This window comes from Arthrobacter sp. BE255, assembly GCF_031457335.1.
Lineage (GTDB): Bacteria > Actinomycetota > Actinomycetes > Actinomycetales > Micrococcaceae > Arthrobacter.
Window position 1 is genome coordinate 113,286 of record NZ_JAVDWK010000012.1, and the last position, 55,241, is coordinate 168,526.

Consider the following 55,241-nt stretch of genomic DNA (forward strand, 5'->3'; position numbering starts at 1 on the left):
GACATTCCGCGAAACCACCCTCGCCTCGGGCGTCCGGGCCCGGGTCTGCCGGATCTCCTTCTCCGGTGAACTGGCCTACGAGATCAACGTGCCTGCCTGGTACGGGCTGAACACCTGGGAGGCCGTGGCCGCGGCGGGCGCCGAATTCAACATCACCCCGTACGGCACCGAGACCATGCACGTGCTCCGCGCCGAAAAGGGCTACCCGATCGTCGGCCAGGACACGGACGGCACCGTCACCCCGCAGGACGCCGGGATGGAATGGGTGGTCTCCAAGGCCAAGGAATTCATCGGCAAGCGCTCCTACGCCCGCGCCGATGCCCGGCGCGAGGACCGTAAGCACCTGGTCAGCGTGCTTCCCATTGACGGCACGATCAGGTTGCCGGAAGGCACCCAGCTGGTGGAAAAGGGCGTCCCGGTGAACCCCGCGTACGGCCCCGTGCCCATGCAGGGATTTGTCACCTCCAGCTACCACAGCGCGGCCCTGGGCCGTTCCTTCGGCCTGGCACTGATCAAGAACGGCCGCAACCGGATCGGCGAGACCCTGGTGGCGGTCGCGGGAAACCAGGTCGTTGACGTTGTTGTCGCAGAAACCGTACTTTTTGACCCCGAAGGGACCCGCAAAGATGGCTGAAACAGCAGCACCCAAAACCTCCCACGAGACCAACCTCGCCCTCCGCACCAGCCCGGCTGCGCTGCTCAGGGCAGCGTTTGAAGCCGGCTCCGTCCGCGGCACCGTGGAACTGAGCGAAATCACCTTCCTGACCATGGTGGGCCTCAGAGTGGACCGGAACACCGACGCCGGGCAGCGCATCGCGTCCGTCACCGGCGGACTGCCCGCAGCATGCGGCGCCGTCAGCGGCAGCGGCGACACCTCCGTGCTGTGGCTCGGGCCCGAAGAGTTCCTGGTGGTGGCACCTCTCGAGGCGCACGAGTCTCTCGGCGGCGACCTCATCCAGGCGCTGCGGGAAGCCCTCGCAGACGGCGAAGGCCAGGTGGTGGACCTCTCCGCCAACCGCACCACCTTCGAACTCACCGGGCCGCTTTCCCGGGCAGTCCTTGAAAAGGGCTGCTCCCTGGACCTGCACCCCCGTGAGTTCAAGCCCGGCACGGCACTGTCCACCGAGATCGGCAACATCCCCGTGGTCCTCTGGAAGACCGGCGAGTCAAGCTACCGGATCTTCCCCCGCGCATCGTTCGCCGATTTCCTGGGCCGCTGGCTCCTCGACGCGATGCGGGAATACGCTTCACCCGAGGTCCCCTAGATGGCACTCAGCGTCCTGGACCTGTTTTCCGTTGGCATCGGGCCGTCGTCCTCACACACGGTCGGCCCGATGCGGGCAGCAAAGCTGTTTGCCGACGGACTCAAAGGCGACGGGCACCTGACCTCCACCACGCGGGTGCAGGCCGAACTGTTCGGCTCCCTCGGTGCCACCGGGAGGGGCCACGGCTCGGACAAGGCAGTGGTCCTGGGCTTCAAGGGGCTGGACCCCGAAACCGTTGACACCACCACGGCTGATGACCAGGTGGCCGCGGCCGCCCTCGACGCCGAACTGTGGGTGTGCGGGGACCACCGGGTGGACTTCAACTGGGACGAGGACGTGGTGCTGCACCGGCGCAAGTCCCTCCCGGCCCACCCCAACGGCATGACATTCCGCGCCCTGGACCACGCTGGAACCGTCCTCAGCGAACGAAGCTTCTACTCCATCGGCGGCGGCTTCGTGGTGGACGGGGACGCCGACGCCAGCGACCGCGTCGTGGCCGACGCGACCGTCCTGCCCTACCCGTTCAGCACGGCCGACGAACTCCTGGAGATCTGCAGCCGCGAGGGCATGTCCATCTCCGACGTGATGCTCGCCAACGAGCTGACCTGGCGCAGCGAAGCGGAACTCCGGGAGAAGCTGCTGGGGCTGTGGGCGGTGATGCGCGAATGCGTCGACAACGGCTGCGCCGCGGAAGGCATCCTGCCCGGCGGCCTCAACGTGAGGCGACGGGCGCCGTCGTTATTCCAGACCCTGACGGCGGACACCGGCGTGACCGACCCGCTCCGCGCCATGGAGTGGGTGAACCTGTTCGCGCTGGCCGTGAACGAGGAGAACGCCGCCGGAGGACGCATCGTCACGGCACCTACCAACGGCGCGGCGGGCATCGTGCCTGCGGTGCTGCACTACTACGTGAAGTTCGTCCCCGGCGCCAACGACGACGGGGTGGTCCGCTTCCTGCTGAGCGCTGCCGCCGTCGGAATCCTGTTCAAGATCAATGCCTCCATCTCCGGCGCCGAAGTTGGCTGCCAGGGCGAGGTGGGTTCCGCCTGCTCCATGGCCGCCGCCGGTCTCTGCGAAGTCCTCGGCGGAACGCCCGAACAGGTGGAGAACGCCGCGGAAGTGGGGATCGAGCACAACCTCGGCCTGACCTGCGACCCCGTGGGCGGGCTCGTGCAGATCCCCTGCATCGAACGGAACGCGATCGCCAGCGTCAAAGCCATCAACGCCGCCCGCCTGGCCCTGCACGGCGACGGCAGCCACAAGGTATCCCTCGACAAGGCCATCAAGACCATGAGGGAAACCGGCGCCGACATGAAGAGCAAATACAAGGAGACATCGCGGGGCGGCCTCGCTGTGAACGTCATCGAGTGCTGATCCGGTGATGTACCTGCAGCCCCGGGCATCCATGGATGCCCGGGGCTTCCTACCGCAAACATAACTGCCTGGCCAAGCGTCCGGCCCCCTTTGGAGCGAGAAATGACCAGAAGTCCACTCCCATACGAACACACCGCCGTCACGGGCGGCAGCCGCGTGAAACGGGGCATGGCTGAGATGCTCAAGGGCGGCGTCATCATGGACGTCGTCAACGTCGAACAGGCCCGCATCGCCGAAGACGCCGGTGCCGTGGCAGTGATGGCGCTGGAACGCGTTCCGGCCGACATCCGCGCCCAGGGCGGCGTGTCCCGCATGTCGGACCCGGACATGATCGAGGCGATCATCGATGCCGTGTCCGTGCCGGTCATGGCCAAGGCCCGGATCGGCCACTTCGTCGAGGCCCAGGTCCTGCAGTCCCTGGGCGTGGACTACATTGACGAGTCCGAGGTCCTGACCCCGGCCGACTACCTCCACCACATCGACAAGTGGAACTACACCGTTCCCTTCGTCTGTGGCGCCACGAACCTCGGTGAGGCGCTGCGCCGCGTCAACGAGGGCGCGGCCATGATCCGGTCCAAGGGCGAGGCCGGCACCGGCGATGTTTCCAACGCCACCGGCCACATGCGCCAGATCCGTTCCGAGATCGCCAAGCTCGCGGCCCTGCCCGAGGACGAGCTGTATGTTGCGGCCAAGGAACTGCAGGCCCCGTACGAACTGGTCAGGGAGGTTGCCTCCACAGGCAGGCTTCCGGTGGTGCTGTTCACCGCGGGCGGCATCGCCACCCCGGCTGACGCCGCGATGATGATGCAGCTCGGCGCCGACGGTGTGTTCGTCGGTTCGGGCATCTTCAAGTCCGGCAACCCGGCCCAGCGTGCCGCCGCCGTCGTGAGGGCCACTGCGTATTATGACGATCCCGACGTCATCGCCAAGGCCTCCCGCGGCCTGGGCGAAGCCATGGTGGGCATCAACGTCGACGAGATCCCCCAGCCGCACCGCCTCGCCGGGCGGGGCTGGTAGGCCATGACAACTGTGGCGACATACCCGGCCCGGACCACCAGCCTCCGCGGGCTGCGCAGCGACTGGTCCCGGCTGACAGGCCACACCGTGGAAGTGTGGCTGATGGGCGAGCATGTCATCACCGGCGTGGTCGAGCAGGCCGCCGATGATGATTCTGTGCTCTGGATAGCGGGGTCAGGAGCCTTTACGCGGAGGCTCTTCGACAAATCCACCGGCTACAAGGTCTGGGTGTAGGAAGGCTGGCTGGAATCAGTCCTGCCGGTCACGGCGGCCGTGCAACCCGGGCCCCCGGGATTCAAAACGTTCGCGGGTGAGGAACACCAGCTGCGCCTCCTTCTCGGCCAGCTGCACCCTGGCCCCGGCCTCAAACCCGAAGCCCGCGAGGCGCCCGATCGCCTTGCTGTTCCGGGCGTCCGGCTCCGCGACCACGCGGTCCTTGGCGGGGTCGGACAGCAGGAACCGGACCAGACCGCCCAGCAGGGTGGATGTGAAGTTCCGGACCGGACGGGCAGCCGGAGCGAGCAGCAGGTGCATCCCGGTATCTTCGGCACGGGCGGGGTAGGCCTCGGCCACCGGATCCTGCAGCGGCTCATAGGTCTGGAACAGGCCTACAGGCTCGTGGTCGAGGGACATCAGGAAGGCGTGATGCGTGTCCAGGCTGTCCACGAACAGGTAGATGTCCCGGACCTCGTCCCGGCTCATGGACTGCATGCCCCAGAACCTGGCCCGGTCCTCCCTGACCCAGCCGTGGAGCAGGTCGGCGTCACTGTCCGGGGCCAGCGGAATGAGCCGCAGCTTTCCCAGGCCGGGCAGTTCCTCCGTGAAGACGGCGTCCCGGGCGGAGAGCGGAGCGGCGGTGTCAGCGTGGGTCATGGTTCTCCTTGGTCAGCTGCTCCCAGTCGGTGATGACGGGGATGAGTTTGCCTTCCGCCCAAAGCGGCAGCTGGCTGGCAAAGTGCGGATCGTCCTGATGCCCCGCGGCGCCGAACGGCACGATCCAGCGGCTCGCCGCCCTGTCGGCCAGGTCCCAGACGTAGCGGGCCACGGGCCCGCGGAAGGACCTGTCGGTCACGCCGGGCAGGCTTTCGGTGGACAGGACGCAGCCGGTGTCACCGGACAGCTTCGTGGCCGGGACAGCGGGCGCCAGCCCGCGGGGTCCGTGATCGTCCAGGGCATGCAGCGGAAGGACGGTGTGGCTGGATCCCCAAGTGCCCGCAGGTGCTGCCGCGGCCACTTCCTCCAGCGCCTCGCGTGCGGCCCCGGCGACGTCGACGCCCGCGGCTGGACCGTCTGCGATCAGCGTTTCGAGTGCGAAGCCCACCCGCGACGCGGCGTAGAGCCAGGGCCCGAACAAGGGGGAGTGGGCGTGCGGTTCGGCCAGGGGCAGCAGTTTGGGCGTGCGCGCCAGGGCCAGGACCAGTGCTGAGCGCCAGGCCGCAAACACTCCGGCGTCACTGCTGTCCCCATCCATATGGCCGTCCCACAACAGCAGCCGTTCCCGGAGGGCACCCGCCGCACCGGACAGCGCAACGGGTTCCTGCAGCAGCGCGCGGAGCGCCGGCCAGGACCCGAGGTGCGTGTCCACATGGATCCGCCGCATGGCATCAGCATCCAGCCCCGGCCCCCGCTCCTCCAGCAGGTGCCTGATCCGCCGCGCCCGGTGGGCCGGGGCGAACTCGAGCCCCAGCTGGTCCCCGCCGCCGGAGTCACGGTCGTTGGCATTCACCGCGAGCTCGGGGACATGGGACCGTGGCAGCTTCTCCCACGCTCCCGTCCACTGGTGGTCCGCCGACCATCCCGGCACAGGGCGGACCCGGTTGAGCCGGTTCCGGGCCGGGACCTTCCCGGCGACCAGCTGGCGGACATCGCCTGTGGAATCGGCAACCAGCGCGCAGTTGACGGGCTCCACCCATGCCTCGAGCGCCGTCTCCACGTCCGCCGCGGAACGGCTCCGCAGGAGCGGCAGGAGGGCCTCGAACCCCAGCGTCCCTGCCGCCCGGGCGGGCGTCCGCAGACTCAGCGCACCGCCGTCGGCCCCTCCCGCAATGACCGGGCCGCGGGCAGTTTCGATCACGTCCACCGTCTCCGGGGCGGAGCCGCGGACCAGGATCTCTTCCTGATGGTGCGTGCGGACCGGCTCCCAGCCGTTTGGCCCCAAAGCCGACATCACGCCGTCGTCGTCCCGCAGCTGCTCGCGGAACAGGTCCTGGTAATCGGCCATCGCGTTGGTGACTGCCCACGCGGCTGACCCTGTGTGGCCGAAGTGCTGCACTCCGGGGACGCCCGGGAAAGCCAGCCCGACGGCGTCGAACTCCGGGCAGGCCAGCCGCACCTGCTGGTAAACGCCCGGCAGTTCCAGCAGCCGGTGCGGATCGCCGGCGATGAGCGGGGAACCGGACGCGGTCAGGCTTCCCGCGGCAGCCCACGCGTTGCTGCCCGCCCACACGGGGGCCTCGATGCTGAACAGGTCCACCGCGTCGTCGCCGAGCGTCGCAGCCACGTGTTCGCGCCAGAGCTTGTTCGGAAAGGTACCGAAAAGAATGTGATGGACCAGGAACACACCGAGCGGCGTCCAGGGCTCCCAGGCGGCGGGCGCGGTGTCCGTTGCGCGGAACTCGGGGGCGTCCCGGCGGCCGGTTTCCAGGGCACGGTTCACCCCGTCGACGTAGGCGGCGCACCAGCGCCGGGTGTCAGCGTCCAGGTTCCCGAAGCACCGGCGGGCGGTGTCGTCCAGCCGCATGCGCCGGGCAAACCGGTCCCAGTCCAGCCCGTCCGCGCCCAGATGCTCCGCGGTCCGGCCTTCCGAGCGCCAGCGTTCCATCTCGATCTGCCAGGACCGGTCAGTGGCGGCGTTGAAACCCTGAAGGAAAGACAGGTCGTTGGCGGAGTCTGCCCACAGGTGCGGAATTCCCCAGGTGTCCCGGAAAATCTCAGACGGCATAGGAGCGGAAGGGTCGCAGGGCGGTGCTGCATCGGTGGGTCACAGGATCTCCGGCGGTTAGGTAAGGCTTAGCTAACCAAAGGATAGGGGACGCGGCGGGTTCGCCAAAATGTTGCGTCAGAAAACGGAAACGTACGACGGCGGGAGGCGGCCGCCGTCGTCCGCTTCCGCAGTGCCCGGTTTTGGCTGTCTCCGGTAGATTTGTGCGCATGGTTCCGGGACTTGCCGACATAGGCGCAGAAGGCATTCTGCTCGCCGGGGCAGGCCGCGCCATTTTGCTGCAGATCGCAAACCCGGCCGTGGGTCACGGTGTGGCCGAGCACAGCCGCTTCACGGAGCGGCCGCTCGACCGGCTGCGCGGAACCCTCACGTATGTCTATGCCATCGTCTACGGCACCGACGGGCAGGTGGCAGCCGTCCGCCGCCGGGTAAACCGCGCCCATGCGCCGGTCCGGCGGGCCCCGGATGGAAGCTCCAAGGGGTACAACGCCTTTGATGCGGAGTCGCAGCTGTGGGTGGTGGCGACACTCTATGACACGGCCGTCACCGTCTTCGAGCGCGTCTACGGACCGCTCGACGACGAGACAGCCGACCTGATGTACCGCGACTACGCGAAACTCGGGACAGCGCTGCAGCTCCCGGCCGAACTGTGGCCGGCGGACCGCGCTGCGTTCCGCGCTTACTGGAACGGGCGCGTGCAGTCGCTCCGGGCCGACGACGCCGCCGTGCGGATCGCCCACGGCCTCCTCCATCCGCGGACCGGCCCGCTCTGGTACCGCGCGGTCATGCCGTTCGCCCGCTTTCTGACCGCAGGCTTCCTTCCCGATCACCTCCGCCAGGACTTTGGGCTGGCATGGAGCACAGGCCACGGACGCAGGTTCGACCTCACCATGCGGTGCACCGCCGTGGTTTACCCCCGGCTGCCGCAGCGGATCCGGCACTGGTTCAAGAACTACTGCCTGGGCCAGCTCGACGCCGCGTAGCTGCGTGGGCGCCATGCACGCGGTTAAGCGCGAACGAACACTTGGGGCCCTTGGAATTGGGCCTCAAGTGTTCGTTCGCGCAATCTGCGGCGGACATAAGAGCGACCAGGGTGCGTGCCGGGCACCGCGGGGCCCGTGGGTCCGGAATCGGCTTGGATGCCCAGGCCCTGTCAGTTGAACGGACGGCATTCCACTCATTGGACGCGATCCAGCGCATGGATTTCGTGCGCCAGCAAAGGGGGCGCCGTGCTACGACGCCCAACGCAGTCCAATTGAAGTCCGCGCTCACGTTGCTGAGCTGACGCAACTCCAGTTCGTCTCACGCAACGCAGATTCGGTTCCCGGCTTTGAACGTATTGCGCCCCGGGCGGGTTTGCCCTGTGGAATCTCGTCATCCCGCCAGTAGCGGGTAGGTCTTGACTGTGTCACAAATCACGCTTAGTCTTTTGCAACAGCGTTGCGCTGACTGCAACCCCGACAATTTGGTGGATTTATGAGCAACGGAACTTCCTACTCCGCACCGGCCGGAGGATTGGGCCCGGACCCGCATGACGGCCCCGGATCCGACCGCGCGACTCAGAGCGGCCAAACCTACGAACCGGCTGACAACGACGTCAGCAAAGAAACCCGCCGCAAGGTCATTGCGGCAAGCTTCATCGGCAACTTTGTCGAGTGGTTCGACTACGCCGTGTACGGCTACCTTGCGGTCACGATCGCCACGGTCTTCTTCCCCGAGTCGAATCCCCAGACCGGACTCTTACTGACCTTCGCACTGTTCGCGATTTCGTTCCTGGTACGCCCGCTCGGCGGGTTCGTCTGGGGCCACATCGGCGACAAAGTCGGCCGGCGGACCGCACTGTCTCTCTCAATCCTGATCATGTCCGGGGCTACGTTCTGCATAGCCCTGATCCCGGGCTATGACACGATCGGGATCTGGGCTCCGATCCTGCTCCTGATCATCCGGGTTGCGCAGGGCTTCTCCGCTTCCGGTGAGTACGCCGGAGCCTCAGCGTTCCTTGTGGAGTACGCTCCGGCCAACAAGAGGGGTCTCTACGCTGCAGTAGTTCCTGCCAGTACCGCCGCGGGACTTCTCTTCGGCTCCCTACTTGCAGGCCTTCTGACCACCATGCTCAGCGCCGACGCGATGCACAGCTGGGGCTGGCGCCTGCCGTTCCTGTTGGCCGCCCCTATGGGCCTGATCGGACGATACATCCGGACCAAGCTCGAAGACACCCCGGTGTTCCGCGAGCTTGCAGCAGTGGACGAAACCATCAAGGCGCCCGTGTCGGGCTTGTTCAAGAACCACTGGCGGCTGCTGCTTAAGGCCGTCGGCGCCGTGCTGCTCAACGCCGTCGGATTCTACGTGATCCTCAGCTACATGCCCACCTACCTGTCCTCCGAACTGGGCCTCGGCGCCACGGAATCCTTCCTCGCCACGACCATCGCACTAACTACCTACATCGGTTTCATCTTCCTGACCGGAATGCTCTCGGACCGGTACGGCCGCAAGAAAGTGCTCATCAGCGCCTCCATCACCTTCATCCTGCTGACCGTGCCCGCGTTCGCACTTCTGGGGACCGGGAACTTCCTGGTCATCGTCCTCGTCCAGATCCTGCTGGGCGCCATGCTGACCCTCAACGACGGCACGTTACCCAGCTTTCTGGCGGAGATGTTCCCCACCCGGGTCCGCTACAGCGGCTTCGCGGTTAGCTTCAATCTCTCCAACGCCCTGTTCGGCGGCACCGCCCCGTTCATGGCAACGCTCCTGATCGCTGCGACAGGCAATGACCTGGCCCCCGCGTGGTACCTCGTCGCAGCTGCAGTTATCTCCCTGATCGCCGTCGCGCTTTCCCGCGAAACGTGCAAGGAACCGCTCCGCCACGAGTAGCCAAGCCCGCTCCACCCGTTTTCACGTCAAGAACAGCACCACAGAAAGGCACCACAACAATGACCACCACAGCCTCTGAGAGCGCAACGTCCGTCGCCGAACTGGAGCGCACCAAGATACTGAACAACGGCGAGAAGGTCAGCCTGACGTTCTCCGACGCCGAGTTCGAGCGCAGGCTTGCCGGCCTTCGCCGGATCATGGCCGAGAAGGACCTGGACGCCGTCGTCCTGACCAGCTACCACTCCATCAAGTACTACTCCGACTTCCTGTTCACCACCTTCGGCCGCTCCTACGGCATGGTGGTCACCAAGGATGACACGGTCACGGTCACCGCCAACATCGACGCCGGCATGCCCTGGCGCCGCAGCTACGGCGACAACCTGGTCTACACGGACTGGCGCCGAGACAACTACATCTTCGCCATCCAGGAAGTCCTGCGGACCCGCGGCATCAACCCGCGCCGCATCGGCGTCGAAGATGACTCCCTGCCGCTGGATAACCGGAACAAGATCCAGGCAGCGTTCTCCGGCGCAACGCTCGTGGATGTGGCTCAGGCTGCGATGCGCCAGCGCATGATCAAGTCAGCGGAGGAAATCGAGGTCATCAAGCACGGTGCCCGCATCGGTGACCTCGGCGGCGAAGCGATCCGCAACGCCATCACCGCCGGCATCACCGAGTACGAGGTGGCGCTGATCGGTACCGAAGCCATGGTCCACGAGATCGCCAGGACGTTCCCCAACTCCGAAATCCGGGACACCTGGGTCTGGTTCCAGTCCGGAATCAACACGGACGGTGCGCACAACTGGGCCACCACCCGCAAGATCCAGGAACACGACATCCTGTCCCTGAACTGCTTCCCCATGACCTCCGGCTACTACACCGCACTGGAACGGACCCTGTTCTACGGTGAACCGGACGCCCGCTCGCTGGAACTGTGGAACATCAACGTGGAGGTCCACAAGCGCGGTCTGGAACTCATCAGGCCGGGTGCCGTCTGCAAGGACATCGCCGCTGAACTTAACGAGATCTACGTTGGCCACGGGCTCCTGGCTAACCGCACGTTTGGCTACGGACACTCCTTCGGCGTCCTCAGCCACTACTACGGACGCGAGGCGGGGCTGGAACTCCGCGAAGACATCGACACCGTCCTGGAGCCAGGCATGGTGGTCTCCATGGAACCCATGATCACAGTCCTTGACGGCCAGCCGGGCGCCGGCGGCTACCGCGAACACGACATCCTGGTGGTCGGCGACGACGGGGCCGAGAACATCACCAAGTTCACGTTCGGACCGGAATACAACATCATCGGAGCCTGATACTCCCCGCTGACGGAATCGGCGCCGCATTTGTTGCGGCGCCGCTTTCGTGTGTTCAGAACGACATCGCTGACGCCACATCCCTTAGGAGCGTGCTCAAGCGTTGAGCATCACCTTCAGTGCCATTGTCTCGGCGGCCCGTGAAAAGGTGTCGTATGCGTCTTCTATGTCGTTGAGATCGAATGCGTGACTCACGAATTGGTCGACGGGCAGCTTCTTCTGCGCGACGAGCTTGAGTAGCGTGCCGGTGGTGTTGGTATTCACCAGGCCTGTGGTGATGGTGACGTTCGAGATCCAGAGCCTGTCCAGCGGCAGGTCCACGCCAACGCCGTGTACGCCTGCGTTGGCGACGTGACCGGCAGGTCTGACGATGTCCAGGACCATGGCGAAGGTCTCCGGCAGTCCCACTGCTTCGATGGCAACATCGACTCCCAAGCCATCGGTGAGGGCCATCACCTGGTCTTTCCAGTCGGCATCTGACGACACGACGCCGTCTGTGGCTCCGAACCGTTTCGCCTGCTCGACGCGGTTCCGGTCGACGTCGACCGCGATGATTCGTGCCGGACCGTAGAGTTGCGCGGTGGCGATAGCGGCAAGCCCGACGGGACCGGCGCCGATGACGGCGATAACGTCCCCGGGCTTGACGGCGCCGTACTGCACGCCGATTTCGTGGCCCGTGGGCAGGATATCGGACAGCAATGTTCCCGCCTGGGAGCTGACGCCTTGGGGGATTTTGTAAACCGAAGTCTCCGCATACGGGACACGCACGAATTCGGCCTGTGTCCCGTTGATGAGGTGCCCGAGGATCCAGCCGATGCCCGGGGCGCCTTCGTCGCCCAGGCAATGGGAGAAGACCCCCTGTTTGCAGTAGTCGCAATGCCCGCATGCGGAGATGCAGGAGATGATCACGCGGTCGCCGATCGTGAGGCTGGTGACGGCTGACCCGATGTCGGTAATCGTGCCGACCCCCTCGTGCCCCAGGATGCGACCGTGTTCGACTGCCGGAACGTCACCTTTGAGGATGTGCAGGTCAGTGCCGCAGATGGTGGTCGTTTCGATTTTTACGATGATGTCGGTCGGCTTCTGAATCCTGGGATCCGGTACAACTTCCCAGGCTTTCTGGCCTGGACCGTGATAAACAAGCGCTTTCATGATCGTTCCTTCGATCGGCCAGGACGATCGCACCGGAGCGCTGCGGTCGGCGGTATCACTGTTTTGAGCGAGGCCCCAAGCGTATACCTCCCGGTCCCGGTCCCGCGGAGTAGGGTTTCGTCATGGACATCACCCTGGAAAGTGCCTGCGCCCAAGCAGCCCTCGCCGCACTGGACGGCCCGGGCTGACCATGCCCGGGGACCCTTTCCTGCGCCGCTGGGTTGTGTCCGTAACGCTCGCTGAAGCCGCGGGGTTTGCCATTCCCGCTATCGTTGGCGGCATCCTGAGCCTGCTCGCCGCGCCCGCCGCCGTGGTCTATCCCGCGATGGTCCTTGCCGGAGCCTGTGAAGGCGGCCTACTGGGATTCGGCCAGTCCTTCGGGTTCGGACCCGCCGTGCCCCGGCCGCCCTGGATATTCGCGACCGCTATGGGGGCTGCCGCCGCCTGGTCCATTGGGATGCTCCCCAGCAGCCTGGGCGGGATCGACTTTGGCTCACCCTTGGTGGTTGTCCTCGCAGCGGTGCTCGGCTGTTTGCTTCTGCTCTCCATCCCGACACTCCAATGGTTGGTCCTGCGCCGCCAAGGCGTGCAGACCGCTTTCTGGATTCCCGTCAACGCGGGCGCCTGGGCCGCGGGCATCCTGTGGACGCTGGCTCCGTCCCCCTTCATTGACGAAACCACCCCTGCGCCGGCCCTGTTCGGTGTCTACCTGCTGGCCGGGCTGCTGATGGCTGCCACCGTGGCAGTCCTGACGGGTTTCGCGGCACGGCGCATCGCTTCTCGCCGTTGACGCAGAGGCAGCCACGCCCTGGGTGTTTCCACGGTTCTTTGGCTGCACCCATGGTTGCCGAGGGCCGGAACGGGTACAACTAAGTCATGACGACCTCACCCCTGGTGCTCGGCCCCATGATGCGGTACGTGGATGAGACCTCGGCCAGTATCTGGGTGGAGACCAGAACTGCTGCCCGGGTGTCAGTCCGCGCCGGTGGCAGGAACTGGGAAGCAGGTACCTTCGCCGTGCACGGCCACCATTACGCACTGGTGGAGGCGGACGGACTGGACCCCGGATCGGTGCTGCCCTACACCCTGGAAATCGACGGTGCACAAGTCTGGCCCGAGCCGGCCTCCGGGTTTCCGCCCCCGGTGATCGCCACGCTGAAGCCCGGCAAGCCGCTGCGCATGGCCTACGGCTCCTGCCGCACCAGTGTCCCGCACGACGAATCCGGCAACAGGACGCACGGCGTCGACTCCCTCCGCGCCTACGCACTGGCGATGGCCGCCGGCGGTGAGCTGCCGTGGCCTGACCTGGTGGCCTTCCTCGGAGACCAGGTGTACGCAGACCTGACCAGCGAGCAGATGCAACAGTTCATTCGGGCCCGGCGCGACATCGAGGAGCCGCCCGGCGAGGAACTCCAGGACTACGAGGAATATGCCCACCTCTACAATCTCGCCTGGTCCGATCCTGCGAACAGGTGGCTGCTGTCCACCCTGCCCAGCGCCATGATCTTCGACGACCACGATATCCGCGACGACTGGAATGCATCGCTGAGCTGGAAGCGGTCCATCGAAGCCACCTCATGGTGGCATGGGCGGATTGTCTCGGGGCTGGCCTCCTACTGGGTCTACCAGCACCTGGGCAACCTCTCTCCGCAGGAGCGCCTGAAAGATGCCATCTGGCAGCGGATCGCCGGGCACCGCGGCGAGGCCGAGCCCGACATCAGCGCTGACCTGGACAACTTCGCGGAACGCGCAGACCGGGACCCGGAATCCTACCGGTGGAGTTACTGTCGGGATTTCGGCGACACCAGGCTGATAGTGGTTGACTCCCGGGCTGCCCGCAACCTGGATCCGGAAGCCCGTGCCCTGCTTGACGACGACGAAATGGCGTGGCTCGACGGCCAGATGCGCGGCGGATTCCGCCATCTGCTCGTGGCCACGTCGCTGCCTTTCCTGCTGCCCATGGGCCTGCACCACGTCGAGTCGTGGAATGAGGCCATATCGGAAGGCGCATGGGGGAAGCGCCCCGCCCGGGCGGGGGAGAAGCTGCGCCAGGCCGTTGACCTGGAACACTGGGCCGCCTTCCAAAAAAGCTTCCAGCAGGTGGCTGCCATGGCGGCTGAAGTGGCCGACGGCAAACGCGGACCGTCCCCGGACACCGTGACGTTCCTGTCCGGGGACGTGCACTTCTCCTATGTGGCGGAGGTGGAGCGGTCCTCGGGCAGCCGGATCATCCAGACCGTCTGTTCCCCGATCCGTAACCCCCTTCCCCGGCTGATGAGATACTTTGGCGCGGTCATGGCTTACGGCCTGGCGTCACCCGTGGGCGCCCTGGTGGCCCGCTCGGCGCGGGTGCCGGACCCGCCGTTCCGCTGGACACGCGTTGAGGGGCCATGGTTCACCAACAACCTGGCCACCCTCGAAGTTGTCAAGGAAGGGCTGAAACTGTGGTGGCAGACAGGCGTGGTGGAAGGCGGCGATGAACTGCACCCGCGGCTGGAAACTGTGGCGTCCTTTACCGTTGCTTCCCGGGAGGAGGGCGGGAGCCCGACTGCCGGGCGGGGTTTGGACAGGCTAACCCGCCGGCGCGCTGCACGGACCTAGCCTGCCCAGTGCACAGTGCCTTCGAGGTACCGCACGCACGTGCCGGACAGCAACGTCCGTTCCCCTTCCACCCGGCAGAGTACTGTGCCGCCGCGCGCCGAGAGCTGGCGGCCGGACAACACCATGCTGCCCAGCCTGCCGGCCCAAAGCGGTGCCAGCTGGGAGTGCGCCGAACCGGTCACCGGGTCCTCATCGATGCCGGCCCGGGCACCGAAGAACCGTGAGACGAAGTCATGGCCGGTCCCGTCACCCGCAGCGGTGACGACGACGCCGCGCACCGGCAATTTCGCAAGCGCCCCGAAGTCGGGGGTCAGGTTGCGCACCGTCTCGGCATCCCTGACGATGTGGATGAGGTCGGTGGCCAGGAAAGCCTCGAGTGCTGGAACGCCAAGGGCTTCGGTGACCGAGGGGTCAACGGCCACCGGTTCGGGCATTTCGGAAGGGAAGTCCAGGATGAAGCCGTCGCCGTCGCGCTCCACAAATAGCCAGCCGCTGCGGCTCCAGAACTGCAGCCGTTTGGCGTCAGGATGGACGTCCGTGAAGAGGTAGGAGGCTGCGGCCAGGGTCGCGTGACCGCAGAGGTCCACTTCAATGGCGGGCGTGAACCATCGGAGGTGGTAGGCCGGCTGTGACAGGTCGAAAGGTGGGGCCTCGCCGGGGATATCCGCCACGATGAAAGCCGTTTCGGAGAGGTTGTTCTCCGCCGCAAATTGCTGGAGGATACTGTCTTCCAGCCAGGCTTCAAGGGGCATCACCGCTGCTGGATTGCCCTCGAAGGGCTTGGTAGCGAAAGCATCGATCTGGATTAGGGGTATGTGCATGGCTTCCACCGTATGGGCAAACTGGACTGGAAATACAGGGCCAGTTTGAGAAAGTGGCTTTGGGTGGTTTCCCAGGAAGCGTCAGTCGTGCGTGCCCGCCAGCGCACTTGATAGCCTTGGGGCAACGGCGTTGCTTTCCGCGCAACACCAGCTCACTGTACAGATACCGGGAGTCCCTCGCATCATGAGTGCAACAGAATCCACCGACACTGCGGGCTCCGGCGACAGCAAGGGCGCATCCGTCCTCGTCAACGCCATTGCCGTGCTGAGGAGCTTCACTGTCGACGAGCCGTTGCTCGGCGTCACGGAAATCGCCAACCGCATCGGGCTGCACAAGAGCACCGTTTCCCGGATTCTGGCCACCTTCGAGCAGGAACACCTCGTCGAACGGGACGAGGAGACGCGCCGGTTCCGGCTGGGCCTGGGGCTGATCGCCGTGGCCGGCCCGCTCCTGGCCGACCTCGAGGAACGGCGGGTAGCCTACCCGGTCCTGCGCGAACTCGCGGAGCAGACCGGTGAAACCAGTGCGCTGATGGTCTGGAACGGGAACGAATCGATGTGCGTGGAGCAGATCTCGAGCCGGCAGCAGATTAAGCACACCACCCCGCTGGGCGCCCGCTACGGCGATGCGATGAGCGCGTCCGTCCAGGTGTTCCTCGCAGGGCAACCGGAGGAACGCGTCAGGTCCCTGCTCCGCAGCGGCACCATCACGCTGCCGGGCCTGGACGACGCGGGTCTCGATGCCTACCTGGTCCGGCTCAAGGAAGGGACAGCCAGGGGCTGGGCCGTCAACTACGGCGAATCATCCGTCGACGAAGTGGGTGTTGCCGCGCCGGTCTACGACCACCGGGGCGATGTGGTTGCCGCGGTCCTGGTTCCGGCGCCACGGTTCAGGGTCTCCGCCGAGAGGCTCCAGAGCCTGGGCGAAGCCTGTGCCGCGGCTGCGCAGAAGGTTACGGCGCGGCTGGGCGGCCGCCCGCTCTGACCGTTTCGTGCAGTGCGAACCTACACTTGTGGCCCTGGAATCGAGGGGCCTCAACTGTACGTTCGCGCTGAGTCCTCACGACTCCAGGAAGCCGCCGCTGGCCCAGCGCCTCAGCGCCGTCCGCTCGCCGTCGTCGAACTCCATCAGCGCCACCCGGCACAGCTCTTCGACATCTTCGGTCCAGGCCGCTGCGAGCCCATCCGCCGTGGCGGTCTCGTCCAGCTGGTAATTGACGTAGCCCAGGCCCTGGATCACGAAGTTCACGGCACCGCGTGACACCGGCTGGCCTGCCGTGACGCAGTCATCGCGGACCAGCCGGGACAGGTCGCTGCGGTTGACCGGCTGCTCCTGGAGCCTGGCTGCCATCGCCTGGAACAGCTGCCGGAACTGGGCTTCGGAAAGGGCCGGCACATCGGTAACCCGGGCGACCCGCTCCTCAATGCCGGGTTCGACCTCGGCCTCAACGGGGAGGTCGTCACTGGAAAACCGCTGCGCGTCCCAGACCCAGCCGCCGCGCGAGGGGGAGTATTCAACGCCCTGGCCGATCTGCGCCACCCACGTCCCGAACTTACCGAAGCCGCCCCAGTCCGTCTTCAGCGAAGGGTCCACCGTAAGCGCCCTGTGGGCGACCATGGCGCCGACAACCGGGCCCGGGGCCGTGCGGACCAGGTCGCAGACCTCCCGGATCGCGGCAGAAACATGCTTGGTTTTCGTTTTCGGCTTTACCTTCGCGGCTCCCTGCGCCTCCTTCTGCGGCAGGCCGGACCCCACCGCCCGGAGGGGCTCCACGATGCTGCCGTTGAGGATGGCCACGAAGTCGTGGGACTCCACCACGTTGTCCGCCATCTCGCGGTACGCGAAGGCCACGGCGCCGGCGGCGATGACAGTGGTCAGCTTGTCGGCAGCGCGGAAACGCTGGATCAGGGACGTGAAATCGGCGTCGGCCGAGGCGATGAAGAACTCGTCAATTTCACTCACGCCGGTCAGTGTGTCCATGGCGTCGAGGACAAGGTTGATGTCGGTACTGCTCTTGCCCCGCTGCGTCAGCGACGGGCAGTCGATGACGCGAAAACCCGCCCTCGTCCAGTACGTCCGGTACTTCGAGAACGCCACCGGGTTCAGGTAGCAGTTGCGGATCAGGAAGCGGCGTGAATTCTCACCGGGCCCGCCGGCCGACAGCGCGTCAGCCCAGTGCTTGGGGTCTTCGGCGAACCGCCTCGCCGCCTGAGGATCCAGGGCCTGAAGGCCCAGGTAGACGTTGTCGAAATCGACAAACATCGCTGCCCGGAGACCCGGCCGACGGGTGGTGGAGTGCGCCTCAGTCATTGGCTCAGTGTGCCAGTAATGGGGGACGGGAAGGAACACCTCAGGCTGGCGGCCCGCCTCCGCTTAAGGGAAGCGGACGACGGCGGGAGGTCCCGCCGTCGTCCACTGCCTGGGATTCCTAGCGGGTGACTTCCTCGAACGTCGCGCCCTGGGGCACGTTGCGGCTCAGGCCCACGGTGAAGGTGTTGGGTCCGCTGCGGGTGACGGCGATGCCGCACTTGGCGGCCTTGGCCCGGGGAGTGAGGTCCTGCACGGCGGCGTCGATGGTGTGGTCGATGGCCGAGCGGTCCCAGATTTTCAGCGTTACGGAATCAGTGGTTTCAAACGTCATTGTCAGTACTTTCACTCATGCAGTCGACGGCCCCACGTCGTTGTTTGGAGCCGCATCCTCGTCGGTGAGGATTGCTGGTTCAGGTAGGCGGGAAATGAATTCCCTTGTTTATGGTTCACGCTGGCAGGCGGCATTGACAACCGAAAAGCCGAAAATGTGACCGATTACACGCGCACGCTGACCGTGAAAATGTTCGGACCGCTGCAGTGCACGGCGATGCTCGATTTGGCGGTTTTCGCCCGGCCGGCCAGGTCCTGCACCACTGTTTCGAGGGTGTGGTCGATGGCGGAACGGTCCCAGATTTTCAGGGTCACGGAGTGGTCAGTTTCGAACGTCATTGTCAGTACTTCCATTCAAGGCGGTTGACGGCCCCAGGCTTCATCGCAGGGCCGCGTCTTCGGCGGTGAGGACAGGGAATACGACTATAGGAAAGCGCATTCCCAAATCCATGGTGCGGTGTGCCGAACCGTAAATGCAAGCGGATTCAGGCCGATGTGACCGATTCCACGCTGGCCGTGGACGGCGAATTTCAGCAGGGGTAGTCTTCAGGTGGGGCACGCACTTAACACATCGCCCCGCCTGTGAAGGCGCCTTTATCCCTTGCTTGGCGCCGCGTCTTGGCCCACGCCCTGGGGGCAACGGACAGGCCTCACTGCGCCGGACCGGAGACGCCGCCGGGCACGGCCGTAAGTCGTTTGATGACGTTCCGATGTTTCAAGAGGCAAACCATGAACACTCACATCCGTCGATTCGCCATGCTGTCCAGCGCCACGCTTCTCGCCCTCGCCATGGGGCTGCCCGCGGCCCAGGCAGCCAACCACAGGGCCAGTTGTGTGGGCCTGATCGTTTCCTCGGAGGCCTCCGCAGGTGTCCTCGATGTCAACATGTACAAGGCCATAGCCGAGGCCGGAGGGTACTCAACCTTCGGGCAGTTTGTCGCCGGCGGAGCCCATGTGCATCTCGGCTCGGTGGAGGCTTGCGTTCCGCAGTAGCTGCCTCACGGAAAGCGGTCGACGGCGGGTGCCTCCCGCCGTCGTCCGCTTTCCTCTCGCAGGGCGTTGCCCCTGCGTCAGGCGAGGGCGGCCACCTCGTCACGCAGCCCGGCGGCTTCCCTGGCGTCGGCCGCGGAGGCTGTCAGAGTGACGCTGACCTCTTCGAAGCCGTCGGCGCTGATCCGCACGGTGATCCCGCCCGCCGTGGTGGGCCGGACGACGGCGAGCAGCCGGCCGTCGAACGAGGTGTGGTTCGCCCCGGTGTAGGTTTCGGTGGTGTCCGGGCGCGCGCTGCCCAGGCCCTGGAGTACTCCGGCGCCTTCCACGGTTACCGTGACACTGTGTTCGACGTTGGTGGCCAGGTTGCCGTGGGCGTCGCGGAATTCGATGGCAATGTAGCTGAGGTCGGAGTGGTCGGCTCGCAGTTCGGTGCGGTCGGCGTCGGCGGTCAGGCGGACGTCACCGGCTGCCGTGCGGAGCGTTGTGCGTCCCTGCTCGGCACCGTTGATGTAGCCGACGGCCACCAGTTCGCCGGGCTCGTACGTGAGCTCGAAGTCCGCGCGGAACCGGTGGTCCGGCCCGGCGGGGACGCGGCCCACGGGGCTGCCGTTCAGGAGCAGCTCCACCTCGTCAGCGTCGCTGTAGACCTCCACCTTGACGGGGGAGCCCGACGGGACGTCCCAGCTCCAGCTGGAGATGCTGTCCGTCCACGTCCAGGGTCCCATGCCGTGTTCGCGGTGGTAGTTCTCCGGACGCTGGACCGCAATGTACGGCTCGTGGCGCAGCCCGAAGACCGTCTCGCGGTAGTAGGAGGCGGGCCGGCGGTAACCGGTGATGTCGATGTCGCCGCACCAGGCGAGCAGCCACGGGTACGGCGCTGCCAGCGATGATGCGCCGTCGCTCTCGTCGTTGTACTGCACCCGGCCGATGCCGGCTTCGCCGAGGTAGTCCCACCCGGTCCAGGTGTAGTCGCCGATCACGTGCGGGTTTTCCTCAACGAGCTTCCAGAGGACATCGATGCGGTCCGGGAACGTTTCGGTTCCGACGATTATCCTGTTCGGGAAGAGTTCCCTGTCCTGGACATAGCGCCCGTCGCCATAGTTGATGCCGGCAACGTCCACTGCGGCGTGGGATTCAGCGGTCCGTTCGGAGACGAGGGGCGAGGCACTGATCCGGCCCATCGCTTCGCCGGCCTCGCTCATGATGGCGTTGACGCCCTGGCTGTCATCGCCGGTGCCTGCCTGCTTCATGAGGGCCGCGGCATCGGCGATGACCGAGACGAAGCCGTTGATGCCGTTGGTGGTGTAGCGGGTGGAGTCCAGGGACCTGATCTTTTCCGCGATCTGGCGTCCCCAGCCGGAGCCGAGTCCGCTGCCGGTTTCCGGGATCTCGTTGCCGATCGAGTACAGCACCACGGACGGGTGGTTGAAGTCCTTGGCCACCATGGCCTCGACGTCGCGTTCCCACCATTCGGGGAAGGACAGTGAGTAGTCGAAGGAGGACTTCCCTTCGGTCCACACGTCGAAGGTCTCGTCCATGACCAGCATGCCGTGCTTGTCGCAGGCGTCGAGCATGGCCTGGCTGACCGGGTTGTGGGCGCTGCGGATCGAGTTGAAGCCCGCTTCCTTGAGCAGCTGGACGCGGCGTTCCTCCGCGCGGGCGATCGTGGCTGCGCCGAGGACGCCGTTGTCGTGGTGGATGCAGGCGCCGCGGAGCTTCACGGTCTCGCCGTTGATCTGCAGGCCGTTGAACGGGTCAAGCTGGAGGGACCGGATGCCGAAGGTAGTGGTGTCCTCCTGCAGCACCTCCAGCGCGTCGCGCAGTTCCGTCCGTGCCGAATACAGGTGCGGGTTGTCCAGGCCCCACAGCTTCGGTTCGGTGACGTAGAGGCGCTGGCGGACGACGGCGGTGCTGCCCGCCTTGAGCGTCACGGGCGCGGAGCCGACGGCGACCACGTTGCCGCCGCCGTCATACAGTTCCGTGCCGACCGTCACCGTGGCGGTGGCCAGTCCCTCGTTCTCCACCGTGGTGGCGACGTCGACGACGGCGCGGCGGGCGGTGATGTCCGGCGTCGCGATCCGGACGCCATTGGCGGCGAGGTGAACGAGTTCGGTGACAGACAGGAACGTGTCGCGGTAGATGCCGGCGCCCGAGTACCAGCGTGAGTCCTGGTGGACGCGCGCATCAACGCGGATGGTGTTGGCCTGGCCGTACTTCAGGAACGGATCCAGCCGGATGTTGAACGTGGAGTAGCCGAACGGGCGCTGGCCGGCGAAGTCGCCGTTGACGAAGACCATGGCGTCCCTGTACACGCCCTGGAACTCGAGGGCCACGCGCTTGCCCCTGTAGTCCTCAGGCACCTCGAACGTCTTGGAGTATTCGAAGGTGCCGTCCGGGAAGTAGCCGGTGTGCGAACCCTGGGCCGAATCGGCCGAACGCGGCAGCCCGATCAGCGCATCGTGCGGCAGCGTGACCGGCTGCGGAGGGGAGACGGGGCCCGAAAACTCAGCAAAGAGGCTGACTTTCGGCCGGACGGCCCATCCTGCGTTGAACGACGTGCGGGTCATCGGTTTCTCCCTTGTAAGCGATGGCGGGACCGACCCGCGGAAAGCAGGCGGAGGTCCAGGACGGTTGCGGTGATGGCCACGTTTAGTATCACGTGTCAATGACAGGAAACCATTGACTCTCGCCGTGTGTCAACCGGCCGGCCCGACCGCGAACTGCCGCCGGAAAGGTGGCGGCAGGAGATCCATTGACACGTGATACTAATTGCCTCATACTGGCCAGCCACGATTCAGCGGTTGGACGTCTGGCCCGGCGGAGCGCCGGTACTGCCCGTGGGTCACCCGAAGGTGGGAAAGCGGCCGCGGCCTACTTCGAGGGGGTAGTGCCGGCCGCAAAAACCAGCAGCGAACTGGTGGCGGTGGCCAGGAGTTCTCCGCCCGGCCCAAGAATGCGGCCCTCGGCAAAGATGACGCGTGATCCCGATTTCACCACGGAACCCTCGGCCCGCAGGATGCCTTGGCTGAGGGTGATGGGGCGGAGGTAGCTGACAGCGAGGTCAATGGAGGTGTAGCCGAAACCCGCGGCCAACGTACTGTGCGCGGCGCACCCCACCACGGTATCCAGCAGGGTGCAGGCCAGGCCGCCGTGGACCATGCCCAGCGGGTTGTAGTGGGCTTCAGCAGGCCGGCATTCGAATTCCACCCGCCCGCGGCGGACGTCGATGAGGGTCAGGTTCATCAGCGAGGCCATCGGTGGCCGGGGGATGCTGCCGTCCCGCATGCCGGCCAGGTAGTCCAGGCCGGACAGCAGCGGCAGGTGTTCCAGCCCGACGCGGGGATCCACCCAGCTGAAGGTGTGCTCCCGCTCGACCGGTCCGGTGGCATCCATGGGCTGGTCCTCCTCGATGTGGCCCCGTGTGCCCAGCATAGATGACCGGGATGCTCGCCTGCATGGACGGCGGGCGGACGGCCGGCGGCGGGGCCCTGCCGCCGCCCGCGCCGGCTATGACCGGCCCACTTTGCCGATCACGTGGGCCCGTTCTCGGCTTCCTTGCTGCCCGGGACCAGGGCGTAGAAGGGGGTGCAGCCTTCCCGGGTCCCGGGGGAGATGTTGGAACGGACGATTGCTGCGCGTTCCAGGGCGGCCAGGTGGTACCTGACGCAGTTCCGCGAGGCCGTGACTGCGGCGCTGATCTCGGCCACCTTGCTGGCACCGTTGCTTGCGAGGTAGTCGATGATGAGGGACCTGACCGTGTTGCGCCGCCCGTTGTTGCCGCGGCCGGAGTGGTGAGCCGGTGTTCGGGTCTGGACTTCGAGGGACATGTGCCGCGGCCTCTCAGCGCACCGACGCGTGCTCGTGTTCCCGGTGCCCTTCCGGCACTTCGGCGGGAGGGGCACCCTCGGCGGGTGCCGCCGTCGTGCTTTCCATGAGGGAGGATTCCCGATCGTGGTTCCGGCCGATCACTGCGGTGGCGATGGCGTTGCCCAGGATGTTGGTGGCCGTGCGGCCCATGTCCAGGAGTTGGTCGATGACCAGCAGGACGCCGATGCCGGCGGCGGGGATGCCAAAGGCGGGAACGACGGCGGCAACCACCACGAGTGAGCCGCGCGGCACACCGGCCATGCCTTTGCTGCTGAGCAGCAGCATGGCGGTCATCGCGATCTGCTGGCCCAGGTCCATGTCGATGCCGTACGCGTTGATCAGGAAGACCGACGCGAACGTCATGTACATCATGGAGCCGTCCACGTTGAAGGAGTAGCCGAGCGGCAGCACAAAGCCGGTGGTGCGCTTTTCGATGCCGAACCTGGTGAGGCCGTCAATGAGCTTGGGCAGGGCGGCCTCGCTGCTGGAGGTGGCGAAGGCGATGACCATGGGTTCCCGGACAATGCGGACCAGCCGGAAGGCGGCCTTGCCGAGGAAGGCCACCGCAACGGCGATCATGACGACCCAGAGTGCGGAGAGCGAGACGTAGAAGCCGCCGATGAACGACGCGTACGTTGCGAAGGCGTCCAGGCCCTCGGCGGTGAAGGCTGCTGCGATACCTGCGAAAACGCCCACCGGCGCGGCCTTCATCACGTATCCGGTGACCTTGAGCATGACGCCCATCAGTTCGTCGATGGCATCGGCGATGGACGAGCGGCCCTTTTTCCGGAGGTTCAGCAGGGCGATGCCAAAGAGCGCGCCGAACACCAGGATCTGCAGGGGATTGTTGGCGGTCAAGGCCGCGAAGACGCTTGTGGGGATGATGTGGGTCATGAACTCGGCGTAATCGAGGGGCTTCGTTTCCATCCCCGCGTCACCGCCCGCCACGAGGTTCAGGCCGTGGCCGACGTTGAGCACGTGCGCTGTGATGAAGCCGAAAGCGCCCACCAGGACAGAGGCGGACAGGAACCAGATCATCGACCTGCCGAACAGTTTGCCCACGCCGGCGGACTTGGCAGCACCTGCGATGCCGGAGACCAGGGTGGCGAAGATCAGCGGGGCGATGATCATCTTGATCAGGTTCAGGAACATGTGCGTCACGGTGTCCAGCACGGACACGACCGATTCGCGGGTGGCGTCCGGCAGCAGCCAGTGGAACACGAGCCCACTGATGATTCCGAAAACAAGTGCTGCCAGGATCCACATGGTTGATTTGTTTTTCATGATCACTCCTTGGGTGAGGCCGGGCTGGTGGCCCGGTGGTGGAACGGTCCTCATCGTTGAGTGCCGTTTTTCTCTCTGGCCTGTCCTGGAATTTGGGCACGTCGGTGTGCCCCAGGTCCCTGGACGGGCGGGGTGTGGGGTGGTGCGGGTGGGGTTACTTGCTCAGGTTGGCCAGGCGTTCGGGGCTGAGGAGTTCCTGGAGCTGGGCGTCGGTGAGGAGGCCGTGTTCGAGGACCAGCTCGGCGACGCCCTTGCCGGTGGCCAGGGCTTCCTGGGCGATGGCGGTGGCAGTGGCGTAGCCAAGATGCGGGTTCAGGGCCGTAACCAGGCCGATCGACTGTTCCACGGTGCGGCGGAGGTGCTCGGTGTTGGCGGTGATGCCCCGGATGCAGCGTGCCGTGAGGGTGCGGCAGGCGGCTTCCAGGTGCGAGATGCTCTTGTGGAGGCTGTGGACGATGATCGGTTCGAAGGCGTTGAGCTGGAGCTGCCCGGCTTCGGCGGCCATGGTGATGGTGACGTCGTTGCCGATCACCTCGTAGGCCACCTGGGAGACCACTTCCGGGATCACCGGGTTGATCTTGCCGGGCATGATCGAGGAGCCCGACTGCACGGCGGGCAGGTTGATCTCGCCGAACCCGGCGCGCGGGCCGGAGGAGAGCAGCCGCAAGTCGTTGCAGATCTTGGACAGCTTCACAGCCACGCGCTTGAGGACGCCGGAGAGGTGGACGAACGCGCCGACGTCCTGGGTGGCTTCGATGAGGTCGACGGCGGTGACCAGGGGCAGGCCGGTGATCTCGGCGAGGTGCCGGCAGGCCGTTTCGGCGTAGCCGGCGGGAGCGTTCAGGCCGGTACCGATGGCGGTGGCGCCGAGGTTGATTTCGTGGATCAGCAGTTCGGCTTCGGCGAGGCGCAGCCGGTCCTCACCGATCGTGACGGCGTAGGTGCCGAACTCCTGGCCAAGGGTCATGGGGACGGCGTCCTGCAGCTGCGTGCGGCCCATCTTCACCACGGTGCGGAATTCCAGGGCCTTGGAGGCGCAGGCCTCTTCGAGTTCGGCGAGGGCGTCCAGCAGTTCCCGGGCGGCGAAGATGGTGCCCAGCTTCACGGCGGTGGGGTAGACGTCGTTGGTGGACTGGGAGAGGTTGACGTGGTCGTTGGGGTGCAGGCGGGCGTAGTCGCCCTTGGGGTGGCCCAGGATTTCAAGCGCCCGGTTGGCGATCACCTCGTTGGCGTTCATGTTCGACGACGTGCCGGCACCGCCCTGGATGACGTCCACGACGAACTGGTCGGCGAAGTGGCCGTTCATCACGTCGGTGCACGCCTGCCCGATGGCTGTGGCCCGCTCGGCGTCGAGCAGCCCGAGTTCGTGGTTGGTGCGGACGGCGGCAAGTTTCACCGCGGCCAGGCCGCGGACCAGGTGCATGTTGGAGGACAGCGGCTGGCCGGTGATGGGGAAGTTTTCCACGGCGCGAAGCGTGTGGACGCCCCAGTACGCGGCGGCGGGGACGTCGCGGTCGCCCAGGAGGTCGTGCTCGGACCGGGTTTCCGGAACGGCATCAAGGGTGGTCAGGTGGGTGGTCATGGGGTCCTCACGGGGCTTCGTTGACGGGCGGGGAGATGTGTTTTTGGGCGCGGTAGGGCGCGGTGGATGGCACCGCCGGGGCGGAGTCAGGGGTGTGCTGCGGAAAAGCGGGCGAAGGTCAGCCGGTACGGCCTGCTGCGGATTGTTGGCCGCCGGGGACGATAGTGCCGAGGGCACACTCCACCCCGTGCAGGTGCATGGTCATGGCCTGGGACGCGTCCTCGGCGGAGCCGCGTTCGATGGCCTCGAAGATGCGGGCGTGTTCATCGCCCGATTCCTTGCGCCGGTCGGCAACGAGGTTGAGGGTGTTGGACTGGTTCGCCATCGCCTCGCAGATGTCCGAGAGGAATGATTCGAAGACGCCGTTGCCACTGGAGCGGGCGATCGTCACATGGAACTCGGTGTTCAGCTGCACCCACTGCTGGAGGTCATCCGCCTCCGACATTTCGCGGAGGATTTCCCGGAGTGCTTCAAGGTCCTCGTTGGTGCGGCGTTGGGCAGCCAGGCCGGCCGCCGGAACCTCCACGTGGGGGCGGGCCTCCACGAGGGCGCTGGCGGAGTATTTGCCGAGCTTGAGGTCCTGTGCCACTTTGTCGGCGATGACGAATGTTCCCTTGCCGGTGTGGGTGGCGGTCAGGCCGAGCGCCGTGCAGGAACGAAGGGCCTCGCGGACCATGGTGCGGCTGACGCCGTATTGCTTGGCCAGCGACGCCTCAGAGTCCAGCCGGGTGCCGACAGGGATCTTGCCGGCTTCGATGGCACCGCGGAGGGAAGCGAAAACCGCTTCGGCCGCGCCAACGCGTACGACTCGGTCTTGTCTAGCTGTCCAGCTGTCCAACAGGTCCATGTAATGAGCATGGCACTAGTCACACGTCGTGTCAACGCGCGGCCGGAGTGTTGCCGAAAATGGGGCCTTAGGTGGTTTCGCCGGGGACGATTTTCACCACCGGCGGCGGGTAGTAGGCGTGCTGGGCTGCGTCCTTCTGGTCCAGTTCATCAAGGTCAGCCGCGATCCGCGCCATGAGCGCAGCGTTCTCCATGAGGACCGTTGTCAGCCTGGGGGAGACCAGCTGTCCCACCTCCGTTGCGTCCACGCCGACCACCGAAAGGTCACCCGGCGTTTCAAGGCCGAGCGCGCGCCCGGCCGCCAGTACTGCGATGGCAACGTCGTCGTTGTAGCAGCCCACCCCCATCGGGGAGCCATCAGCCGCGAAGGCTTTGAGGGCCGCTTTCGCGCCGGCGAGCCGGAGGGGAATGTCCAGGCGTTCCGGCGTCGGCAGGCCGTGGGCGTGGGCGGCGGCTTTCATTCCCTCATAGCGCGGGGGCCCGAAAGGGTCCTGCCGCTCGTCCACCAGCGCGGCGAAGGCGAGGCGGCGGGGCCCGCCGCGGAGCAGTTCCTCTGCCATGGTCCGGCCGACGAGGAAGTTGAGGTCCCCTTCCGGTTCGGGTGACCGCAGGTATCGCGGAATGGCCACTGCTCCGCTAGCCTCAAGTGCTTCGCGGTCTTCGGGGGACAGGACCCCGATGTCCACCACGGCCACCGGCCGGAAGTGCAGGATGGCGGCGAGGGTTTCCGCCGCATCCCGTCCGGCGAAGCGGACCACCACGCTCAGGCCGTGGCGGGCGGCCTGGGTGCTGATGCTGTCCACGAGGTCCTGCAGGTTGCTGCCGAACGTCGTGTTGGGAATGATCACCACAAGGATGTCGCTGCGGCCGGTCACCAGGGCGCGTCCGGCGGGAGAAGGCCTGTACTGCAGTTCGGCGGCGGCCTTGAGCACCTTTTGCCGGGTCTGCTCCGGGAAGCGGGATCCTTGCCCGTTGAGCACGTGGCTTACGGTGGCCCGGGACACCCCGGCTCTCTTGGCGACATCAAAGCTGGTTGGTCGCTTGTTCGGTTTCGTCTCCGCTGTCACAGTCAGATCATCGCATAGATCATGTTGACACGTGATACTGATGCCCTTGACGTACCTCGATTCCGGGCGTATCGTACAACCAAATGGTTGTAGATCAGATGAGTGATGCCGACGTCGACCGCCTTTTCCAGGCGTTCTCCGATGCCACCCGCCGGGACATTGTCCGCAGGGTCACGGTGGCTGAGTATTCGGTGTCCGGCCTCGCGGGCCTCTATGCCATGAGTTTCGCCGCCGTCCAGAAGCATGTGGCGGTATTGGAGCGCGCCTCCCTTGTTACCAAGGAGAAGCGTGGAAGGGAGCAGATCGTGCGGGGCAACCATGAAGGCCTGCAGGAAGCCCGGCGGCTGCTCGATGAGTATGAGGCGATCTGGCGGCAGCGCGTCAGCCGGATCGCGGACATTCTGGCTGAAGGATAGGAAAGGTTGCGCAATGCCTGTTATCAGTTCCACCAAGAATCTCGAGGCACTCAGCTTGACCCTCGTGGCGGAGTTCGACGCCGGCGTCGAGCGCGTCTGGCAGGTCTGGGAAGACCCGCGCCAGCTGGAGCGCTGGTGGGGTCCGCCAAACTATCCGGCCACGTTTGAGCGGTTCGACTTCCAGCCCGGCGGGGCGGCCGACTATTACATGACCACGCCCGAAGGTGGGAGGCCCCGCGGCTGGTGGAAATTCACCACCATCGAGGCGCCTCGGAAGCTCGAGTTCGATGACGGTTTCGCGGACGACGACGGCGCTCCCGTGGATGCCATGGGGAGCGCCCACGCCACGGTTACCCTCGAGGACGCCGGCGGGCGTACGCGGATGACCATCATGTCCACGTTCGATTCCGAAGAGCAGATGGAAGAGATGGTGAAGATGGGCATGGAGGAAGGCATGAAGGAGGCGGCGGGCCAGATCGACGCCGTCCTTGCCGAGCACGCACACGCCTGACCGGCGCCGCTCACTGCACCAGAACTACCGGTAACAGCACAAAACGCGAGAGTGCGACGGCGGTGATCTTCCGCCGTCGTACTCTGCTGTCAGGCGCCGATGCAGCCCGGCCGCAACCTCTGGAGCCGTAGCATCGGGCCAGGACGACGACGTCCACATAACCAGCAAGGGGTTTTGTATGACGAGAATGCTGATTATTGGTCCGCCCGGTTCCGGCAAGGGAACGCAGGCTGAACGGATCTCCGAACGCCTCGGCGTAGTGGCGATTTCAACGGGAGATATTTTCCGCGCCCATGTCAAGGGTGGGACGCCGCTGGGTGTCGAGGCCACGAGGTATATGGATGCCGGCGATTTCGTGCCGGACAGTGTCACTAACGAAATGGTCCGGAACCGCCTGAGCCAGGACGACGCCGGCAACGGCTTCGTGCTGGACGGCTACCCGCGCACCGTGGCCCAGGTGGATTACCTGGACGCGATCCTCGCAGCCGGTGAGCAGGAACTCGGAGTGGTCCTCCAGCTCACTGCCGACGACGCGGAACTGGTCTCCCGGCTGCTCGGCAGGGCCAGGGAGACCGGCCGCAGCGACGACAACGAAAGCGTCATCCGCCACCGGCTGGACCTGTACCACCAGCAGACCGAGGCCGTGGTGGCCAGGTATGCCGGGCGCGGGATCCTGGCCCAGGTGGACGGGATCGGCGGGATCGACGACGTCACGGACAGGGTCCTGGCCTGCATAGGCAACGTGCTCGGGGCGCCCGTCGACGGACGGTAGCAGCAGCAACGGAAAGGACGACGGCGGGACTTCCCGCCGTCGTCCTTTCTACGTCAGGCGGGCGACGCTCCGCCGTGTGGGGCGGCGCACGGCGCCGTCAGAGAAGAGTTCCGGGGTTGATTCCTGGATGCGCTGAACGTCCTCGAAGACGCCCCGCAGGTGAAGGCGCAAGGAGCTGTCGGCATCCGTCATGTTGTTCGCCTCCAGTGCGTCCACCACTGCGGTGTGCTGCTGTATGAGGGTTGAGATGGGCCTTGTGTCCAGCAGGCTCAGGCGCCGGGCGCGGTCCAGGTGCGCCTTGGCCGAGTTGACGGCGGCCCAGGCAGACTCGTGGCCCGCCAGGCGCAGCAGTTCGCGGTGGAAGTCCTCGTCCAGACGGAAGAATTCCTCCACATCGCCGCTGGCCTCGGCTCCGGACTGGTCCCGCAGGATCTCGCGCAGGCCCGCGAGTCCCGCCGCGTCAACGGCAACGTCCTTCAGGGACGCACACTCGATGGCTTCGCGGACGAACTGTGCCTCGGACACCCGCCCCAAATCCACGAGGGAAACGAACGAGCCGATCTGGGGAAAGACCTGGACCAGTCCCTCCTCCCGCAGGAGGATCAGGCTCTCACGCACCGGAGTGCGGCTCACGCCCAGTTCCTGCGACAGCTCATTCTCCGAGAGCGGCTCGCCCGGGGGGAGCTGCAGGGAAATGATGCGACGCCGAAGCGTTTCCAGGGTCTGATCCCGGACGGACAGTCGCGGAGGCTGTCCCTTGCCACGTTTTTCGGTTGCCATGGCTCCAGTCTATTACTCTTGACACACTAGAATGGTAGTGCTTGTATGGTAGTAGTCAACGGGTGCTGCCGGTCACAACAACAGACCTTCAGCCCAGCCTCTTCCGTTCTTCTCCCCTCCGTTTTTCATCGCCTGCAAAGGAGCATCAGATGACTGAGAGCATCTCGCCGCCCACCACTAAGCCGGAAACGAAACCCACCCGTGAACTGGCCAAAGTCGCCGTTTCCGGCTGGCTGGGAACTGCCATGGAATTCATGGACTTCCAGCTGTATTCGCTGGCGGCAGCCATCGTCTTCAACAAACTCTTCTTTCCCGAGGTCAGCCCGATCATCGGCCTGATAGCCGCCATGGCAACCTATGGCGTGGGCTACGTTGCCCGGCTCGCCGGCGCTGTGTACTTCGGCCGCATGGGCGACAGGATCGGCCGCAAGAAGGTCCTGTTCATCACTATCGCCCTCATGGGGGCGTCCACCACGCTTATCGGCGTTCTGCCCACCTACGCGATGATCGGTATCTGGGCGCCCATCTTCCTGGTCGCGCTTCGCCTGATGCAGGGCTTCGGCGCCGGCGCCGAGATCGCCGGAGCCACGGTAATGCTGGCTGAGTTCGCGCCCACCCGCCGCCGCGGCCTCATCTCGTCCCTCGTATGCCTCGGCACGAACTCCGGAACCCTCGCAGCATCTGCCATCTGGGCAATCCTCGTCTCCACCCTGTCTGAAGCGGACCTGCTCAGCTGGGGCTGGCGCATCCCGTTCCTGTTCAGCTTCGTGCTGATGATCTTCGCGGTCTGGGTCCGCCGTTCCCTCAAGGAAAGCCCCGTGTTCGAACAGCGCGCCGACGTGGTGGACGGCGTGGCACTGTCCAAGCGTGAAATCACCGCCGCGGAAGAAATCGCCAGGACCAGCACCATCGAAGCCGCACTGCACCAGCGCAAGGGCAAGGCCTTCCTCATCGCGCTTGGCCTGCGCTTCGGGCAGGCCGGCAACTCCGGACTCGTCCAGACCTTCCTCATCGGCTACCTGGCCACCGTCCTGCTGGTGGACAAGAGCGTCGGCACAACCGCCATCATGTACGGCTCACTGCTCGGCTTCGTGACCATCCCGGTCATGGGCCTGCTCGGTGACCGTTTCGGCCGTCGGCCGCTGTACTTGGCACTGAGCTCGCTCACCGCCCTGTTCGCCATCCCCATGATGCTGATGGTCACCAGCGGAAACACTGTCCTCATCACTGTTGCCATGGTGATCGGCCTCAACCTGGGCGTGCTGAGCCTCTTCGCCATGGAGAGCGTCACCATGGCCGAGTTCTTCGGTGCCCGAACCCGCTTCACCCAGCTCGCGCTGGCCAAGGAAATTGGCGGGATTCTGGCAACCGCCATCGGTCCGCTGCTGGCAGCCACCCTCACCGCAATCACCGGACACTGGTGGCCGCTCGCCGCGATGCTCATCGCTTACTCGCTGATTACACTGATCTCCGCCTTCGTCGGCCCTGAGGTCCGTGGCCGCGATATGGTCCGCCTGGAAGACGCCGTATGAAAGCCGTCGTAGTCCACGGCGCCAACGATCTCCGCATCGACGAACGGCCGGAGCCCGTGGCCGGCCCCGGGGAAGTAGTGCTCGACGTCGAATGGGGCGGCATCTGCGGATCCGACCTTTCGTACTGGCGCCACGGCGCCTCGGGGACGGCGGCGCTGAAGTCGCCGCTGGTCCTGGGCCATGAAGTGGCCGGACGGATCGCCCAGCTCGGCGCCGGCGTCGAAAACCTGCAGATCGGCCAGCCGGTCACCGTCCACCCCGCAGAGCTGGTGGGAAACGGGACCATGCCCGGGCGGCTCAAGGGCCGGACCAACCTCTATCCGCAGATCCGCTATTTCGGCTCGGCGGCCTTCGACCCCCACACCGACGGCGGCTTCAGCGAACGCAAGCTCGCCAGGGCTTCCCAGATCCGGCCGCTGCCCGACGGTGTGGATACGCTCCACGGCGCACTGGCTGAACCACTCGCCGTCGCCATGCACGCTGTCAGCCGGGCCGGTGACCTCACCGGCCGGGACATCCTGGTCAATGGTGCCGGACCCATCGGATGCCTGGTGGTGGCAGCGGCCAAGTACGCCGGAGCCAGGACCGTCATTGCCGCCGACATCAACGACGCGGCGCTGCAGATCGCCGTGGCCATGGGCGCGGACGAGGTCCGGAACGTCTCCGGCGGGGGCAGCCTGCCCGAGGACATGGAGCTCGTCTTCGAGGCTTCGGGCATCCCCGCGGTGCTGGGCGGCATCCTCCGGGCCACTGCACGCGGCGGCACCCTCGTCCAAGTCGGAAACCTGCCGGGAGCCCCGGCCGCGGCCGCCCTGGGTGACCTCGTCACACGGGAAATCACCTGGATCGGTTCCTACCGTTTCGTGGACGAGATCAGCGACGCGCTCCGCGCCATGGCCGCAGGCCTGGACGTATCCCCGGTCATCACGCACAAGTTCGGCATCGACCAGGCAGCCGAAGCCATGCGGGTCTTCGGCGACCCTGCCGCCGGCAGCAGCAAGGTCATGCTGAAACTCAGCTGACCCCGGCCACTCCTCCAACTGAGTAGCACCCCATCCCACACACCTGAAGGACCAACCAGTGAAGATCACCGACGCACGGGTAGTGGTTTCGTCGCCAGGACGGAATTACGTCACGCTCGTTATTGAAACCGAGGACGGCATCACCGGCATCGGCGACGCCACCCTCAACGGCCGCGAGCTGGCCGTGGCGTCATACCTGTCCGAGCACCTCTGCCCGCTGCTGATCGGCCGCGACGCGCGCCGTATTGAGGACGCCTGGCAGTACTTCTACAAGGGGGCCTACTGGCGCCGCGGACCGGTGACCATGACGGCGATCGCCGCCATCGACGTCGCACTGTGGGACATCAAGGGCAAGGCCGCCGGCATGCCGGTGTACGAACTCCTCGGCGGGGCAGCCCGCGAAGGTGTGATGGTCTACGGCCACGCCAGCGGAGCCACGCTGCAGGACCTGAGCGCCGACTTCCAGCACCACCTGGACCTCGGCTACAAAGCCATCCGCGTTCAGGCGGCGGTCCCTGGGCTGGACAAAACCTACGGCATCGCGCCGGTGGACGGGAAGATGTACGAACCCGCCAGCGGCAACGTCCCGCAGGAGGACACCTGGGAGACCTCGGCCTACCTGGATTTCGCGCCGAAGATGATGGCCCACGTCCGCGAAGAGTTTGGCTACGGGGTCCACGTCCTCCACGACGTGCACCACCGCCTGTCCCCGATCGAGGCGGGACGGCTGGGCGCGTCACTGGAGCAGTTCCGGCCGTTCTGGATCGAGGATCCGACGCCGGCCGAGGACCAGTCGGCCTTCCGCCTGATCCGCCAGCACACCACCACTCCCATCGCGGTGGGTGAGGTGTTCAACTCGATCTGGGATTGCCAGCAGCTGATCACCGAACGGCTCATCGACTACATCCGCACCTCCGTGTCACACTCGGGCGGCATCACCCACCTGCGCCGCATCTTCTCCCTCGCGGACCTGTACGGCGTGCGCTCCGGATCGCACGGCGCCGGTGATCTTTCGCCGGCCTCATTAGCGGCAGCTCTGCACGTGGACATGAGCATCCCGAACTTCGGTATCCAGGAATACATGGGGCACCGGGAGCCTGCCAACGAGGTTTTCACCACGTCCTACAGCTTCAACGACGGCTACATGCACCCCGGGGACGCCCCCGGCATCGGCGTGGAGTTCAACGAGGAAGCTGCCGCCCGTTTCCCGTTCGACCCGAAATACCTGCCCATTAACAGGCGGCTCGACGGATCGGTGCATGACTGGTGAGCAACCCAAACCAAGAATCCTCCGCCCCGTTCGACGTCGTGGTGATGGGCGAGATCCTCGTTGAGGTGGCCACGGACGTGGCCTTCGCCCACGGCGTGCCCGCGCAGCTCGGCATTTCCGGGGACGCCCTCAATGTTGCGGCCGCGGCGGCGGCGGCCGGCGCCCGCGTGGGTCTGCTGTCGGTAGTGACCGACGACGACCTCGGCAAGGCGATCGCCGCCCGGATCGTGGAACTGGGCGTGTCCGCGGACCTGCTGACGTACCGGACCGGGCAGCAGGGCGTCTACCTGGTGCACTGCGACCCCGACGGGCAACGCGAGTTCTCTTACGCCCGCAGCGGCAGCGTTGGATCCAGCCTTGGCCCCGACGACGTCGATCCGGCAGTGTTTTCGGCTGCGGGCGCCGTGGTGGCGGGCGGCATCGCGTGCGCCATTTCGGAGTCGTCCCGTGCAGCCGTTTTGAAGGCAGCCGCGCTGGCCAAGCGCTTTGTGTTCGATCCCAATTTCCGCCCCCGGCTCACGTCCGTGGAGGACGCGACGGCGGCACTCCTGCAGCTCGCGCCGCGCGCGTTCCTGGTCACGCCGTCGTTTCCCGGCGAAACCTCAGCACTCCTGGGCTGCTCCACCGCGGCCGAGGCCGCGGCCAGGCTGCGTGGCCTCGGCGCGGTGAACGTGGCCGTGACCTGCGGCGCAGAGGGCGTCCAGCTGGAAGGCGAAGGCCAGGACAGCACCTGGATCAACTCCATACCCGCCCCCGCGGTGGTGGACCAGACCGGGGCGGGCGACGCGTTCGTCGGTACCCTGACCGCCCGGATCGTCCTGGGCGACAGCCTCCCCGTGGCGGCCCGCTATGGTGCGGCGGCGGCGTCGCTGGTGGTGGGCGGCAAGGGCGGCACGGGCTTCATTCCCACCCTGGCGCAGACCCGCGCCCACGCAGGAACTGCCGTCTCCGGTCTTGCCCTCGAAGGAGCAGAGCCATCACACGCCTGAACGCAGCCTCCCTCGCCGCCAACGGCGCCCACAGGCCGCTGCTGGTTCCCGGCACGCTTCGGCCCGGCATTGTCCACCTCGGCCTGGGCGCCTTCGCCCGGGCCCACACGGCGGTGTTCACCGAAAACGCCATGCTCGCCACCGGTTCCTCGGACTGGGGGATCGTTGGGGTGACCCAGCGTTCGGACACGGTGGCGCGCCAACTGGCGCCGCAGGACGGACTGTTCACCGTGGCGGAGCGGGGCAGCGGCGCCGCGCCCCTCCGTGTGGTGTGCAGCATCGTGGAAGCCATCTCCGGCAGGGACCATCCGGAAAAAGTCGTGGACCGGATCGCCGCGGCCACCACGCAGGTGGTCACGCTGACCGTCACGGAAAAGGGCTACCGGATTGATCCGCACACCGGGTCGCTCAACACGGCCGACCCCCAGGTGCATGCCGACCTTGACGGCCAGCCGCCGCAGACAGCCATCGGGCAGATTGCCCGCGGCATCCAGCATCGGGCCCGTACCGGCGCAGGCCCGCTCACCGTCGTCTCGTGCGACAACCTGCCGGGTAACGGCGAGCTGACCGGAACCCTGGTCCGGGCGTTCGCAGCCGCCCTTCCTGACGCTGAGTCGGGGCCCCTGCTCGCCTGGCTGGATGCCAACGTGACCTTCCCGTCCACCATGGTGGACCGGATGGTGCCGGCCACCACCGACGGCGACCTTGCCGCCGTCGAACATGAACTCGGCCTCCGGGACGAAGCCGCCGTGGTGGCGGAACCTTTCATGCAGTGGGTCATCGAGGATAACTTCGCCGCCGGGAGGCCGGCCTGGGAGGAAGCCGGAGCACTGTTCAGCAACGACGTCGCTGCGTGGGAGGCAGCCAAGCTGCGCCTGCTCAACGCCAGCCATTCGATGCTCGCCTACCTTGGCCTGGCCACCGGCAGGGAGACCATCGCCGACGCCGTGGGGGAGGACTCCTTCCGCACGGCGTGCCGGCTGATGCTGGCCGAGGACGCACTCCCCACCATCAGCCTGCCCCAGGGCCTGGACGGCTCAACGTACTGTGCGCAGGTCCTGGACCGCTTCGCCAACCCGGCCCTGGGACACACCACGGCAAAGGTGGGCAGCGACGGCTCGCAGAAGATCGGCCTCCGTCTGCTGACCACGGTCCGTGCAAACCTCGACGCCGGACGCGAACCCACGTGGGCCGCTCTCGCCGTGGCCGCGTGGATGCACCATGTGGCCACCACCGCCGGTGACGGGCTGAACGACCCCCTCGCGGCGGATCTCCAGGCAGCACTCCCGGCGGAGCGTTCCGCAGCCACCGTGGTGCCGGCGCTGCTCGGCGTGCGCAGCATTTTCGACGCCGGGCTCGCGGCCAACACCACCTTCACGGACCTGCTGACGCACTGGTACCGCATCATCGACACCACCGGGCTGGACGGCCTGAGAAAAGAGATCACCCATGGCTGACGCAACCAGCGTCCTGCACGTTTCCCCTGTTATTCCCGTCGTCACCATCGCCGACCCGCAGCACGCCGTTCCCGTGGCCAGGGCACTGGCCGACGGCGGCGTCCGGATCATCGAGCTGACGCTGCGGACGGACAGCGCCCTCGAATCCATGAAGCGTATCGCCGACGAAGTCCCTGACATCCTGCTCGGCGCCGGCACCATCCTGACGCCCGGCCAGGCCGACGCCGCGGTAGCGGCCGGGGCCCAGTTCCTGGTGAGCCCCGGCGTCACGCCGTCCCTGCTGGACCACATGCTGCAGCTCGAAGTCCCGGTGCTCCCGGGGGTGGCGACCGTGGGCGAAGTGATGGCGGTCCTGGAGCGGGGCATCACGGCCATGAAGTTCTTCCCGGCGGGCCCGGCCGGCGGGCCGGACTACCTCGCCGCCATCGGAGCGCCCATCCCGCAGGTGCAGTTCTGCCCCACGGGAGGGGTGAGCCTGGAATCCGCTCCGGGCTACCTGTCGCTGCCGAATGTCTCGTGCGTTGGCGGCAGCTGGCTGACTCCGCGCGCGGCCGTCGACGCCGAGGACTGGAAGCAGATCACGCGACTCGCGCAGGGGGCTGCCGCGCTCGGCAAGCACTGAGCAGACCGGCGATTTTCCGGTGCTAAGGAGATGGGACACGGCCGGACATGCGCCGTGGAACCCGGGGCTGAGGTTATCCACATAGGGTATTTGCTTCGCGGTTTTTGTGGGTGCCTCGCAGGATGATGGGGGTATGGGAAGCGGAACGGCAGTGGATTCGATGGAGGCCATGATGGCTTCCATGGCTGCGCTTGCGGTGTTGGCGGCCCGCAGTGAGGGCCGCTCTGAGTGCACCGGCCAGGACCCGCTGCGTGACCAGGCGGATGCATGCCTGGAAGGACTTGAAGTGACGGCCCGGCTGGAGGCCATGCTTGCCGCCAGGAAGGTGCGTTTCACCGCGGGGTTTGCCAACGTAACCCGGGCTATGTCCCCTCCGGAAGAGCTTCCGCATCAGCGCCTGGCCCGGGAGATGGGCGTCGTCGCGGAGGTCGCCTGCGCACTGACGGTGAGCGAACGGAGCGCATCAGCACTCCTGGCCGAATCCCATCAACTCACCACCACACTCCCGCTGACCCAGGCCGCTTTGGAGCAGGGGTCGATGTCGTTCCAGCACGCGAGGGTCATGGTCGACGAGGCCGGCAGCCTGGACCCGGCCGGTGCCGCGGCGTTGGAGGCTCATTTCCTGGACCCTGACGCGCCCAACCCCGCCATGCGCCCGGCCGGTGAGCTGGTCCCGTCGCGGTTCCGGCAGAAGGCCAGGACGTGGCGGGAACGGCATCACCCGGTCAGCATCGAGAAACGCCATGCCAAGTGTGTCCTGGACCGGCGGCTGGAGTACGTCCCGGACCGGGATGGGATGGCCTGGCTCTCCGCGTACCTGCCCGCGGATCAGGCTGCCGGGATCTGGAACGGCGTCACCGCCACAGCACGGGCCCTGCAGGGCCCCGCCGAGGACCGGACCATGACCCAACTACGCGCCGACGTCGCCGCGAAACTGCTCCTCAGCGCCGGCATCACCACCAGCAGGCCGACGGACGGCAGCGCAGATGCCGCGGCCGCCAGTTCCGACGCTGATGGCGTGGCTGGTGGCGCTCCGGCCACCGGCGCCAGCACCAGCACCAGCACCAGCACCAGCGCGAGCACGAGCACGAGCAATGATGGCGTGGCTGGTGGCGTTCAGGCCACCGACACGGCTACGGGCAGTGATGGCGTGGCCGTCCTGGTTCCGGCCACGGACGGGGTCGATGCGGGCCGTGTTCCGTTTCCGGCGGCGCAGGTCCTGGTGACGGTGCCGGTCTTTGCCTTGATGGGCCTCACGGACGAACCGGCCGATCTCGACGGCTACGGGCCCGTCCCCGCCTCGATGGCGCGGAAGCTGGTCGCGGACGGGGCGTTCTCGTTCCGCCGGGTCCTGCTTGATCCGCGGGACGGGGCGCCGCTGGAAATCGGACGGGAAAGCTACCGGATCCCCCCGGCGATGCGCCAATGGCTGCGGCTCCGGGACGGGAAATGTTCGTTCCCCGGCTGCAGCAACCAATCCCTGGACAACGAAGCCGACCACCTCCTCGCCTGGGCCCACGGCGGCACCACCGGCATCACCAACCTTGAGTCACTGTGCCCCAAACACCACCGGCTCAAACACACCACAGCCTGGACACCCACCGAAGCCACCAAAGACCAACCACCCGGCTGGACCTCACCCACCGGCCGCCACTACCACAGCGAACACCCCGACTGGGAACCACCCCAATGGCCGCGCCAAATCCTGGACCGACTGGCGCGCCACGAACCAGACCCGGCCCTCCCCGACGGCAGGCTGCCTGACGAAGCACTGCCTGACGAAGCACTGCCTGACGAAGCACTGCCTGAAGGCACGCTCCGTGACGAAGCGCTGATCGAACGATCCTTTGCGGAATTACAGGCAACCACCTGAGCGCCGCGCTGCCCCCGGGAATGGACGTGATGGCGGGATTCGAACCCGCGTCAGCGGTTCTGCAGACCGCTCCCTGGCCTCTCGGGCACATCACGTAGCAGTAGCCTAAGCACCCGCCGCGGTATTGTCCCGCTCTGTTAACCAGTCCTGCGGACCATTGCACACGACGACGTTTGGCGACGCAGGATGAACGGCCAGGGCCGGTTCGACACACTCCGACGCCGGACTGAATGTGCTGGTCAGATGCCCCTTTCGTTACCCCATGCTTCGGGCCGTGAAGCCAAGTTTCGCTGCGCGTCGGCGCGTTTCACCCCCGGTTGAAAGGGGCGTGGACGGGTGGTTGGTTTGAATTATCGGCCTTGAAAGGAAAAGAACATGACGGAACATTTTGACCTCACCCCCCAGCGCCTGCGTCACGTCCTGGGCCACTTTGCCTCCGGCCTGACGGTGATCACCGCGGCTACGGACAACGGCCCGGCCGGGTTCACCTGCCAGTCCTTCTCCTCCCTTTCGCTGGATCCGGCCCTGGTCACCTTCAGCCCCGCCCGCAGCTCCAGCACCTGGCCCCAACTCCGGAAAGCCGGGCGGTTCACAGTGAACATCCTGCCCGCCGGGCACCAGCACCTCGCCGCCCAGTTCGCCCGCTCCGGAACCGACAAGTTTGCCGGGGTCGACTACACCGCCTCGCCGCTCGGCAACCCTGTCCTGGACCAGGCCCTCGCGTGGGTGGACTGCGAGCTGCACGAGGAATACGACGGCGGCGACCACACCATCGTGGTGGGCGCGGTGCACGCACTCGGCGCAAGGGACGGCGCCGAGCCGCTGCTCTTCTTCAAGGGCGGGTACTTCGAGGGCGTGCCGTCCCGGGCCAAGCTGCTGGAGAGCGTTGCATGACACCGGTCAAGTCAGGCTCCCGAAGACGGGGCCGGCGCCCCCTCGCACGGGAGTCGGACACCGGGCGGGGCCTGGACCCTAAACACGACGCTGGACCCGACGGCGGCCAGGACCACCCCGCCCAGGACTGGTCCGACATCGACGTGGGGTCAACCGTCAGCGTCACGCCTCCGGCAGGGCCTCCCTACCTTGGCCGGGTCGATGCCAAAACGCCCGACGCCGGAATTGTCTGGGTGCTCAGCCTGGAAGGATCCGGCCGCCAGATGCTTGGCAACACCGACGGTGTCAGCCTGCTTCCTGCAGCCGGATGGCCCTCATGACCATCGTCCTGGTTCTGGGCGCCTTCTGCGTGCTCCTGACCGCCGGCGTCCTGTGGGCGGCCGCGCCGCTGCTGCACCCGGCACGGGACCGCGCCGCGGCCGACCGCGGGCACACCGCCGTCGAGTATTGGCCCATCTATTCCTGAAGGAAGTACCAGCATGATCGGGACCCTCACCCGCCGGATCCAAATGATCTGCGGCGACGAGCTCTCCTTGCTACGCCGGCAGATGTACGCGCTCGCCTGGCAGGACATCCACGAAGGTGCAGTGGAGGGTGCGGCCACGGCCATGGCCCGCAAGCCCTCCTGCGTGAACCACGGCGTCAGCGTTGACGTGGTGTGCTTCGCCCTGCGCCCCAGCAACGAGGACGCAACGTTCATGATTTCAGTGGCGATGCACGTGCATCCCGACCGGCGGTCCGGCGACGTGTACTGGGAGGAAGCCGACGCCTGGGCGCACGCCGTCGCGGGCCATGAGTGGTTCAGGGTGGAGCCGCGCGGCAGGCTGGAAAACCCCGGCAGCAGGGTCTTCCACTATGCCCTGACCGAGGATGGCTCCCCGGCCCAGGAAGCGCCGTTGGCTGAGGTATCGTCCACCTGACCCGCAGTCTCTACCTGCAGGGCATTCTCCGCCTGGCCCGGAGTCGCCGACGGAAACGCGGGGACCGCGGCCACCGCGGCCACGATCCTGCCGTCCACCAGCACAGCCAGTAGTTCGCCGTCCAGCGACAAACCCGCCGAGCCGCCCGTCGGCGTTGGAAGGTCCGCAATGGGGGTACCCGCGCCAACAGGAGTGAACGGAATCCCGTGCAGTGCCGCAGGTTCACCGGCAGAGCGCGGGTCGCGCTCGAGCGCCGCCTGGAGGGAGCGCTGCGTCACGGCAGCCACGGCCTCGCGAGGATGGACGGTCCCGAAGGTGGCGCCCCGGTCCAGCGCCAGGAAAACCACTTCGTCGGCCGGTACGCCGCGCCGGTGAAGTTCGTCGCTTGCGTGGCGGACGGAAGAGTCCGCGGCCAGGAGATGCACCCCCGGGATTTGATCCCCAGCCGCCGGGGCGGGCAGCAGCGACCTGACTGTTTCGGATGCGTCCGACGGCTCGGCGAACCCTGTGGAGGTGAGCCAGCCGTCGTCGAAATAGGTGGAGAGGTAGTTGCGCCCCGAGTCCGGGATGATCACCACCACCGTGTGGCTTTCATCGAGCTCTTCGGCGAGGCGCAGTGCGGCGGCCAGAGCGGTTCCGGAGGTGCCGCCGATAAGCAGGCCCTCTTCACGCGCTGCGCGGCGTGCAGTGAGAATGGAATCCCTGTCACTGACGCGGAAGTAGCGGTCCACCAGGGCCGTGTCGAAGGCCTGCGGCCAGATGTCCTCAGTGGTATCCGGGTGCAGGGCGTGGCCGGCCCCTTCAACGTACTTGGCCGCACCGTCGCCGCCGCCGTAGGTGGAGTGGTCGGGGTCGGCCGCGACAACCTGCACAGTTCCGCGGCTGGCGGCTTTGAGGAACCGGGCGGTGCCGGAGATCGTCCCGCCCGTGCCCACGCTGGCCACAAGATGGGTGACACCGCCTGCAGTGTCGCGCCAGATTTCGGGTCCGGTGGATTCGTAGTGCGCCGCTGGATTGGCGGGGTTGTCGTACTGCTGCGCCAGCCAGGCCCCGGGTGTGTTGGCGGCGAAGGCTGCTGCCCGGTTGGCCAGGTGGTCCGCGTGGCTGCGCGGCACGAAGTCACCCACCAGGTGCACCTCGGCGCCATAGGCACGCAACAGCCGGATCTTCTCTGCGGCCGTTGACGCCGGGGCAAACACGACGGCGCGGTAGCCCAGGTGCGCGGCCACCAGGCTCAGGCCGATTCCGGTGTTGCCGCTGGTTCCCTCCACCACGGTGCCTCCGGGAGCCAGGAGGCCGTCCCGCTCGGCGGCCCGGATCATGGACAGGGCGGCGCGGTCCTTGACGCTGCCGCCAATGTTTTGGAACTCCAGCTTGGCGTAGATCGCGGGCCGCAGTCCCGTCCCGAGCCGCCGGAGCCGCAGCAGGGGAGTCTCTCCAATGGCATCAAGCACCGACTCGTAAATGGTCATGGGCACACGTTAAGGCCCGGAACCGCCGGCCCCAAAAGGGCTTAACGTGCGTTGCCCCGGGTGTCGGTTTGTGAGCTGGAGTGTCGGATTTTCGCGCCGCAGGAGACACATTACGACGCCGGCGCAACGGATTCCGTCACCGGCGGTAACGGCGGTTAATCCGGTGTCTCGTGATGCAGGCCAGGCCCATAACCGGCCCTAAAGTCCGGTTATGGGGTGGACGGCAACAGACTCGATGACGGCAAACGCAGGGTCGCAACACGCAGGATCAGCCGGCGGTGGGCCAGTCGCCGGGCGGACGCTGCCCGAACCACCCAGACGGCCCGGACCCGCCAGTCCGCGTGCCGCCCGCGCCGCACTGTGGCTGTGCCTCGGCGCCGGCTTCATCACCCTCCTGGACCAGTCCGTCTTCATTCTGGCCGTGCCCGCCATGGCGGCAGGGCTCGGCGCGGACGCCGCCCAGGTGCAGTGGATCCTGGCCAGCTATTCGTTGGCGTTCGGTGTGGCACTGGTTCCGGCAGGCAGGCTGGGGGACATCCTGGGACGCAGGCCGCTGTTCGTCGCCGGCATCGCCGTGTTCGGCGTCTTCAGCCTGGTGGGCGGCCTCGCGTCCGATCCCTGGGTGGTGATCGCGGCCCGGCTCCTGCAGGGACTGGGCGCAGGGACGCTCAACCCGCAGGTCCTGGGCTTCCTTCAGGATCTGTATGCCGGGCCGCAGCGGGCCAGGGCACTGGGGTTCTACGCGGCGGCCGGGGGCTTCGCCGCCGTCTGCGGCCCGCTGATCGGCGGCGTGCTGTTGTCAGCGGCAGCGCCGGACGCCGGGTGGCGGCTGCTGTTCCTGGTCAACGTTCCCCTGGTGCTCGTCCTGGTGCCGCTGGCCCTCAGATTCCTGCCCCGTGCCCGGCAAACCGACCCCGAGACAAAGGCATCCGCGCCCGGAGCTTCTGGGGGACCGGGCGCCTCCGGGGGACCGGGCGCTTCCCGGGGACCGCGAGCCTCCCTCGAACCCGGGGCACGGCGGACGCGTCCGTCGAATTCCGTCGACGGCGTGGGCGCCCTGCTGCTCGGATCGGTGGTCCTGGCTTTCCTCGCCCCCACGGTGTACGGCAGGCAAGGCTCCCTCCTCGTCTGGATGGCCGCCGGGGCGGGCACACTGCTCTGCTTCGCCTGCTGGGAATTCCTTTACCACCGCCGCGGGCGCACACCCCTGCTCAGCCGGGAACTGGTCCGGTCCACGGGATTCCTTCTGGGCACGGTGGTGGCACTGTCCCAGTTCGGCGTGGGCGCCGCCATGGCCGCCCTGACGGCGTTCTACTTCCTCTCCGGAACCGGCCTCGCCCCGCTGGCAGCCGCCGGAATCCTCGCCCCGCAGGCCGCCGGGATGCTGCTTGCCTCCAGCCTCAGCTGGCGGTTCGTCGGCCGGTTCGGCCGGGCCGGTGTGGTGTTCGCCCTGGCAGCCTCGTTCGGCACCCTGGTGGCCAAAGACCTCGCCGTCCAAGGCCTGGACAGTGCCGCGGCCGCCATAGCGGTTGCTGCCGTGGGCCTGGTCCAGGGCGTTGCCACCGGCCTGGTGGTGGCACCCAACCAGGCACTGACACTTGGCCACGCACCCGGCGGAGCGGCCGGCGTCGCCGCAGGCTTCTACCAGTTGAGCCAGCGTTTCTCCGCAGCGCTCTGTTCTGCGGCCGTTGCCGGCCTGTTCCTCCAGGAGGCCGTCCCCGGCGGCGGATTCCGGGGCGCCTTCCACGACGGAATCGTCCTGTGCTCAGCCCTCACCGCGCTCGCCATCCTTGCAGGCGCCGCCGACTGGATCCGGACAGCGGCGGCCCGGCGGCGGGCCCAACGACACTCCACCCTGAACCAGTCCCAGCCCCACCCCAAAATCCCGCAAACGAGAGAAACCGGATCATGACACCACACGAAACCAGCCAGGCCTCCGGCCTGAAATCCATCAGCTTCCTGACGCCCGGCAACTACCCGGACCACGCCCCGGGCCAGGGTCTGGAGGAAACGCTCCAGCTGTTCGCGCTCGCCGAACGGCTGGGCTACGACGGCGCATGGGTACGCCAGCGCCACCTGGAACACGGGATATCGTCCGCCACCGTCTTCCTGGCCGCGGCGTCGCAGCGCACCTCCCGGATTGAGCTGGGGACCGGGGTCATCCCCATCGGCTATGAAAGTCCGTTCCGCCTCGCCGAGGACATTTCGATGGCGGACGTCCTCTCCGGCGGCCGGCTCCAGATCGGACTGAGCGCCGGCGCCCCTCCGCACGCGGAGCTCATCGCCGGAAAGGTCTTTGACGGCGACTGGCGGGGCTTCGACTTCTCGCACCGCCGGATCGGGCGGCTGCTCGAGTGCCTGGAGGGCCGCTTCATCGGAGACGAGGACACTGTCATCCAGTCCCCGGGAAACACCCAGCGTCCGCGCCTTCAGCCCTACAGTCCGGGCCTGCGCAGCCGCATCTGGTACGGGGCCGGATCGGCCCGGTCAACGGACTGGGCAGCGGCGAGCGGGGTCAACCTGGTGGTCGGAAACATTGTCTCCGGCGAAGCCAGCAACGTGTTCACGGAGGCCCAGGCAGCCAACCTTGGGCGCTACCGGCAGGATTTCCGCGGGACCCAGGCGCCGCGCGTCGTCGTCGGCCGTGTGGTCCTTCCCACGGACGGTGCAGACTCCGCCACGCGTGCCCGCTACCGCGCCTACGCCGAAAGCAGGCATGAGCGTACGCTCCAACCACACGGTGAGCGCCGGACCCTGTTCGCGCCGGACCTGGTGGGCAGTGCCGACGAGATCATCCAGGCTCTGCTCGCCGATCCTGTGACCGCTGCAGCCTCCGAACTGCAGGTCAACCTGCCCTACGAATTCTCCATCGAGGACTACCGGCAGATCGTCACCAGCTTCGCCACCCTGGTCGCGCCGGCGCTCGGATGGCAGCCGCAGTACGCCGCGGCAGCCGCCTAGGCGGCACACAAGTCAGTGGCAGCGCAAAGCCCGGCAGCCGCCGTCGGGATGCCCGGAATGGGCACTACGACGGCGGCTGCCGAGCTTGGGAACGGCGCTAAACCGCCGCCGGTTCGGCAGCCGGCTGCTGCGCCGGCGCGTGCTCCGCGGCCGGTCCGGTGGTGGCCACGCCTGCATCGCGAAGCGCGGGGAAGCCGCCGTCAACGTGCAGCGCCCGGGAGTAGCCCAGCACCTTCAGCTTTTCGACCACGGGCCCTGAGCCTTTGACCGAGCCGCAGAAGACCACAATCTTCTGGTCGGTTCCGGTCACCTGGGAAAGCCGGTCGGACGACTCCGGGCCGAAATCCCGGGCCACGTTCTCACGGTCCACCACCACGGCCCCGGGCACGCTTCCGGTGCTGGCCCGGCCGCCTTCGCTGCGGACGTCGATCAGCAGGACGCCGTCCTCGATGAGCCGGGCCGCTTCCTCCGGGCTGATCAGCTGGGGGTCGTGGGGTGTGTTCTGCTCGCTCATGGGTGCTCCTTTGATAGTTGTTTTGATGATTGGCTGTGCTATCCGAGGCCCCACGCCTCCGCCAGCAGCTGCTGGGAGCGGAGGCGGTGGGCCTGGCTGTGGGTAATGGTTGTGACCAGGAGTTCGTCCGCGCCGGTGACCCGCTGCAGGGCACGCAGCCCGGACACAACGTGCGCCGGGTCCCCGACGAACCTGGTGTCGAGCCGGTCCCGGACCAGGTCATGCCCGGCCGGATCCAGCCGCGGCAACTTTGCCGCATCCTCGGGCGCCGGGTAGGGGATGGCGCCCTTGCCGGACCTGATGCTATGCACCCAGGCTTCGAAGCCGGCGCCGAGGACTCCTGCCTCTGCGGCTGTGGGAGCCACCAGGACGTCGGCGGACACCGCCACGTAAGGCCTGGCCAAGCGACTCGGAGGGCTCAAAATGTGCCCGGTATTCGGCGACGGACTCCAGGACTGCGGAGGGTGCCACGTGGTAGTTGGCCCCGTAGGGTAGACCCAGCTTTCCGGCAAGCCGGGCGCTGGGTCCGGCGCTGGACCCGTGGATCCAGAACTGCGGGGAATGCCCCTGCGCGGGGCGGACCGCCACGCTTTCGCCCTCCGGGCCACGGTACTGGCCGGAGAAGAAGGCAATGACGTCCTGCACGTCGCTTTCGAAGTTGTCCGCGTCCCCGGGAACGCGGCCCAGGAGCTCCGCCTGGAGCCGGAACCTCTCCGGGAAGGCCTTGCCAAAGAGCGGGCGGGGCGGCGGAATGACCAGCCCGTCCAGGTTGCGGTTGCCGGCGCCTGTCGCGGACCCGCCTGGCGCGGACTGGGCTGTCGTGGACCCGGCTGTCGCGGACTGGGCTGCGGCGGCCAGTTCTGCGGACCCCGATGCAGCAGACGGACCCCCCGCGGCAGCAGGATCCTCAGGTTTCGGCACCCCGGACCGGCCAAAGCCCAGGTCAATGCGGCCGGGATACAGGGCCGCAACAGTGCCCACGTTTTCCGCGACCTGGACCGGCCGGTAGTTGCCCAGGATGGTGGCGGCAGTGCCAACACGGATGGTGCTGGTTGCCGCGGCCACCAGAGCCGACAGCACGTGCGGCGCCGCGCCGGCAACACCGGGACTCAGATGGTGCTCAGCCAGCCAGAAGCGCTTATAACCCAGCGCCTCGGCGGAAACGGCCAGCTCAATGCTGTTGCGCAGCGCATCGGCTGCGGTCTTTCCGGCCGGGATGGGGCTGAGGTCAAGGACCGAAAGGGGAACCACAGGAGGCTTAGGCATGGCATGACCCTACGGAGTCACGGCTCGGCGCAAAACCTGGTCCGTCACCGGACTCAACCTCCCGAAACGGCAGGTAATCCGGCCCAAAACTGGTTCATAAATGACGGAATGCAGCGCCGGTTGACGCCGCATTTCCCGGCTTGACGCCGCAAGTCGGGCCGGTTGTGGACGCCCCCGGCAGCCCTCTAGATTCAGGTCCTAGGTCAAGAGACAGCACGCCAAGGACCGGCTGGTGCTGCGGCAACCCTCAGGCATTATGTGGCGGGGTGCTCCGGAAACAGACCTGGCCGCAGCAGCGGCAAGCGAATGTCAAACCGGCCGTCCGCGGCCCCAAAAATAAGGGAACCATGCCTGCCTCACCCACACCCAGTAAGCGTCCTGCTGTGCTCGGTATCGAGCTCGACGGCGACGGCGCGCACCCGGCTGCATGGCGGTTCGCCGCCCACGGGCCGGGGACGCTCCTGAGCGGAAGCCGCATCCGCGAAACCGTCCAGGCGGCGGACATCGCCGGCTTCCATCTCGCCACATTCCGCGATTCACGCACCACCGACACCGCCGGCGCGGGAATTGCCGGACGCATCGACGCCGTCCAGCGGGCGGCGTTCGCCGCCCCGGTGACGCGGTCCCTCGGCCTGGTGCCCGAGGCCGGGGTGCTCTACACCGAGCCGTTCCACGTCGCCACCCAACTGGCCAGCCTGGACTACGCGTCGCATGGCAGGGCAGGCTGGCTTGTCAGCACTGAGAACTCCGGGCAGGAAGCCCGGTCCGTGGGCCGGGGGATCCTTCCGGAAGCTGACGTGCAGCCTGAGGCCGCGGACGTCGTCGAAAGTTCCCGGCGGCTGTGGGACTCCTGGGAGGACGACGCCGTGATCCGTGACGCCGCGACGGGCAGATATCTCGACGCCGACAAGCTGCACTACGCGGACTTTGAGGGCTCCCGGTTCGCCGTGAAAGGCCCGTCCATCATTCCCCGCCCCCTTCAGGGGCAGGTGCCGGTCTTCGCCGCCGCTGCGCTGTTGCCGGCAGTGGAAGCCGACGTGGCACTGGTGTCGGCCGCAACGCCGGAGGGCCTGGCGGCGGCGGTGGCTGCCGCACGCAACGCCGGCGCGCCGCGCACCCTGGTGGAGCTTGACGTGCTGCTGGATGCCCGTGGCCGCCGGGCCTCGGACCGGCTGGCGGACCTCGATGCCCACCAGCCCTGGGCGGGCGGCGCCCGGTATGTGGGCGGTGCCGCCGGAATGGTGGAGCTCCTCGCCGTGCTGTTCAGGGACAGCGACGGCGTCCGGCTCAGTCCCGCGGTCCTGGACACCGATTTGCCGGAACTGGCAGCCGTGGTGCTTCCGGAACTCCGCCGCGCAGGCCTGCTGGCCGCGCCTGCCCCGGGCAGCACGCTGCGTGAATCCTTTGGCTTGCCCCGACCCGCCAACCGCTACGCCGCCGCCGCGGCACTCTAGGGAGACCAAAACATGAGCACTTCGTCCCGTATCGCCGGCGACGGCAAGATCCAGTTCGGCGTCTTCTTCCAGGGCGTCAACCACACCACAGTCTGGCGTGACCCTGACAGCGGGTCCCAGACCGACTTCGAATCCTTCCGCCGGGTGGCCCAGACCGCCGAACGCGGCCTGTTCACAGCCTTCTTCTTCGGCGAAGGGCTGCGCCTGCGCGAACACCTGGGCCGGATCCACGACCTGGATGTCGCCGGCCGGCCGGACGCCCAGACGGCGCTCGCCGCCCTGGCTGCCGTGACGTCGCACATCGGACTGGTGGCCACCCAGAACACCACCTACAACGATCCTGCGGACCTCGCCCACCGGCTGTCCAGCCTCGACCTGCTCTCCGGCGGGCGGGCGGCATGGAACATCGTGACCACGGACAACGCCTGGACCGGCGCCAACTTCCGCCGCGGCGGATTCCTGGCCCACGAGGACCGCTATATCCGCGCCGAGGCCTTCGTCCAGACGGCCAAAGCGATCTGGGACTCCTGGGCTGACGGCGCAATCGCCGGGTCCCGGGACTCCCGCCGCTGGCTCGCTGAGGGCGGCATCACCCCCGTCCGCAGGCAGGACTCGAGCTTCGACGTCGACATCACCGGACGGCTTCCGCGCTCCTCCCAGCAGCACCCGGTGCTGTTCCAGGCCGGGGATTCCGCCACGGGCCGGGACTTCGCCGTCCGGAACGCGGACGTCATCTTCTCCCGGCACGCCGGGCTTGAGGCCGCCAGGAAATTCCGCGAGGACATCGTGGCGCGAACCCTGAAGGCGGGGCGGCCGGCGGACGACGTCAAGATCTTCCCGGGCCAGGAATTCATCCTTGCACCCACAGCCAAGGAAGCGGAAGACAAGCTGCAGTGGGTCCGCGAACGCCAGGTGGGGCCGCAGACCGCGATCGCCTACCTGGAGCAGTTCTGGGGCCGCACCCTCGACGAATACGATCCCGACGGCCCGCTGCCGGACATCGATCCGGTGGTGGAGGTCACCAACGCCACCCGCGGCAACGCCTTCCACGGCAAAAGCGCCAAGGAACTCGCCGCCGAATGGCGGGCCGAAGCCACGGATAAGGGGCTGTCCATCAGGCAGTTCGTGTCCCAGCGGTCAGCCGTGAACGGCCGCGGGCTCGTGGGCTCCTACGACGAGGTGGCCGACCTCCTCGCCGAATATGCCCACACGGGCGCCGTGGACGGGTTCAACATCACGCCCTGGATCATCCCCACCGGCCTGGACGACATCGTCAACCACCTGGTTCCCAGGCTCCAGGAACGCGGCGTCTACCGCACCGAATACGAAGGCACCACCCTCCGCGACAACCTGGGGCTCCGCGCCCCGCTGACCCGCCGCAGCAGGACCCGACGCCAAGAAAGTGAAGACGTAGCATGAACAGCCTGAACCCGTCTGGAACCCAGACATTCCGCAGCGCCCGGAAGTCCGCCGTCGTGGTGGCGTTCCTGGGCGCAGCTTCCCTCCTGCTTTCTGCATGCGGCGGAACGGCCGACGCCGGATCCCAGCAGGGTGCCGACGCCACCCCCGTTGCGGGCGGCAACCTGAACTTCGCCGTTTCCGTGGACCGCGGCTGCATCGATCCGCAGCAGGTGGGCAACAACGACGCCATCGCCATCGCCCGCCAGACGGTAGCGTCGCTGACCTCGCAGGACCCGGCCACGGGTGAAATCGTGCCCTGGCTGGCCGAGAAGTTCGAGGCCAACGCCAACGCCACCAGCTTCACCTTCACCCTCCGTACGGACGCAACCTTTGCCGACGGAGCGCCCATCGACGCGGCATCGGTCAAAACCAACTTTGAAGCGATCAAGGCCCTGGGAGCCAAGGCGACGCTGGGGTCCACGTATCTCAGCGACGTCAGCGCCATCACGGTCAAGGATGCGAGGACGGTGGTGGTGGACTTCTCCAAGCCCAACGCCCAGTTCCTGCAGGCCACGTCCACCTTCACCCTTGGGCTGCTGTCCCCGGCGTCGGCCGCCCTCAGTGAGGCGGACCGCTGCGCCGGCAAATTCTCCGGCTCCGGACCGTTCACCGTGCAGAGCTACACGGTGGACAAGGAAGCTGTCCTCGCCCGCCGGGCAGGCTACGCGTGGCCGGCTTCCACCAACAGCAACAAGGGCGAGGCCTACCTGGACACCGTCACCTTCAAGATCATCCCGGAAGCCGGAAACCGCACAGGCAGCCTGCAGTCTGGCCAGATCGATGCCACCGCGGCCATCTCGGCCGCCGACGCCAAGCTCTTTGACGGCAACGGCTTCTGGAACGAAACCCGGGCCAACCCCGGCGTGGTCTACAACCTGTACTCCAACGAATCCAGCCCCAAGCTCAAGGAAACAGCGGTGCGTCAGGCCATTTCCAAGGCCATCAACCGCGAGGAGATCACGCAGACGCTGCTCACTGAGAACGATCAGCCGGCCAAGGGCGTCCTGTCCCACACCACGCCGTTCTTCAGCGACCTGAGCGACTTGCTGAAGCATAATCCCGAGGGTGCCAGGAAACTGCTGGACGACGCCGGCTGGACGCCCGGGACCGACGGAATCCGCGCCAAGGATGGCCAGAAACTCTCGTTCCTGGTCACCTACTGGCAGTCTCCTAAGGAGGTGCTGGAACTCATCCAGCAGCAGCTGAAGGTTGTGGGCGTGGACCTGCAGCTGAAGTTCACCACCATCGCCGACGTCACGGCAGCTCAGGCCAACAAGGATTACGACTTCTCCTACGGCAACCTGACCCGCAGTGACCCGGACGTGCTCCGGACGGTCTTCGCCTCCAATACGGCCCGGGGCGGCAGCAACCTTCGTGGAGCCCTTCCGGTGGACACCATCCTGGGTGACCAGGCGGCGGCACTGGACAAGGCTGCACGCCAGAAACTGGTGGACGAGGCCCAGGAAGCCCTGATCAAGGATGCGCACTCGATCCCGCTGTATGAGCTGTCCACCACCATCTCGGCCAGCGGGAAGGTCCACGGCCTGAAGTTCGAAGCCTCCAGCCGGCTGGACTTCTACGACGCCTGGCTCAGCAAGTAGCCACCAGATGATCCGTTACATCGGGCAACGTCTCCTCCAGGGGGCCTTTGTGCTCTGGGCCGCGTACACCGTCTCGTTCTTCATCCTCTACCTGCTCCCCGGCGACGCCGTGAGCATCATGGCCAGCGGGGACGAACAGAACGCCGTGGACCCGGCCCTGGTGGAGAAGCTCCGCAGCGAGTACGGGCTCGACCGCCCCATCCACGAGCAATACTTCATCGCCCTGCTCAAAGCCCTCCAGCTCGACTTCGGCGTCTCGATCAAGAACGGCGTGGCCGCCACGCAGGCCGTGGGGGAGGTCCTGCCGGAAACGATCAGGCTCGCCATCGCCGGATTTGCCCTGGCAGTGCTGCTCGGCAGTGCCCTCGCCATTGCGGCAACGTTCAGCCGCAACCGGTGGGTACGGCAGGTGTTCGGCTCGCTGCCGCCCTTGGGGATCGCCCTGCCCACCTTCTGGATCGGGCTGCTCCTGCTGCAGCTGTTCTCGTTCCGCCTGCGGCTCTTCCCCGCCATCGGGAACGACGGCGCCGCGAGCCTGGTGCTGCCGGCGCTCACCCTGGCGATCCCCACCGCAGCCGTGATCGCCCAGCTGCTTTCCCGCAGCCTGCACCAGACCCTGGGCGAACCGTACATCGAACAGATCCGGGCCAAGGGTGCCAGCGAGACGCTCGTCCAGTTCGGCCACGCCCTGCGGAACGCCGCCATTCCCACCCTCACCATGCTGGGCATCCTGGTGGGCAACCTGCTCGCCGGTGCGGTGGTCAGCGAAACGGTGTTTTCCCGCGCCGGCATCGGCCGGCTCACGGTCACGGCCGTCAACAGCCGGGACATTACCGTGGTCCAGACCCTCGTGGTCCTGGCGGCTGCCATCTTTGTGGTCACCAGCCTGGTGGTGGACCTGATCTATCCGCTCGTGGACCCCCGCATCAACGTCGGCAAGACGGCCAAGGCCTAGGAGGCACCATGTCGCAGCAGCTCATCCGGGATCTGGACACCGGCACAGACACCGGCACGGACACCGGCACCACAGGCGATACCGCGGCCGCGCCCAACCCTGCCGCGCCCAAACGCGCGTCCGACCACGCATCCGACCCGGCACCGGACCCGGCGGCCGGCGGAAATGCTCCGGAGGACGAGGGTGGCGGCAAGACGGCGGCCGGTCCCTCGGCGAACCGCACGTTCCTGCGCGCGGGATTGCGGAAGCCTGGATTCCTGAACCTTGACTTCCTGCGCCGGACAACCCGCCAAGGGGTCCGCAACCCCGGACTCGTCCTGGCCATCCTGGTACTTGGCACCGTGCTGCTGTGGGCCGCAGTTCCAGGCCTCTTCAGCCAGTGGCCGCCGGACACCGGCGTGCCCTCCGACCGGCTGGAGCCGCCGTCGGCCACCCACTGGTTCGGCACCGACAGCCTGGGCCGGGACCTCTATTCCCGGGTGGTGCACGGCTCCGCAACCTCGCTGGCGGCCACCGCCGTCGCCGTTGCCGTGGGACTCGTGGCCGGATCCGCGCTGGGCCTGCTGGCCGGAACCGCACGCGGCTGGGTGGACGACGCCACCATGCGCGTCATGGATGTGCTGCTGGCCATTCCCAGCCTGCTGCTCTCCCTGGCCCTGATCACGGTGCTGGGCTTCGGCACGGTGAACATCGCCGTCGCCGTCGGCGTGGCCAGCATCGCCAACTTCGCCCGCATCATGCGGTCCGAGGCCCTGCGCGTGGGGACCGCCGTCTACGTGGAGGCGGCGCGGTCAGGCGGTGTCCGGTGGCACTCCATCCTGCTTCGGCACGTCCTTCCCAACGCGGCCGGTCCGGTGCTGGCACTCTCGGCCCTGGAATTCGGCATGGCAGTCCTCTCCATCTCCTCCCTGAGCTTCCTCGGCTTCGGTGCCCCGCCGCCGGCCTCGGAATGGGGCTCCCTCGTCGCAGGGGGCCGTGACTACCTGGTTGCCGCGTGGTGGCTGGTGACCCTGCCCGGACTGGTGATCGCCGCCGTCGTGCTGTCCGCCAACCGTGTTTCCCAAGCCTTCCTGACCACCGCGAGGACCGCCCCATGACCGCCCCGGCCCCCACTCCCAGCCCGCTGCTCGACGTCGACGGGCTGGACGTCAGCTACATTGTGGACGGCCAGCCGCAGCCGGCCGTCCGAGGCGTTAGTTTCCAGGTCTTTCCCGGCGAAGTGGTGGCCATCGTGGGCGAATCCGGCTCGGGCAAGACCACCACCGCCCACGCCGTCATCAACCTCCTCCCGCAGAACGCGCGCCGCGGCGCCGGAACGGTCCTGTTCGGCGGCGCCGACCTCACGCGCCTGACCGGCAAGGAATGGCAGGGCCTGCGCGGGAAGGAAATCGGCCTGATTCCGCAGGACCCCACGGCGTCGCTGGATCCGCTGCAGAAAGTGGGGGACCAGGTGGCCGAATCGCTGACCATCCACCGGCTGCAGTCCAAGAAGGCCGCGCGCGAGTCCGCGGTGCGCCTGCTGGAGGAAAGCGGCATCCACGACGCCGCCGCCCGGTCGCGCCAGTACCCGCACCAGTTCTCCGGCGGCATGCGGCAGCGTGTGCTGATTGCCGCCGCGCTGGCCGCCAAGCCCAAACTGGTCATCGCGGACGAACCCACCAGCGCCCTGGACGTCACCGTGCAGCGCCAGATCCTGGACAACATCGCGCTGCTGACCGCTGAACGCGGAACGGCGGTGCTGCTGATCACCCACGACCTCGGCGTCGCAGCGGACCGCGCGGACCGGATCATCGTGATGCGCCACGGCCGGATCGTGGAACAGGGCCCCGCCTCGGAGGTCCTGGACAACCCGCAGGAGCCCTACACCCGGGACCTCATCGCTGCAGCCCCGGGACTCACCCCGCGGAGGCTCCGGGGCCACGGCACCGGCCAGGGCGCCTCCGGCGAGCCCGGGCCGGATGTCGCTCCGCTGGTCACGGCCACCTCCCTCCGCAAGGAATTCAGGCTGCCCAGGACACGGGCCGGTGCCGCCAGCATCACGGCCGTGGACGACGTGTCCTTCGACATCCACCACGGCGAAACGCTGTCCCTGGTGGGGGAGTCCGGCTCCGGCAAGAGCACGGTGGCCAGGCTCCTGCTCCGGCTGGAGAAGCCAACGGCCGGCAGCGTGACCTTCGACGGCGTGGACCTCGCGGCAGCCAAAGCCGAACAGCTCAGGCTGCTGCGCCGCCGGTTCCAGGTGGTCTTCCAGAGCCCGTTCGCGTCCCTCGACCCGCGCTTCAGCGTGGCGGACAGCATCGGCGAACCGCTCCGGGCGTTCCGCGACGGCAGCGCGAAGGATCGCGAAGCCAAAGTGGCTGCATTGCTGGACTCGGTGCAGTTGCCGGCCAGCTTCGCCGGCCGCCGGCCGGTGGAACTCTCCGGCGGCCAGCGCCAGCGGGTGGCCATCGCACGCGCCCTCGCACTGGGACCGGACCTGGTGGTCCTGGACGAGGCAGTCTCGGCGCTGGACGTGTCCGTGCAGGCCCAGATCCTGGACCTCCTGGCCGGCCTGCAGGAACGGGACGGCCTGAGCTACCTGTTCATCTCCCACGACCTGGCCGTCGTGGAGCAGATTTCGGACCGCGTCGCCGTGATGCGCGCCGGGAAGCTCGTGGAGATCGGGACCACTGCCGAGGTACTGGGCAGCCCGTCCCACGAATACACGCGGCAGCTGATCAGCGCCATCCCGGGCCGGAAACCCGCACTGGCCTGATCGTGCCGCGCCGTTGCTGCCGGTGGGGGCCGGCAGCACACGCAAGAGGCCGACGGCGGGAGGTCCCGCCGTCGGCCTTCTGCTGACTCAAAGCGCCCTACCCGGG

The 55,241-nt window shown here is 67.1% G+C and carries 54 protein-coding genes, 1 tRNA gene and 1 riboswitch (2 of these 56 cut by a window edge); of the genes, 34 read left to right on the plus strand and 21 right to left on the minus strand.

The genetic code is table 11. The annotated features are described in order from the left end of the window. The 5 genes from J2X42_RS18590 to J2X42_RS18610 form a co-directional block, all read left to right on the plus strand. On the plus strand, positions 1-634 hold the end of the coding sequence (locus tag J2X42_RS18590; RefSeq protein WP_310167333.1) for a sarcosine oxidase subunit alpha family protein. Its footprint begins 2,315 nt before the window's first position; the window shows 634 of its 2,949 coding nt (coding positions 2,316-2,949); its start codon lies off the left edge, out of view; its stop codon occupies positions 632-634. After that, entirely contained in the window at positions 627-1,265 is a 639-nt protein-coding gene (locus tag J2X42_RS18595) for a sarcosine oxidase subunit gamma family protein (protein ID WP_310167334.1), read from the plus strand. The genes J2X42_RS18590 and J2X42_RS18595 overlap by 8 nt, the downstream gene beginning before the upstream one ends. After that, a complete protein-coding gene (locus tag J2X42_RS18600; protein ID WP_310167335.1) occupies positions 1,266-2,639 on the plus strand; it encodes an L-serine ammonia-lyase in 1,374 nt (457 codons plus the stop codon). Positions 2,640-2,741: 102 nt separating this feature from the next. Further along, positions 2,742-3,656: a pyridoxal 5'-phosphate synthase lyase subunit PdxS gene (gene pdxS / locus J2X42_RS18605; RefSeq protein WP_310167336.1), complete on the plus strand. Its 915-nt coding sequence runs from the start codon at positions 2,742-2,744 to the stop codon at positions 3,654-3,656. 3 nt (positions 3,657-3,659) lie between these two features. Then, positions 3,660-3,890 carry a hypothetical protein gene (locus tag J2X42_RS18610; protein WP_310167337.1) on the plus strand — a complete coding sequence of 77 codons (231 nt, stop codon included), beginning with the start codon at positions 3,660-3,662 and terminating at the stop codon, positions 3,888-3,890. Between the two features lie 15 nt (positions 3,891-3,905). On the opposite strand, the gene J2X42_RS18615 is transcribed toward J2X42_RS18610, so the two are convergent. Beyond that, positions 3,906-4,529 carry a GNAT family N-acetyltransferase gene (locus J2X42_RS18615; protein WP_310167338.1) on the minus strand — a complete coding sequence of 208 codons (624 nt, stop codon included), beginning with the start codon at positions 4,527-4,529 and terminating at the stop codon, positions 3,906-3,908. Next, positions 4,516-6,597 (minus strand): penicillin acylase family protein, encoded by a 2,082-nt coding sequence (locus tag J2X42_RS18620; RefSeq protein WP_310167339.1) that lies wholly within the window; start codon positions 6,595-6,597, stop codon positions 4,516-4,518. Before J2X42_RS18620 ends, J2X42_RS18615 begins: the two co-directional genes overlap by 14 nt. 209 nt (positions 6,598-6,806) lie before the next feature. Between J2X42_RS18620 and J2X42_RS18625 the strand changes: the two genes are divergently transcribed. From J2X42_RS18625 to J2X42_RS18635, 3 genes are all read left to right on the plus strand, one after another. Continuing rightward, positions 6,807-7,580 (plus strand): oxygenase MpaB family protein, encoded by a 774-nt coding sequence (locus J2X42_RS18625; protein ID WP_310167340.1) that lies wholly within the window; start codon positions 6,807-6,809, stop codon positions 7,578-7,580. A 493-nt stretch (positions 7,581-8,073) separates the two neighbouring features. After that, a complete protein-coding gene (locus tag J2X42_RS18630; protein ID WP_310167341.1) occupies positions 8,074-9,468 on the plus strand; it encodes an MFS transporter in 1,395 nt (464 codons plus the stop codon). A gap of 59 nt (positions 9,469-9,527) precedes the next feature. After that, positions 9,528-10,784: an aminopeptidase P family protein gene (locus tag J2X42_RS18635; RefSeq protein WP_310167342.1), complete on the plus strand. Its 1,257-nt coding sequence runs from the start codon at positions 9,528-9,530 to the stop codon at positions 10,782-10,784. Positions 10,785-10,880: 96 nt separating this feature from the next. Here the strand turns inward: J2X42_RS18635 and J2X42_RS18640 are convergent, their stop codons facing one another. Next, complete coding sequence (locus tag J2X42_RS18640) at positions 10,881-11,936, minus strand: zinc-dependent alcohol dehydrogenase family protein (RefSeq protein WP_310167343.1); 1,056 nt, start codon at positions 11,934-11,936, stop codon at positions 10,881-10,883. A gap of 190 nt (positions 11,937-12,126) precedes the next feature. On the opposite strand from J2X42_RS18640, the gene J2X42_RS18645 reads away from it, so the two are divergent. Together J2X42_RS18645 and J2X42_RS18650 are read left to right on the plus strand one after the other, a co-directional pair. Continuing rightward, entirely contained in the window at positions 12,127-12,726 is a 600-nt protein-coding gene (locus tag J2X42_RS18645) for a hypothetical protein (RefSeq protein WP_310167344.1), read from the plus strand. 86 nt (positions 12,727-12,812) lie between these two features. After that, positions 12,813-14,537, plus strand: a complete 1,725-nt coding sequence (locus tag J2X42_RS18650) for an alkaline phosphatase D family protein (protein ID WP_310167345.1) — start codon at positions 12,813-12,815, stop codon at positions 14,535-14,537. Here the strand turns inward: J2X42_RS18650 and J2X42_RS18655 are convergent. Next, a complete protein-coding gene (locus tag J2X42_RS18655; protein WP_310167346.1) occupies positions 14,534-15,358 on the minus strand; it encodes a PhzF family phenazine biosynthesis protein in 825 nt (274 codons plus the stop codon). The genes J2X42_RS18650 and J2X42_RS18655 overlap by 4 nt on opposite strands. 184 nt (positions 15,359-15,542) lie before the next feature. Between J2X42_RS18655 and J2X42_RS18660 the strand changes: the two genes are divergently transcribed. Continuing rightward, positions 15,543-16,343, plus strand: a complete 801-nt coding sequence (locus J2X42_RS18660) for an IclR family transcriptional regulator (protein ID WP_310167347.1) — start codon at positions 15,543-15,545, stop codon at positions 16,341-16,343. Between the two features lie 75 nt (positions 16,344-16,418). On the opposite strand, the gene J2X42_RS18665 is transcribed toward J2X42_RS18660, so the two are convergent. From J2X42_RS18665 to J2X42_RS18675, 3 genes are all read right to left on the minus strand, one after another. Next, a complete protein-coding gene (locus J2X42_RS18665; RefSeq protein WP_310167348.1) occupies positions 16,419-17,669 on the minus strand; it encodes an NYN domain-containing protein in 1,251 nt (416 codons plus the stop codon). A 118-nt stretch (positions 17,670-17,787) separates the two neighbouring features. Next, positions 17,788-18,000, minus strand: coding sequence for a hypothetical protein (locus J2X42_RS18670; RefSeq protein ID WP_310167349.1), 213 nt, complete (start codon positions 17,998-18,000; stop codon positions 17,788-17,790). 164 nt (positions 18,001-18,164) lie between these two features. After that, positions 18,165-18,338, minus strand: a complete 174-nt coding sequence (locus J2X42_RS18675; protein ID WP_310167350.1) for a hypothetical protein — start codon at positions 18,336-18,338, stop codon at positions 18,165-18,167. Positions 18,339-18,728: 390 nt separating this feature from the next. On the opposite strand from J2X42_RS18675, the gene J2X42_RS18680 reads away from it, so the two are divergent. After that, positions 18,729-18,992 (plus strand): hypothetical protein, encoded by a 264-nt coding sequence (locus J2X42_RS18680; protein ID WP_310167351.1) that lies wholly within the window; start codon positions 18,729-18,731, stop codon positions 18,990-18,992. 77 nt (positions 18,993-19,069) lie between these two features. Here the strand turns inward: J2X42_RS18680 and J2X42_RS18685 are convergent, their stop codons facing one another. From J2X42_RS18685 to J2X42_RS18715, 7 genes are all read right to left on the minus strand, one after another. Further along, positions 19,070-21,559, minus strand: coding sequence for a glycoside hydrolase family 2 TIM barrel-domain containing protein (locus tag J2X42_RS18685; RefSeq protein ID WP_310167352.1), 2,490 nt, complete (start codon positions 21,557-21,559; stop codon positions 19,070-19,072). 304 nt (positions 21,560-21,863) lie between these two features. Beyond that, complete coding sequence (locus tag J2X42_RS18690) at positions 21,864-22,424, minus strand: PaaI family thioesterase (RefSeq protein WP_310167353.1); 561 nt, start codon at positions 22,422-22,424, stop codon at positions 21,864-21,866. A gap of 98 nt (positions 22,425-22,522) precedes the next feature. Beyond that, the gene (locus J2X42_RS18695) at positions 22,523-22,819 is read right to left on the minus strand and encodes a winged helix-turn-helix domain-containing protein (protein ID WP_310167354.1); all 297 of its coding nucleotides are present in this window, start codon (positions 22,817-22,819) and stop codon (positions 22,523-22,525) included. A gap of 13 nt (positions 22,820-22,832) precedes the next feature. Next, positions 22,833-24,143, minus strand: coding sequence for a dicarboxylate/amino acid:cation symporter (locus J2X42_RS18700; RefSeq protein WP_310167355.1), 1,311 nt, complete (start codon positions 24,141-24,143; stop codon positions 22,833-22,835). A gap of 154 nt (positions 24,144-24,297) precedes the next feature. Then, positions 24,298-25,725, minus strand: coding sequence for an aspartate ammonia-lyase (locus J2X42_RS18705; protein ID WP_310167356.1), 1,428 nt, complete (start codon positions 25,723-25,725; stop codon positions 24,298-24,300). A 118-nt stretch (positions 25,726-25,843) separates the two neighbouring features. After that, positions 25,844-26,572, minus strand: a complete 729-nt coding sequence (locus J2X42_RS18710; protein ID WP_310167357.1) for a FadR/GntR family transcriptional regulator — start codon at positions 26,570-26,572, stop codon at positions 25,844-25,846. Positions 26,573-26,639: 67 nt separating this feature from the next. Then, on the minus strand, positions 26,640-27,638 hold the full coding sequence (locus tag J2X42_RS18715) for a LacI family DNA-binding transcriptional regulator (protein ID WP_310167358.1): 999 nt from the start codon (positions 27,636-27,638) through the stop codon (positions 26,640-26,642). Between the two features lie 83 nt (positions 27,639-27,721). Between J2X42_RS18715 and J2X42_RS18720 the strand changes: the two genes are divergently transcribed. The 3 genes from J2X42_RS18720 to J2X42_RS18730 all read left to right on the plus strand — a co-directional run bounded on the left by J2X42_RS18720 (position 27,722) and on the right by J2X42_RS18730 (position 29,337). Continuing rightward, positions 27,722-28,054, plus strand: coding sequence for an ArsR family transcriptional regulator (locus J2X42_RS18720; RefSeq protein WP_310167359.1), 333 nt, complete (start codon positions 27,722-27,724; stop codon positions 28,052-28,054). Positions 28,055-28,067: 13 nt separating this feature from the next. Then, entirely contained in the window at positions 28,068-28,565 is a 498-nt protein-coding gene (locus tag J2X42_RS18725; RefSeq protein WP_310167360.1) for an SRPBCC domain-containing protein, read from the plus strand. A gap of 187 nt (positions 28,566-28,752) precedes the next feature. Then, positions 28,753-29,337 carry an adenylate kinase gene (locus J2X42_RS18730; protein ID WP_310167428.1) on the plus strand — a complete coding sequence of 195 codons (585 nt, stop codon included), beginning with the start codon at positions 28,753-28,755 and terminating at the stop codon, positions 29,335-29,337. A 48-nt stretch (positions 29,338-29,385) separates the two neighbouring features. On the opposite strand, the gene J2X42_RS18735 is transcribed toward J2X42_RS18730, so the two are convergent. Next, a complete protein-coding gene (locus J2X42_RS18735; RefSeq protein WP_310167361.1) occupies positions 29,386-30,117 on the minus strand; it encodes a GntR family transcriptional regulator in 732 nt (243 codons plus the stop codon). A gap of 149 nt (positions 30,118-30,266) precedes the next feature. On the opposite strand from J2X42_RS18735, the gene J2X42_RS18740 reads away from it, so the two are divergent. The 7 genes from J2X42_RS18740 to J2X42_RS18770 all read left to right on the plus strand — a co-directional run bounded on the left by J2X42_RS18740 (position 30,267) and on the right by J2X42_RS18770 (position 38,882). Continuing rightward, positions 30,267-31,649, plus strand: coding sequence for an MFS transporter (locus J2X42_RS18740; RefSeq protein ID WP_310167362.1), 1,383 nt, complete (start codon positions 30,267-30,269; stop codon positions 31,647-31,649). Beyond that, positions 31,646-32,671 (plus strand): L-idonate 5-dehydrogenase, encoded by a 1,026-nt coding sequence (locus tag J2X42_RS18745; protein ID WP_310167363.1) that lies wholly within the window; start codon positions 31,646-31,648, stop codon positions 32,669-32,671. The genes J2X42_RS18740 and J2X42_RS18745 overlap by 4 nt, the downstream gene beginning before the upstream one ends. A gap of 58 nt (positions 32,672-32,729) precedes the next feature. Next, entirely contained in the window at positions 32,730-33,941 is a 1,212-nt protein-coding gene (manD, locus tag J2X42_RS18750; protein WP_310167364.1) for a D-mannonate dehydratase ManD, read from the plus strand. A 44-nt stretch (positions 33,942-33,985) separates the two neighbouring features. Continuing rightward, on the plus strand, positions 33,986-34,930 hold the full coding sequence (locus J2X42_RS18755) for a PfkB family carbohydrate kinase (RefSeq protein WP_310167429.1): 945 nt from the start codon (positions 33,986-33,988) through the stop codon (positions 34,928-34,930). A 68-nt stretch (positions 34,931-34,998) separates the two neighbouring features. Then, positions 34,999-36,387: a mannitol dehydrogenase family protein gene (locus J2X42_RS18760; protein ID WP_310167430.1), complete on the plus strand. Its 1,389-nt coding sequence runs from the start codon at positions 34,999-35,001 to the stop codon at positions 36,385-36,387. Beyond that, on the plus strand, positions 36,380-37,009 hold the full coding sequence (eda, locus tag J2X42_RS18765; protein ID WP_310167365.1) for a bifunctional 4-hydroxy-2-oxoglutarate aldolase/2-dehydro-3-deoxy-phosphogluconate aldolase: 630 nt from the start codon (positions 36,380-36,382) through the stop codon (positions 37,007-37,009). Before J2X42_RS18760 ends, eda begins: the two co-directional genes overlap by 8 nt. Positions 37,010-37,142: 133 nt before the next feature. Next, a complete protein-coding gene (locus J2X42_RS18770; RefSeq protein ID WP_310167366.1) occupies positions 37,143-38,882 on the plus strand; it encodes a DUF222 domain-containing protein in 1,740 nt (579 codons plus the stop codon). Positions 38,883-38,903: 21 nt separating this feature from the next. Here the strand turns inward: J2X42_RS18770 and J2X42_RS18775 are convergent. Continuing rightward, positions 38,904-38,977, minus strand: a tRNA-Cys gene (locus J2X42_RS18775). A gap of 280 nt (positions 38,978-39,257) precedes the next feature. Here J2X42_RS18775 and J2X42_RS18780 point away from each other — a divergent pair. The 4 genes from J2X42_RS18780 to J2X42_RS18795 are packed head-to-tail and all read left to right on the plus strand — an operon-like array spanning position 39,258 to position 40,696. Beyond that, a complete protein-coding gene (locus tag J2X42_RS18780) occupies positions 39,258-39,776 on the plus strand; it encodes a flavin reductase family protein (protein ID WP_310167367.1) in 519 nt (172 codons plus the stop codon). Further along, the gene (locus J2X42_RS18785) at positions 39,773-40,096 is read left to right on the plus strand and encodes a hypothetical protein (RefSeq protein WP_310167368.1); all 324 of its coding nucleotides are present in this window, start codon (positions 39,773-39,775) and stop codon (positions 40,094-40,096) included. Before J2X42_RS18780 ends, J2X42_RS18785 begins: the two co-directional genes overlap by 4 nt. Next, positions 40,093-40,242, plus strand: a complete 150-nt coding sequence (locus tag J2X42_RS18790; protein ID WP_310167369.1) for a hypothetical protein — start codon at positions 40,093-40,095, stop codon at positions 40,240-40,242. Before J2X42_RS18785 ends, J2X42_RS18790 begins: the two co-directional genes overlap by 4 nt. Positions 40,243-40,255: 13 nt before the next feature. Then, positions 40,256-40,696, plus strand: a complete 441-nt coding sequence (locus J2X42_RS18795) for a hypothetical protein (protein WP_310167370.1) — start codon at positions 40,256-40,258, stop codon at positions 40,694-40,696. On the opposite strand, the gene J2X42_RS18800 is transcribed toward J2X42_RS18795, so the two are convergent. Beyond that, positions 40,630-42,168, minus strand: a complete 1,539-nt coding sequence (locus J2X42_RS18800; RefSeq protein ID WP_310167371.1) for a PLP-dependent cysteine synthase family protein — start codon at positions 42,166-42,168, stop codon at positions 40,630-40,632. The genes J2X42_RS18795 and J2X42_RS18800 overlap by 67 nt on opposite strands. A 211-nt stretch (positions 42,169-42,379) precedes the next feature. Here J2X42_RS18800 and J2X42_RS18805 point away from each other — a divergent pair, with 211 nt between their 5' ends. Beyond that, positions 42,380-44,080, plus strand: coding sequence for an MFS transporter (locus tag J2X42_RS18805; RefSeq protein WP_310167372.1), 1,701 nt, complete (start codon positions 42,380-42,382; stop codon positions 44,078-44,080). After that, positions 44,077-45,129 carry an LLM class flavin-dependent oxidoreductase gene (locus J2X42_RS18810; RefSeq protein ID WP_310167373.1) on the plus strand — a complete coding sequence of 351 codons (1,053 nt, stop codon included), beginning with the start codon at positions 44,077-44,079 and terminating at the stop codon, positions 45,127-45,129. The genes J2X42_RS18805 and J2X42_RS18810 overlap by 4 nt, the downstream gene beginning before the upstream one ends. A 97-nt stretch (positions 45,130-45,226) precedes the next feature. Here the strand turns inward: J2X42_RS18810 and J2X42_RS18815 are convergent, their stop codons facing one another. From J2X42_RS18815 to J2X42_RS18825, 3 genes are read right to left on the minus strand one after another with little or no spacing between them, the layout of a single operon-like run. Continuing rightward, positions 45,227-45,643: a rhodanese-like domain-containing protein gene (locus tag J2X42_RS18815; protein ID WP_310167374.1), complete on the minus strand. Its 417-nt coding sequence runs from the start codon at positions 45,641-45,643 to the stop codon at positions 45,227-45,229. Positions 45,644-45,681: 38 nt separating this feature from the next. Beyond that, the gene (locus J2X42_RS18820; protein WP_310167375.1) at positions 45,682-45,954 is read right to left on the minus strand and encodes a hypothetical protein; all 273 of its coding nucleotides are present in this window, start codon (positions 45,952-45,954) and stop codon (positions 45,682-45,684) included. Continuing rightward, positions 45,947-46,909, minus strand: a complete 963-nt coding sequence (locus J2X42_RS18825) for an LLM class flavin-dependent oxidoreductase (RefSeq protein ID WP_310167376.1) — start codon at positions 46,907-46,909, stop codon at positions 45,947-45,949. The genes J2X42_RS18820 and J2X42_RS18825 overlap by 8 nt, the downstream gene beginning before the upstream one ends. Before the next feature lie 201 nt (positions 46,910-47,110). Continuing rightward, a riboswitch (SAM riboswitch) is annotated at positions 47,111-47,220 on the plus strand. Between the two features lie 36 nt (positions 47,221-47,256). On the opposite strand from J2X42_RS18825, the gene J2X42_RS18830 reads away from it, so the two are divergent. From J2X42_RS18830 to J2X42_RS18855, 6 genes are read left to right on the plus strand one after another with little or no spacing between them, the layout of a single operon-like run. Continuing rightward, positions 47,257-48,363: an LLM class flavin-dependent oxidoreductase gene (locus tag J2X42_RS18830; RefSeq protein ID WP_396134112.1), complete on the plus strand. Its 1,107-nt coding sequence runs from the start codon at positions 47,257-47,259 to the stop codon at positions 48,361-48,363. Positions 48,364-48,375: 12 nt separating this feature from the next. Then, a complete protein-coding gene (locus J2X42_RS18835) occupies positions 48,376-49,782 on the plus strand; it encodes an NtaA/DmoA family FMN-dependent monooxygenase (protein ID WP_310167378.1) in 1,407 nt (468 codons plus the stop codon). Further along, the gene (locus J2X42_RS18840; RefSeq protein WP_310167379.1) at positions 49,779-51,425 is read left to right on the plus strand and encodes an ABC transporter substrate-binding protein; all 1,647 of its coding nucleotides are present in this window, start codon (positions 49,779-49,781) and stop codon (positions 51,423-51,425) included. Before J2X42_RS18835 ends, J2X42_RS18840 begins: the two co-directional genes overlap by 4 nt. Before the next feature lie 7 nt (positions 51,426-51,432). Continuing rightward, positions 51,433-52,380, plus strand: a complete 948-nt coding sequence (locus J2X42_RS18845) for an ABC transporter permease (RefSeq protein ID WP_310167380.1) — start codon at positions 51,433-51,435, stop codon at positions 52,378-52,380. 8 nt (positions 52,381-52,388) lie between these two features. Then, positions 52,389-53,477, plus strand: coding sequence for an ABC transporter permease (locus J2X42_RS18850; protein WP_310167381.1), 1,089 nt, complete (start codon positions 52,389-52,391; stop codon positions 53,475-53,477). Beyond that, on the plus strand, positions 53,474-55,135 hold the full coding sequence (locus J2X42_RS18855) for an ABC transporter ATP-binding protein (protein ID WP_310167382.1): 1,662 nt from the start codon (positions 53,474-53,476) through the stop codon (positions 55,133-55,135). Before J2X42_RS18850 ends, J2X42_RS18855 begins: the two co-directional genes overlap by 4 nt. Before the next feature lie 97 nt (positions 55,136-55,232). On the opposite strand, the gene J2X42_RS18860 is transcribed toward J2X42_RS18855, so the two are convergent. Further along, positions 55,233-55,241, minus strand: partial view of a GNAT family N-acetyltransferase gene (locus J2X42_RS18860; RefSeq protein ID WP_310167383.1) — the final stretch only. It continues 552 nt past the right edge of the window; 9 of the gene's 561 nt are visible here — the last part of the coding sequence; the start codon falls outside the window, past its right edge; it ends in the stop codon at positions 55,233-55,235.

Excerpts from the sequence above, each read along its gene's own strand:
- J2X42_RS18730 (WP_310167428.1), top strand. The coding sequence starts at position 28,753 with ATGCTGATTATTGGTCCGCCCGGTTCCGGCAAGGGAACGCAGGCTGAA.
- J2X42_RS18685 (WP_310167352.1), bottom strand. The coding sequence starts at position 21,559 with ATGACCCGCACGTCGTTCAACGCAGGATGGGCCGTCCGGCCGAAAGTC.
- J2X42_RS18780 (WP_310167367.1), top strand. The coding sequence starts at position 39,258 with ATGACGGAACATTTTGACCTCACCCCCCAGCGCCTGCGTCACGTCCTG.
- J2X42_RS18835 (WP_310167378.1), top strand. The coding sequence starts at position 48,376 with ATGAGCACTTCGTCCCGTATCGCCGGCGACGGCAAGATCCAGTTCGGC.
- J2X42_RS18825 (WP_310167376.1), bottom strand. The coding sequence starts at position 46,909 with ATGCCTAAGCCTCCTGTGGTTCCCCTTTCGGTCCTTGACCTCAGCCCC.
- J2X42_RS18635 (WP_310167342.1), top strand. The coding sequence starts at position 9,528 with ATGACCACCACAGCCTCTGAGAGCGCAACGTCCGTCGCCGAACTGGAG.
- J2X42_RS18615 (WP_310167338.1), bottom strand. The coding sequence starts at position 4,529 with ATGACCCACGCTGACACCGCCGCTCCGCTCTCCGCCCGGGACGCCGTC.
- J2X42_RS18710 (WP_310167357.1), bottom strand. The coding sequence starts at position 26,572 with ATGGACCTGTTGGACAGCTGGACAGCTAGACAAGACCGAGTCGTACGC.
- J2X42_RS18755 (WP_310167429.1), top strand. The coding sequence starts at position 33,986 with ATGGGCGAGATCCTCGTTGAGGTGGCCACGGACGTGGCCTTCGCCCAC.
- J2X42_RS18720 (WP_310167359.1), top strand. The coding sequence starts at position 27,722 with ATGGTTGTAGATCAGATGAGTGATGCCGACGTCGACCGCCTTTTCCAG.
- J2X42_RS18850 (WP_310167381.1), top strand. The coding sequence starts at position 52,389 with ATGTCGCAGCAGCTCATCCGGGATCTGGACACCGGCACAGACACCGGC.
- J2X42_RS18680 (WP_310167351.1), top strand. The coding sequence starts at position 18,729 with ATGAACACTCACATCCGTCGATTCGCCATGCTGTCCAGCGCCACGCTT.
- pdxS (WP_310167336.1), top strand. The coding sequence starts at position 2,742 with ATGACCAGAAGTCCACTCCCATACGAACACACCGCCGTCACGGGCGGC.
- J2X42_RS18695 (WP_310167354.1), bottom strand. The coding sequence starts at position 22,819 with ATGTCCCTCGAAGTCCAGACCCGAACACCGGCTCACCACTCCGGCCGC.
- J2X42_RS18595 (WP_310167334.1), top strand. The coding sequence starts at position 627 with ATGGCTGAAACAGCAGCACCCAAAACCTCCCACGAGACCAACCTCGCC.
- J2X42_RS18810 (WP_310167373.1), top strand. The coding sequence starts at position 44,077 with ATGACACCACACGAAACCAGCCAGGCCTCCGGCCTGAAATCCATCAGC.
- J2X42_RS18675 (WP_310167350.1), bottom strand. The coding sequence starts at position 18,338 with ATGACGTTCGAAACTGACCACTCCGTGACCCTGAAAATCTGGGACCGT.
- J2X42_RS18790 (WP_310167369.1), top strand. The coding sequence starts at position 40,093 with ATGACCATCGTCCTGGTTCTGGGCGCCTTCTGCGTGCTCCTGACCGCC.
- J2X42_RS18665 (WP_310167348.1), bottom strand. The coding sequence starts at position 17,669 with ATGACTGAGGCGCACTCCACCACCCGTCGGCCGGGTCTCCGGGCAGCG.
- J2X42_RS18795 (WP_310167370.1), top strand. The coding sequence starts at position 40,256 with ATGATCGGGACCCTCACCCGCCGGATCCAAATGATCTGCGGCGACGAG.
- J2X42_RS18630 (WP_310167341.1), top strand. The coding sequence starts at position 8,074 with ATGAGCAACGGAACTTCCTACTCCGCACCGGCCGGAGGATTGGGCCCG.
- J2X42_RS18735 (WP_310167361.1), bottom strand. The coding sequence starts at position 30,117 with ATGGCAACCGAAAAACGTGGCAAGGGACAGCCTCCGCGACTGTCCGTC.
- J2X42_RS18610 (WP_310167337.1), top strand. The coding sequence starts at position 3,660 with ATGACAACTGTGGCGACATACCCGGCCCGGACCACCAGCCTCCGCGGG.
- J2X42_RS18815 (WP_310167374.1), bottom strand. The coding sequence starts at position 45,643 with ATGAGCGAGCAGAACACACCCCACGACCCCCAGCTGATCAGCCCGGAG.
- J2X42_RS18840 (WP_310167379.1), top strand. The coding sequence starts at position 49,779 with ATGAACAGCCTGAACCCGTCTGGAACCCAGACATTCCGCAGCGCCCGG.
- J2X42_RS18640 (WP_310167343.1), bottom strand. The coding sequence starts at position 11,936 with ATGAAAGCGCTTGTTTATCACGGTCCAGGCCAGAAAGCCTGGGAAGTT.
- J2X42_RS18670 (WP_310167349.1), bottom strand. The coding sequence starts at position 18,000 with ATGACGTTTGAAACCACTGATTCCGTAACGCTGAAAATCTGGGACCGC.
- eda (WP_310167365.1), top strand. The coding sequence starts at position 36,380 with ATGGCTGACGCAACCAGCGTCCTGCACGTTTCCCCTGTTATTCCCGTC.
- J2X42_RS18705 (WP_310167356.1), bottom strand. The coding sequence starts at position 25,725 with ATGACCACCCACCTGACCACCCTTGATGCCGTTCCGGAAACCCGGTCC.
- J2X42_RS18725 (WP_310167360.1), top strand. The coding sequence starts at position 28,068 with ATGCCTGTTATCAGTTCCACCAAGAATCTCGAGGCACTCAGCTTGACC.
- J2X42_RS18740 (WP_310167362.1), top strand. The coding sequence starts at position 30,267 with ATGACTGAGAGCATCTCGCCGCCCACCACTAAGCCGGAAACGAAACCC.
- J2X42_RS18855 (WP_310167382.1), top strand. The coding sequence starts at position 53,474 with ATGACCGCCCCGGCCCCCACTCCCAGCCCGCTGCTCGACGTCGACGGG.
- J2X42_RS18655 (WP_310167346.1), bottom strand. The coding sequence starts at position 15,358 with ATGCACATACCCCTAATCCAGATCGATGCTTTCGCTACCAAGCCCTTC.
- J2X42_RS18620 (WP_310167339.1), bottom strand. The coding sequence starts at position 6,597 with ATGCCGTCTGAGATTTTCCGGGACACCTGGGGAATTCCGCACCTGTGG.
- J2X42_RS18805 (WP_310167372.1), top strand. The coding sequence starts at position 42,380 with ATGGGGTGGACGGCAACAGACTCGATGACGGCAAACGCAGGGTCGCAA.
- J2X42_RS18800 (WP_310167371.1), bottom strand. The coding sequence starts at position 42,168 with ATGACCATTTACGAGTCGGTGCTTGATGCCATTGGAGAGACTCCCCTG.
- J2X42_RS18690 (WP_310167353.1), bottom strand. The coding sequence starts at position 22,424 with ATGCTGGGCACACGGGGCCACATCGAGGAGGACCAGCCCATGGATGCC.
- J2X42_RS18770 (WP_310167366.1), top strand. The coding sequence starts at position 37,143 with ATGGGAAGCGGAACGGCAGTGGATTCGATGGAGGCCATGATGGCTTCC.
- J2X42_RS18600 (WP_310167335.1), top strand. The coding sequence starts at position 1,266 with ATGGCACTCAGCGTCCTGGACCTGTTTTCCGTTGGCATCGGGCCGTCG.
- J2X42_RS18745 (WP_310167363.1), top strand. The coding sequence starts at position 31,646 with ATGAAAGCCGTCGTAGTCCACGGCGCCAACGATCTCCGCATCGACGAA.
- J2X42_RS18830 (WP_396134112.1), top strand. The coding sequence starts at position 47,257 with ATGCCTGCCTCACCCACACCCAGTAAGCGTCCTGCTGTGCTCGGTATC.
- J2X42_RS18625 (WP_310167340.1), top strand. The coding sequence starts at position 6,807 with ATGGTTCCGGGACTTGCCGACATAGGCGCAGAAGGCATTCTGCTCGCC.
- J2X42_RS18645 (WP_310167344.1), top strand. The coding sequence starts at position 12,127 with ATGCCCGGGGACCCTTTCCTGCGCCGCTGGGTTGTGTCCGTAACGCTC.
- J2X42_RS18660 (WP_310167347.1), top strand. The coding sequence starts at position 15,543 with ATGAGTGCAACAGAATCCACCGACACTGCGGGCTCCGGCGACAGCAAG.
- J2X42_RS18700 (WP_310167355.1), bottom strand. The coding sequence starts at position 24,143 with ATGAAAAACAAATCAACCATGTGGATCCTGGCAGCACTTGTTTTCGGA.
- J2X42_RS18845 (WP_310167380.1), top strand. The coding sequence starts at position 51,433 with ATGATCCGTTACATCGGGCAACGTCTCCTCCAGGGGGCCTTTGTGCTC.
- J2X42_RS18785 (WP_310167368.1), top strand. The coding sequence starts at position 39,773 with ATGACACCGGTCAAGTCAGGCTCCCGAAGACGGGGCCGGCGCCCCCTC.
- J2X42_RS18650 (WP_310167345.1), top strand. The coding sequence starts at position 12,813 with ATGACGACCTCACCCCTGGTGCTCGGCCCCATGATGCGGTACGTGGAT.